The following is a 54,594-nucleotide window of genomic DNA, read 5'->3' as shown; positions in this document are numbered from 1 at the left end:
CTGCACTGAACGCCGGCAAGTCCAGGTACTGCCAATGAAAAAGGCCCGGAGGAAACTCCGGGCCTTTTCCTTGTCTGTCGCTCGCTCAGCGCGGGCGGATGATGATCTCGACGCGGCGGTTCATCGCGCGACCCGAGGCCGAGGCGTTGGAGGCCACCGGCTGATCCTCGCCGCGACCATAGGTCGAGATGCGGCGCGAGGGGACGCCGGCGCCGACCAGAACGTTCGCGACCGAATAGGCGCGGCGTTCGGACAGGTCCTGGTTCGCGGCAGCCGAGCCGACGTCGTCGGTGTGACCCACGACTTCGATATTGCTGCTCGGATAGCTGATCAGGTTGGCCGCGATCGAACGGATCTCGCGCTGCAGATCGGGGCGCAGCGATGCGCTGCCGGTGGCGAACAGCACGTCATCGGGCAGGTTGACCAGAAGGTAGCCGCCCATATTGGTGACGGTCACGTTCGGGTTGCCCAGACGGTTGCGCATGTCGGCCGCCTGCTGATCCAGCGAGCCGCCGATCATGGTGCCGGCGATGCCGCCGATGATGGCGCCATGCAGGGCGCCGTTCTTGTCATTCTTGAACGCGCTGCCGATAGCGGCACCGCCCAGAGCGCCCAGAAGGGCACCATTCTGGGCCCGGTAGTTCGGGTCTTGAATACGGGTGGCCCGATCCTCACAGGCCGACAGGCCCATTGCGGCGACGATCGCCAGTGTGATGGAAGGTTTCAACATGATGAATAGACTGCCTCTGCTGACTGAGCCGTGACGACGGCTACCCACTCGACTATACCACCCGCCGGGCGGGCGTTATATCCGGACCACGGCTTGCGCGGCAAATTGCCCATCACAAGAGTGTCACCCGTAAAACGCATCCGTGGCGTTCCGGTTCCCTGGGCGCTGCAGAATTTCGCGCCTCAGGCGGCCGCGTCCTTCCGCGCGGCCTCCCACGCGAGGATGGCGCGCTTGACCGGCAGGCCCCAGTGATAGCCGCCGAGGCCCCCCGATTTGCGCAAGGCACGGTGGCAGGGGATCAGCAGGCTGATCGGATTGCGCCCGACCGCGGTGCCCACCGCCCGCACCGCCTGCGCATGCCCGACCGCCCCGGCCAGTTCCGAATAGGTCGTGACATGGCCCGAGGGGATGCGCAGCAGCGCCTCCCAGACCTTGATCTGGAAGGGCGCGCCGATCAGGTACAGGGGCGCCGCCTCCCCACCCAGCGCCGCCAGAACCCAGGGCCGCAGCATCATCGGGTCCTCGATGAAACGGGCCTTGGGCCAACGCCCCACCAGATCTTCCAGCGCCGCCGCCTCGCCCATATCCGCCGCAAACCCCATGCCGCAGATGCCCCGCTCGGTGCCCATGACGATGGCCGGGCCGAAGGGGCTGTCGAACCAGCCCCAGTAGATCGTCAGCCCCGCGCCGCCCCTGGCATAGTCGCCGGGGCTCATCGCCTCCCAGGTCAGGAACAGGTCGTGCAGCCGCGAAGGGCCCGAAAGCCCCGCCGCCAGCGCCGTATCCAGCACCGTGAACCGGTCCGCCAACAGGGCCTTGGCATGGTCCAGCATCAGATATTGCTGATACCGCTTCGGCGAGACGCCGACCCAGGCCGAAAACACCCGCTGGAAATGCGCCGCACTCATGCCCATCCGGCCCGCCAGCGCCTCCAGCGTCAGGCCCGGCCCGGCTTGGTCGATCTCCCGCAGGGCGCGGGCGATCACCGCGTAATGATAGCTTTCTTCGGTCATTCTCGCCTCCATGGCCCCAAACTAAGCCGCAGCTGCCGCAGAAAACACCCGAATCCTGCGCAAATGCTTGCCGTAGGACGCGCGCCAAGGCATATCCCGGCCATGAGCGCGCAACTCCCCTATGCCACGATCCGCCAGATCTTTCAGACCTTTCAGGCGCTGGACCCTGCGCCGATGGGCGAGCTCAACCACACCAATGCCTATACCCTGCTGGTCGCCGTGGCTCTCTCGGCACAAGCCACCGATGTCGGGGTGAACAAGGCCACCAAGGCGCTGTTCGAGGTCGCCGATACGCCGCAAAAGATGCTGGCCCTGGGGGAAGAGGCGCTGATCGGCCATATCAAGACCATCGGCCTGTTCCGCAACAAGGCCAGGAACGTGATCCGCCTCAGCCAGATGCTGATCGACGATTTTGACGGCCAGGTCCCCTCCTCCCGCGCCGCCCTGCAGCGGCTGCCGGGTGTCGGGCGCAAGACGGCCAATGTGGTCCTCAACATCTGGTTCCACTACCCCGCCCAGGCCGTCGACACCCATCTCTTCCGCGTCGGCAACCGCACCGGCATCGCCCCCGGCCGCGACGAACTCGCCGTCGAACGCGCGATCGAGGATAACATCCCGGTGGAGTTCCAGATCCATGCCCACCACTGGCTCATCCTGCATGGCCGCTACATCTGCACCGCGCGGAGCCCGAAATGCGGGACCTGCCCGATCCGCCTCTATTGTCTGTTCGAGGATAAAACATGAAGAAATACCAGGTCGTCGGCATCGGGAATGCCATCGTCGATGTCTTCTCCGCCGCCGATGACAGCTTTCTGGAGCTGATGGGGATCCAGAAAGGCATCATGCAGCTGGTCGAGAAAGACCGTGGCGAGATGCTTTACGGCGCCATGAAAGACCGCGTGCAGGCGCCCGGCGGCTCGGTCGCCAATACCTTGGCGGGTCTGGGCAACCTCGGGCTTTCCACCGCCTTCATCGGCCGCGTGCATGACGACGCGCTGGGCCGCTTCTACGCCAGCCACATGGCCGAAAACGGCACCGATTTCGTCAATCCTCCCGTGCCGGGGGGCGAACTTCCCACCTCGCGCTCGATGATCTTCGTGGCGCCGGATGGCGAGCGCAGCATGAACACCTACCTCGGCATCTCCTCTGAACTCGGCCCGCAGGACGTGGCGGATGATGTAGCAGGTCAGGCCGGGATTCTCTTCCTCGAAGGCTATCTCTACGACAAGCCCAAGGGCAAACAGGCTTTCGAGCGTGCTGCCAAGCTTTGCCAGGCCGCCGGCGGCAAGGCCGGCATTGCGCTGTCAGACCCTTTCTGCGTCGACCGCCACCGCGACGACTTCCGCCGCCTGGTCAAGGATCTGGATTATGTGATCGGCAACGAACACGAATGGGCCTCGCTCTACCAGACCGACCTGTCCTCGGCCCTGGAACAGGCCGCACAGGATGCCGGCATGGTCGCCTGCACCCGCTCCGGCCATGAAGTCATCATCTGCCGCGGCGAGGAACAGGCCGTGGTCCCGGTCCGCCGCATCGTGCCCGTCGATGCCACCGGCGCCGGCGACCAGTTCGCTGCGGGCTTCCTCTACGGCATCGCCACCGGCCAGGACCTTGCCACCTGCGGCCGCATGGGCTGTGTGGCCGCAGCCGAAGTCATCTCCCACTACGGCGCCCGCCCCGAGACCGACCTCAAGGCCCTGTTCCGCAAGGAAGGCCTGATCTGACCGAACAGATCGCCCCCCCGGCCCCCCCTTTCATTGGTCCATAAATATCCCACGGGAGGGTCTGGGAGGGTGTGAAACCCTCCCAGCCGGGTCCGCCGAGCGCCCTACTCGCCCAGCTTGGCGTGCACCTCGTCCAGATCGACCTCCCCCTTGGGCATCTTGTTGCCCGGATTGTCGAAGTCATATTTGAACAACTGGAAATCGCGCTTGTAGATTTCCCACATCAGGTGCTTGGACAGATCGTCGAAGTAATCCTCGACCGGATGGGCGCGCTTCGGCCCATGGCCTTCGCTCTCGTTGAAGCGCGGAATGGTCTTGAGGTCGATCTTGTGCTTCGGTTTCATCTTCTTGACGACTTCGGCCATGCCCTCATCGAATTTCTCGGTGAAGATGATCTTGTTGTAGCGCCCGCCGTTGACGATGAAGGTCGAGATATGGCCCGCCATCGCCGACCAGTGGATATCGGGCTCCATCGGTTTCTTGAAGCGGATGGTGTCGCGAGCGAACAGCAGAAAGCGCCGGAAGCTGGCGATCTGGTCGAACTCCTGCTTACCGTCGTCGCCGCCGACCTCGATCCCGTATTTCTGCACCAGCGTCGGCACCAGATTGCCGCGATAGCGTTTGCCGTTGCGCTGGATGCCGCAGACCTTGTCGAAAAAGCTCGACAGGATGCGGGTATAGGGGTTCCTCACACAGGTGAAGGCGTAGGTCTTGTGACCCTTCACCGCCTTCTCGATCGCGGGCTGGCTCGCCTCCTGGGCCCATTTGTGCAGGCCCTTGGTCGAATCGTGGATGTCGCCATCGAAAAAGCTGCCGTGATCGGCGTAGAACATGATCTGCCCGATGGTCGAACAGGCGCATTTGGGCACCACGCGGTACACAACGCTGTCACTTTCGGTCATCCAGGTGCCGGGAAAACCCATATGCTCTTGCTCCTTGGCGATTTTGGCGGCGGTTTTGGCACCTTTGCCATGCAACCGGGGAAATTCTACGGCGAAAAGAGCAAAGAAACTCTGTCTTTTCAATGTCCAATACCGCTAATTAAGGCAAGACCCTCAGGCCAGCGGCACGGATTGCTCCCCATATGGCGAAAATCGCTTATATTCTTCTCTGCCACAAGGACCCGGAAGGCATCATAGCACAGGCCGAAAGGCTGACGGCGGCGGGCGATTTCATCGCGATCCACTTCGACGCCCGCGCCAGGCGCGAGGATTTCGAGAAGATCCGCGACGCCCTGGCCACCAACGCCGCCGTGACCTTCGCCGCCCGCCGGCTCAAATGCGGCTGGGGCGAGTGGAGCCTGGTGGACGCGACCCTCGCCGCCGTCGAGGCCGCGGTCGAGGCCTTCCCGCGCGCCAGCCATTTCTACATGCTGTCGGGCGATTGCATGCCGACCAAGACGGCGGAATATGCCCATGATTTCCTCGACGCCAAGGACTGCGACTATATCGAGAGCTTCGACTTCTTCGCCTCGGACTGGATCAAGACCGGGATCAAGGAAGAACGGCTGATCTACCGCCACTGGTTCAACGAGCGCACCCAGAAATGGCTGTTCTACACGTCGATGGAATGGCAGAAAAACCTCGGCCTGACCCGCAAGGTGCCGGCCGATCTGCAGATGATGATCGGCAGCCAATGGTGGTGCCTGCGCCGCCGCACGATCGAGATGGTGCTGGAGTTCTGCGCCAAGCGTCCCGACGTGATGCAGTTCTTCCGCACCAGCTGGATCCCGGACGAGACCTTCTTTCAGACCATCGTGCGCCACCTGGTTCCCGACAGCGAGATCATGGCCCGCACGCTGACTTTCCTCATGTTCACCGACTACGGCCTGCCGGTCAGTTTCTATAATGACCAGTACGACCTGCTGATCAGCCAGGACTACCTCTTTGCCCGCAAGATCAGCCCCGACGCGAAAGAGCTGAAGCTGCGGCTCGGCAGCCTTTATTCGGCGACCGGCATCAATTTCGGCATCTCGAACGAGGGGCGCACGCTTTTCAAGTTCCTCGTCGGCCGCGGCCGGATCGGCCGCCGCTTCGCCCCGCGCTTCTGGGAGACGGAAAGCTCGCTTGGCCGCCAGCGCACGCTTCTGATGGTGACCTGCAAGAAATGGCATGTGGCCAAGCGCCTGGTCGAACGGATCCGTCAGGTCACCCATATGCCCGCCGTGGACTACCTCTTCAACGAGGCCGCCACGCCCCTGCCCGATCTGGGCGGCATCCAGACCACGCTGGAGAAACGCACCCGCCACCGCCGCGCGCTGGTGCGGATGCTGTTCGACTACTGGCAATCGGATGTGCTGGTGGTCTGCATCGACCCGGCCAACACCGACCTCATGCAGGATTTCTACAACGACAAGGCCAAGGTCAGGCTGTTGGAGATCGAATGCGACTTCACCGATGACTATCTGATCGGCCATGCCAAGCGCGTGGGCCTTGCCGCCGACCGCACCCCGCAGGAGGTCATCGACCGGCTCCTGCCGACGATCCGCTATGACGTGCGCTTTGAATCCGACCGCATCCGCGACGCGGGCTTTGCCGGTTTTTATCAGCTGCGCCAAAGCGCCTCGGTCGCGGAAAACACGGTGCCTCTGGCCGAGTTTCTTGATATCCCCGAGGCGCAGGCGCGCGAGATCGCCGCCACCCATTACCTTTTCGTGGATTGACCCATGTATACCTATGACGCGACCAATATCTTCGCCCGGATCCTGCGCGGCGAGATCCCCAACAAGACCGTGCTGGAAAGCGCCCACACCCTGGCCTTTCACGACATCCACCCCCAGGCCCCGGTTCATGTGCTGGTGATCCCGAAGGGCGCCTATGTGACCTTCGACCATTTCGCGGCCGAGGCCACGGCCGAGGAGATCACCGATTTCCACCGCACCGCGGCCCAGGTCTGCGCGATGCTGAACATCACCCCCGGCGAAGGCTACCGCGCCATCACCAATGCCGGGGTCCACGGCATGCAGGAAGTGCCGCATTACCACCTCCATATCCTCGGCGGGCGCCTGTTGGGGCGGCTGGTCGAGCGGGCCTGAGGCCGGTTCGCGCCCGGCCCCGGGGGGCGCTCGGCGGACCCGGCTGGGGGGCTGTCTGCCCCCCAGACCCCCCGAGGATATTTATGGACCAATGAAAGCGGTCAGGTTGCCCTGGTTTTCCACAGGCTGACGGCGACGCCGGTGGTCAGGATCATCGCGGTGACGCCGAGGGACAGGCTGGCGGGGAATTTCTCCCAATCGAGGAAGTCGGCGATGAAGAGTTTGGAGCCGATGAAGACCAGAAGGGCGGCCAGCGCGTATTTGAGATAGGCGAAGCGGTGCAGGATGGCGGCGAGCGCGAAGTAGAGGGCACGCAACCCGAGGATCGCGAAGATGTTCGAGGTGTAGACGAGGAAGGGGTCAGCCGTGATCGCAAAAACCGCAGGCACCGAATCCACCGCGAAGATCAGGTCGGCGGTTTCCACCATGATCAGGGCGAGGAACAGGGGCGTCGCGAACCACAGGCCGCCGCGTCTGACGAAGAAGTTTTCGCCCTCCAGCCCCTCGGTCAGGCGCAGGCGGGATTTGAGCCAGCGCAGCGGAGCGTTGTCGATCGGCGCGTGATCCTCCTTGGAGAACAGCATCTTGATGCCGGTCAGGATCAGGAAGGCGGCGAAGACGTAGAGGAGCCAGTGGTATTCGGCCACCAGCGTCGCGCCGATGCCGATCATCAACCCGCGCAGCACGATGACGCCGAGGACGCCCCAGAACAGCACCCGGTGCTGCAGCGCGCGCGGAATGGCCAGGCTGGAGAAGATCAGCGCCATCACGAAGACGTTGTCCATCGACAGCGATTTCTCGACGACAAAGGCGGTCAGGTAGCTGGAGGCCGCCGCCGCCCCCTTCTGCCAGCCGACAAACAGCGAGAAGCTGAGACCGAGGGCGATATAGACCGCCGACATCCGCAGGCTTTCGCGCACGCCGATTTCATGCGCGCCCTTGTGGAACAGGCCCAGATCGGCAGCCAGAAGTGCGGCCACCACGGCCAGAAAACAGAGCCACATCCACAGCTGTGTGCCCATGAAGACTAAAGTCAGGAATTCCATATCGACCTCTCTGTTGAGGCTCGATCCGGCGGGAGGGCCAGCATCGAGCGCACTCGATGCGGTCCGACATCACGGTCACCGCCCGAAGGCAGCAAGCGTCAGAGGGGCCCGGTCCGCATCCCCAACATGGGGCGCGGCGGGAGGGCTTCAACCCTCGGCGGCCAAAATAGCGGCGAGGCCTTCGCGGTAGGTCGGATAGGCCAGGGTCACCCCAAGCACCGCTTTGATCCGGTCGTTCCGCACCCGCTTGTTCTCGGCATAGAAGGACCGCGCCATCGGCGTCATCTCGGCCTCGTCATAGGGCACCATCGGCGGCGGCGGCAGATGCAGCATCTCGGCCGCAAGGGTCAGCACGTCTTCGGGCGAGGCGGGGTCGTCGTCGCAGACGTTGTAGATGCCGGGATGCGGGCGCAGGAGCGCGGCGTGGAGGACGCGGGCGATATCCCCGACATGGATGCGCGAGAAGACCTGGCCGGGTTTCAGGATCCGCCGCGCCGAGCCGTCGCGCACCTTCTGGAAGGGGCCGCGCCCCGGCCCGTAGATGCCCGCCAGGCGGAAGATGTGCAAAGGATGGCCAAGCGCTGCCCATTCCGCCTCGGCCCGCGCCCTGGCCTCGCCCCGCGCGGTGGAGGGGGCAAGCGGCGTCGTCTCGTCCACCCAGTCACCGTTGTGGTGGCCATAGACGGCCGTGGTGGAGAGATAGCCCAGCCATTCGGGCTGGGCCTTGGCCAGCGCCGCGCCATAGGCCGCCAGCACCGGGTCCCCGTCGCCCGGGGCGACCGAGGTCAGGATATGGCTGGCCTCTGCAATCGCCGGGCCAAGGTCGGTGCCGGGCCAGACCAGCGCCTCGACCCCCGTGGCGCGCAGGGCGGCGGCCTTGTCGGCGCTGCGGGTGGTGCCGATGATGCGCCAGCCTTCCGCCATAAGCAGCGGGGTCAGCGCCTGGGCCGAATAGCCATGGCCAATGGAGAGAAGCGTTTTCATGGCCCCGTTATCCCCTTGGGCCAGAGGCTGTGCAAGCCGTTGATTGCGGGGCGCCCGATCGCTTCATCAGAACTTCACTTGCATGGCCCGGCACAAGCCTCTTAGATGCCCGACCAAAGTGATGGGACGCCCGCGATGAATGACGACATTTTCCTGACCCCTGCCGCACCCGAGCCTGGCCTCTTCACCGATGCCGCAGACGCCGTGGCGCGGCTGGAGCAGCTTTACGCCCTGGCCACCGACTTTCTGGGCCAGGCCTTCTCCGATGCGGTCAGCAAAGGCCGTCCCACCGCAAGGGTGCGCGCCTATTACCCCGAGGTCAGGCTCACCGTTTCCAGCCATGACAAGATCGACAGCCGGCTGTCCTTTGGCCATGTCTCGCAGCCCGGCACCTATGCGACGACGATCACGCGGCCCGACCTCTTCCGCAATTACCTGATCCAGCAGATCGGCCTGTTGATGGAGAACCACGGGGTTGCCGTCCAGATCGGCCTGTCGGAGACGCCGATCCCCTTGCATTTTGCCGTCGCCAACAATGCGGGCATGACCGTGCCGCATCAGGGGGTTCTCGACTTCACCCTGCGCGATGTCTTCGATGTGCCGGACCTTTCGACCACCAATGACGACATCGTCAACGGCCAGCGCACCCGCAATGCCGATGGCTCTTACCCGCTCGCGCCCTTCACCGCGCAAAGGGTGGATTACTCGCTCGCCCGCCTCAGCCACTATACCGCGACCGATGCGATCCATTTCCAGAACTACGTCCTCTTCACCAACTATCAGTTCTACGTCGATGAGTTCGAGTTCATGGCCCGCGCCGCCCTGTCGAACCCAGCGCTCGGCTATACCGAGTTCGTGGCGGGCGGCAATTCCAGCATCACGACCGGGGATGGCATCCTTGCGCCCTCGTCCAAGACGCCGCAGATGCCGACCTATCACCTGAAACGCGCCGACGGGAACGGGATCACCCTGGTCAACATCGGCGTCGGCCCCTCGAATGCCAAGACCGCAACCGACCATATCGCCGTGCTGCGCCCGCATGCCTGGCTGATGCTGGGGCACTGCGCGGGCCTCAGGAACAGCCAGAACCTCGGCGATTTCTGCCTCGCCCATGCCTATCTGCGCGAGGATCATGTGCTGGACGACGACCTGCCGATCTGGGTGCCGATCCCGGCCCTGGCCGAGATCCAGATCGCCCTGCAGGATGCCGTGGCCGAGGTCACCAAGCTGGATGGTTATGACCTGAAACGCATCATGCGGACCGGCACCGTCGCCACGATCGACAACCGCAACTGGGAGCTGCGCGACCAGTCCGGCCCCGTGCGCCGCCTGTCGCAGTCGCGCGCCATCGCGCTGGATATGGAATCAGCCACCATCGCCGCCAACGGCTTCCGCTTCCGGGTGCCCTACGGGACGCTGCTCTGCGTCTCGGACAAGCCCTTGCATGGCGAGCTGAAGCTGCCCGGCATGGCCTCGGACTTCTACAAGACGCAGGTCAGCCGCCACCTTCAGGTCGGCATCCGCGCGATGGAACGTCTGCGCGAGATGCCTCTGGGCCGCATCCACAGCCGCAAACTGCGCAGTTTTGACGAAACGGCCTTCCTCTAAGGCCAGTTTTCGCTGAAAGCGCGCAAAAATGCTTGCCTTGCCCGGCAAAAACCTGTGTAGCCAGCGCCACAGCCTTTCGCAGGCCAAGTAATACCCCCGGACACCGGGAAATGACCAAGGGACAAGTCCATGAACAAGCCGATGACCAAGACCCAACTGCTCGCCGCTCTGGCCGACGTGATGGGCACCGACAAGAAAATCGCTGGCACCGCCCTCGACGCGATCGCCGCCGTTGTGGCACGCGAAGTGGCTGCCGGTGGCGCCGTGACCCTGCCGGGTCTGGGCAAGATCGTCTGCCGCGCCCGTCCGGAGCGTCAGGTGCGCAACCCGGCCACCGGCGAGACCGTGACCAAGGCCGCTGACAAGCAGGTCAAATTCACCATCGCCAAAGCACTGAAAGACAGCGTCAACGCTTGATCTTTCTGAAACTATGGCAAAGGGTCGCTCCGTCGGGGCGACCCTTTTGCATTGAGGAGGTCTGATGGACCTGATCGCCCTACTGATGGGTCTAAGCTTCTCGCTGATGTGGTCCTCGGCCTTTGCGACCGGGCGGATCATCGTGGTGGATGCCTCGCCCCTCCTGGTACTGGCCCTGCGCTTTCTGATCTCGGGCCTGATCGCCGTCACCATCGCGCGGTTGCGCGGACAAAGCTGGCGGCTGAGCCGGCCTGTGGCGCGGTCCGTGCTGATCTTCGGCCTGTGCCAGAACGCTCTGTACCTCGGGTTGAACTTCGTGGCCCTGCAATGGGTCGAAGGCTCCCTCGCCTCGGTCATCGCCTCGGCCATGCCGCTGCTGGTCGCCCTGATCGGCTTTGGCATGGGGGAACGGTTGCCGAAACTCGGCCTCGCCGGGCTGGCGGCGGGCTTTGCCGGCGTGGCGCTGATCATGGGCAGCCGGATCACCCTTGGCGCCGACCCGACCGGGGTGGCTTTGTGTGTGCTGGGGGCGACCGCCCTCGCCTTTGCGACACGGCTGGTCAAGTCGGTCAGCGCCGGCGGCAACCTTCTGATGGTGGTCGGCCTGCAGATGCTGGTGGGATCGGCCATCCTCGCCGTTGCCGCCATGGCCTTCGAGACCCCGCGCCTGAACCTGACGCCAAATCTGATCATGGCCTTGAGCTATCAGATCGTGGTGCCCGGCCTTTGCGCCACGCTTCTGTGGTTCTCGCTGGTCGGACGGATCGGCGCGATCCGCGCCTCGACTTTCCATTTCCTCAACCCGTTTTTCGGCGTGGCCGTGGCCGCCGCCCTTCTGGGCGAAAAGATCACGCCCAGCGACGTGCTGGGCGTGATCATCGCCATGGCAGGCATCCTCGCCGTGCAGATCTCGCGTCAGGCCGCCGCCAAAGCCGCGTCGTAATCCTTCGCGACCTGAAGGGATTCGCGCGCCGCATAGCGCGCGACCCAATCGGCGATCAGCGGGTCATCGCCCAGAAGCTGCGGCGCAAAGGTGAAGGCCGAGGCGCAGAGCATATCCGCCGCCGAAAAGTCGCCGCAAAGCCACTTCCCCTTCTCCAGCGCCTTGCGCAGCCGCGCCTTGGCCTCCGCCATGCCGCGGAAATTGCGCGCCAGCCCGGGGTGGGAGATTCCCATCATCTCGGTCATCAGCACCGGCTCCAGCACGCCTTGGTACCAGAACAGCCAGGTCAGATACTCCCCCCGCCGCGCATCCCCCGGCTTCGGCGCCAGCCCGGCCTCCGGGAACAGCGCCGTCAGATACAGCATGATCGCCCCGCTTTCGGTGATCAGCGTGCCATCATGGATCAGCGCCGGCACCTTGCCTTCGGGATGCGGGTTGCTCGGGTCGATCTGGCCGTGGCCATCCCGATAGATGATGTCGACCTGCCGGATTTCGATCTTGTCCCAGATCTGCATCTCGTCGATCAGCATCAGGATCCGGGTCGAGCGGGAATTGGGGGCGTGAATCAGCGTCAGCATCTTTATCTCCTTTGCGCTTTCGTCTGCGCCTCTTATGCTCCACCCCTCCTGCCAGAACCTGTCAGCATCCCATGCCCCGCCCCGACCGCCTTTTCCGCCTTCTGACCGCCCTGCGCTCGCTGCCGCAGCCGGTGACCGCCGCCCGTCTGGCGGAGGAGACCGAGGTTTCCCCCCGCACCCTTTACCGCGATATCGAAACCCTACGCGCCGGCGGCGCCCTGATCGACGGCGCCCCCGGCCTTGGCTACACCTTGACCGAAGACCCCGCCCTGCCGCCGCAGATGTTCACCAGGCTGGAGGTCGAGGCGCTTGTCCTCGGCCTCGCCGAAGTGCGCCAGGCTGGCGACCCGGCGCTGGCCCGCGCGGCAGAGGTGGCCCAGGCCAAGATCATCGCCACCCTGCCCGAACGCGTCCAGCGTCAGGCCAGCCACGCCGTGCTGCAGATCCGCCGCTTCGACAGCCGCCCGCCCGCGCCGCCCCACCTCGCCCTGATCCGCGAGGCCTGCTGGGAGGAACGCGCGCTGGATCTCACCTATACCGACCGCGACGGCCAGCAGTCGCAGCGCCGGATCTGGCCGCTGTCGGTGGTCTTCATGGACCGCACCCTGATGCTTCTGGCCTTTTGCACCCTGCGTCAGGGCTTCCGCCGCTTCCACCTCGGCTCGATGAGCGCCGTCACCCTGACCGACGCCTCGTTCCGCCCGCGCCGCGTAGCGCTTTTGCGCGAATTCCTGGCCGAGCTGAAATCACATCGCGGAACCAAGCCCGGTTAACCCGGCTGAAACTTCGCTGCGCCACAAACGTATCACCCCATGGCGCAGCAAAGGATCATCCGTCCATGACCAGCATCATCACAGATTGGCGCGTGCGGGGCAGCCTGTCCGATGCGGTGCATCTGCTGACCCGGATGGAGGATTGGCCACGCTGGTGGGGCGGCGCGCACAAGTCGGCGGAGGTTTTGGGCGACGGGCACTTTGCCATGCGCAGCCGCGGCCTCCTGCCCCTGCGCTGGACCGCCCGCATCACCGAAGCGCGCCTGCCCTATCGCTGGGTGGTGGTGGCAGAGGGCGACCTCCACGGCCGCGGCATCTGGAGCCTGCGTCAGGCGGGCTCCGTGGTCGAGGTGGAATATGACTGGCGGCCCGCCGGTCTCTCGCTTCTGTCGGGCACCAGCCACCGCTGGGCCATGGCGCAGGGCCGCCTCGCCCTGGCCGAGGAGATGGAGCGTCTCTCCCGGCTGCAGGATACCGCGCCCTTAGCCGATCACGCCGCGCAGCCCACCCGTCTGCGCGCGATCCAGTAATAGGTGATCGGCCAGAACCAGCGCCATCATCGCCTCGCCCACCGGCACGGCGCGGATGCCGACACAAGGGTCATGCCGCCCCTTGGTGATCAGCTCCACCTCGTCGCCACGCTGGTTGATCGTCCGCCGCGGCGTCAGGATGCTGGAAGTCGGCTTGACCGCAAAGCGGCAAACCACCGGCTGACCCGAGCTGATGCCACCCAGAATCCCGCCCGCATGGTTCGACAGGAAGATCGGCCCATCGTTCCCCATCCGGATCTCGTCGGCATTGTCGACCCCGGTCAGACCCGCCACAGCCATGCCATCGCCAATCTCCACCGCCTTCACCGCATTGATCGACATCATCGCCGAGGCCAGATCGCTGTCGAGCTTGCCATACAAAGGCGCCCCCAGCCCCGCCGGAACCCCCTCCGCCACGACCTCGATCACCGCCCCAACCGAGTTATGCGCCAGCCGCAGCCCATCGAGATAGTCCGCCCAGTCCTCCACCGCCCCCGGGTCCGGGCACCAGAACGGGTTCTGCCCGATCTGCCCGGCATCAAAGCGGCTGCGGTCAATCCCCTTGACCCCCATCTGCACCATGTAACCACTGATCTTCAGCCCCGGCACCAGCGCCTTCAAGACCGCCCGCGCCACACCGCCTGCCGCCACCCGGCTCGCCGTCTCCCGCGCCGAGGATCGCCCGCCGCCGCGATAATCCCGCAAGCCATATTTCTGGTGATAGGTGATGTCGGCATGACCGGGCCGGAAGCTTTGCGCGATATCGCCGTAATCCTTCGAGCGCTGGTCGGTGTTCTCGATCATCAGCTGGATCGGCGTCCCCGTCGTGCGCCCCTCGAACACGCCCGACAGGATGCGCACCGCGTCATCCTCCTTGCGCTGGGTGGTGAATTTCGAGGTGCCGGGTTTCCGCGCATCCAGCCAGGGCTGCAGATCGGCCTCGCTCAGCGCGATACCGGGCGGGCAGCCATCCACCGTGGCCCCGATCGCCGGCCCATGGCTCTCCCCCCAGGTGGTGAAACGGAACACATGACCAAAGGTGTTAAGGCTCATCGGCGATCTCCTGTCTGCCGCACCCCCTTAAGACAATCCGGACGGCAGCAACAGAATTTTCGCAGAAAATTCGTGGCCCGCGCTCAGTCGGCCGTCATCGACAGGATCGCCGCCTTCTTCACCGTATCGGTCGGATAGGTGATCCTTGTCTGGATGCCAAAGCGCAGGTCGGGGAAATAGGTGAAATGCTGCACTGTCGGATAGGGCCCGCCGATATGCCCGACATCCAGCCCCATCGCCTGATAGCGGCAGGACCCGATCTTGACCGTCGCCACATTCCCTGCCGTCACATGCACCTTCTCGCGCCAGGCATCCGCCTTGGTGTCGCCGATCTTGGTCGTCGTGGCCCGCACGGCCGAGGTCCAGTCCATCGCCGCCGCAGGCTCCGGCACCCTGCGGATATAGGTATATTCCGATACCGTCGCACTGCCGTTCCTCGTGCTTTCGGTCTGATAGATCCCATAGGTCGCCTCGACATAGCGGGCGTAATTGCCGCCCGCATTGGTCTGCTCCAGCCTTATCACCTCATGCGCCTGGCGGTGCACGCTCCAGACCGAGCCATCGGTCAGCTTGACCGTGACGCCCTTGGCAAAGCTGAGGAAGTTCACACATTCCGCCTGCGCCGCGCCGGCAGCAGGTCCGATCATCAGGCACAAGGCCGCCACACGCAGGAACATGGTCATTCTCCCGAGGGGCCGTCCGCAGCCCCGATTCGCCAAACAAGGTTAACATCCCCTCATCGCCCCGCGCGTAGAGACGCAAGGAAGACAGAAGAAAGACGCGGGCAAGACCACGTCCTTGCCCGGAGTCTGTCAGCTTAACCCAGCGTTCTCAAGCCCTTGGCGTTTGTCCTTGCGCTTGCCCGCCGATGCCCTATTTTCACGCATACCTCGGGGTGGCCTCTGGCCTGAGATGCAGTTTGCGGACCCGTTGAACCTGACCCGGATCATACCGGCGGAGGGAAGGTAACGGCGATGCTCGCCCGCTCCATTCCCGCCCGTCGCAAATGGAGAGACCATGAAAAGCTTCCATCTTGCACTGGCGTTCCTGTCCCTTGGCCACATGGCCATGGCCGACACGCCCGTTCTGAACGTGCTGACCTATGACAGTTTCGCCGCCGAATGGGGCCCCGGCCCCGCCATCGCCAAGGGCTTCGAGGCGACCTGCGGCTGCACCGTCCATTACACCACCGCCGGCGACGGCGCCGCCGTCCTGTCGCGCCTGAAGATGGAAGGTGCCAAGTCCGAGGCCGACATCGTCCTCGGTCTCGACACCACCCTGACCGAATCCGCCCGCGCCACCGGCCTCTTCGCGCCGCTCGCCGCCCAGGCGCCCAACGATCTGCCGGTCCCCTATACCGACGCCAATTTCGAGCCCTTCGACTGGGGCTGGTTCGCCTTCGTCTATAACAAGACAAAAGTCGCCAACCCGCCGAAATCCCTCAAGGAACTCGCCGCGTCGAACCTGAAAATCGTGATCGAGGACCCGCGTTCCTCCACCCCCGGCCTCGGGTTGGTGATGTGGGTCAAGGCCGCTTACGGCGATCAGGCGGCGCAGGTCTGGAAGGATTTGGCGGACAATATCGTGACCGTCACCCCCGGCTGGGACGAGGCTTACGGCCTGTTCCTGAAGGGCGAGGCGGATATGGTCCTCTCCTACACCACCTCCCCCGCCTATCACCTGATCGCGGAAAAGGACGACAGCAAGGCCGCCGCCAGCTTTGACGAGGGCCATTACATGCAGGTCGAAGTGGCCGGAAAACTCGCCGCCTCCAAGCAGCAAGACCTCGCCGACAAGTTTCTCGCCTATCTCGCTGCGGATGAGGCACAATCCGTGATCCCCACCACCAACTGGATGTACCCGGCCAAGACCCCGGCGGCGGGCCTGCCCGCAGGTTATGAAACCCTGATCAAGCCCGCGAAATCCCTGCTCTTTTCCCCGGCCGAGGCTGAAGGCCTGCGCCAGGCGGCGGTGGAGGAATGGCAGACCGTCCTGTCCAAATAAGCGCTCTGGCGCTGGCGGCTTTGGTGGCGGTGCTGGTGCTGGGAACGGCACTGGCCCTGTTGCCACAATCCTCCGGCGCCGCATTGCGGAGCGCCGATTGGTCGGCGGTCCGCTTCACCCTGCTGCAAGCCCTTCTGTCGACAGGGTTTTCCTGCGCCCTTGCCGTACCAGTCGCCCGCGCCCTGATGCGGCGCAGCTTTCCGGGGCGCGGGGTGCTGATCCTTCTGATGGGCGCGCCCTTCCTGCTGCCGGTCATCGTGGCGGTCCTGGGGCTCTTGACCATCTATGGCCGCAGCGGCCTGCTCAACTGGGCGCTACAACTGGTGGGTCTGCCGCAGATCTCCATCTACGGGTTGAAGGGCGTCGTCCTCGCCCATGTGTTCTTCAACCTGCCGCTCGCCACCCGCATCCTGTTGAACGGCTGGCACGCCATCCCGGCGGAGCGGTTTCGCCTCGCCGAAACCCTCGGCCTGCCCTCCCCCTTCCGCCACATCGAATGGCCGATGCTGCGCGCCACCCTGCCGGGTGCGGCGCTGGCGATCTTTCTGGTCTGCCTGACCTCCTTCGTCGTGGCGCTGACGCTGGGCGGCGGCCCCCGCGCCACCACGCTGGAGCTTGCGATCTACCAGGCCCTCCGCTTCGACTTTGACCCCGGAAAAGCCGCCCTTCTGGCCGGCGTCCAGTTCGCCCTTTGCGCGGCGGCGGTCCTGCTGTCGGCCCGCTTCGCCCTGCCCTCGGGCCTTGGCGCGGGCCTGGACCGCCGGCTTGTCCTGCGGGCGCCCAGGGGCAGCAAGGGCTTGGACATGCTGATGATTTCCCTGGCTGCCCTGTTCCTGCTCCTCCCCCTCGTCGCCGTTCTGGCTGAGGGTCTGCCGACCCTGACCCGCCTGCCCGATGCGGTCTGGCTGGCAGCGCTTCGCTCGGTCTGGATGGCGGTGATTTCCGCCGCGCTTTCGGTCACAGCCGCTCTGACGCTGGCCAATGCCGTCGCCCGCAAGACGCTTTTCGCCCGCGCGATGGAGCTTTCGGCCATGCTGCCACTCGCCGCCTCGGGTCTGGTGCTGGGCACCGGCCTCTTCCTGATCCTGCGGCCCTTTTTGCGCCCCGAGGCGGTCGCCCTCCCCGTCACCATCCTCGTCAACGCCCTGATGGCGCTGCCTTTTCTGTTCCGCATTCTACTACCCGAGACGCAGAGCCTGCACGCCGACTATGACCGGCTTGCGCAAGCCATGGGCCTTCGCGGCTGGGCGCGGCTGCGCTATCTGACTCTGCCGCGCCTCGCCCGGCCCTTGGGCCTTGGCGCGGGGCTGGCCTGTGCACTGGCGATGGGGGACCTGGGCGTCATCGCCCTGTTCGCCGGCGAGGGGCAGGCCACCCTGCCCCTTGTGGTGCAGCGCCTCTCCGCAGCCTACCGGATGGAGGAGGCCGCCGCCGCCGCCCTCCTGCTGACCAGTCTCAGCTTTGCGCTTTTCGCTTTGTGCGAGTTTGGAGGCCGTCGTGCTGCACCTTGACCACCTGACCCTCGTGCAGGGCGGCTTTCATCTGAGCGCCAACTGGCAGCTGGCGCCGGGCCAAAGGCTGGCCCTTCTGGGCGGGTCGGGCGAAGGAAAATCCACGCTTCTCATGGGCTTGGCCGGCTTCATTCCGCCTGCCTCGGGCCGCATCCTGTGGCAGGGCCGCGATCTCGGGCCGCTGACCCCGGCGGAGCGGCCGATCTCGATCCTGTTTCAGGACCAGAACCTGTTTCCGCATCTGACCCTGATGCAGAACCTGGGCCTGGCGCTGAACCCGCAGCTGAAGCTGACCGCAGCCGACCGCGACCGGATCGCACAGGTGCTTGATCGGCTTGGCCTTTCGGGGATGGAGGGTCGCAAGCCGGGCGATCTGTCCGGCGGGCAACAGGGGCGCGCGGCCTTGGGGCGGGTGCTGCTGCAGGGTCGCCCGATCCTGCTGCTGGACGAACCCTTTGCCGCCCTCGGCCCCGCGCTGAAGGCCGATCTCCTGGGCCTTGTCACCGAATGGGCAAAGGAATCGGCAGCCACCGTGATCATGGTCACCCACGACCCCGCCGACGCCCGCCGCTTTGCCGATCAGGTGGTGCTGGTGCATGGCGGTCAGGCCGATGCCCCGGTTCCGACCGAGGCGCTGTTTGCCGCCCCGCCAGCCGCCTTGCGCGCCTATCTCGGCCCATGAAAAAGGCCCCGTCCTGCGACGGGGCCTTTTTCATTCAATGCTTTGCAGATCAGTGGGCGATCTTCTTGCCCTTGACCTTGGACCACAGACGCTTGTTGGTCAGGTACAGCAGGACCGAGAGCAGACCCAAGAGAAGCACGGCCTTGAAGCCGGATTCCTTGCGGACCATCATCTTCGGCTCGGCAGCCCACATCAGGAAGGCAGCGACGTCCTGCGATTCCTGGCTCAGGCTTGCTTCGGTGCCGTCGGCGTATTTGACCTGACCAGCGGCCAGGGCGGTGTCGGGCATCGCCATGTAACCGCCCGGGAAGGCCTTGTTGCCGTAGAGGGTCACGCCAGCAAGATCCTTCGATTCGCCGGTGAAGCCGGTCAGGATCGAATAGATATGCTCCGGTCCGCCCATACCCTTGAAGAGCTGGTTGGTGCCCAGACCATAGGGCCCGGAGAAGCCCTTGCGGGCCTTGGCCATGACCGACAGGTCCGGTGCGCCAGCCCCGGTGTTGGCCGGGAAATGGTCGGCCGGGGTGGCCGGGCGGTCTTCACCGGTCACCGCGTCCTTGACGGTGATCGTCTTGGCATAGGCTTTGACCTGCTCTTCCGGCAGGGTCGGGCCGCCCGGTTCAGCCAGGGCGCCGATGCGGACGAACTTCAGCCCGTGGCAGGCCGCGCAGACCTCGGTATAGACCTGAAGCCCGCGCTGCAGCTGGTGCGCGTCGAAGGTGCCGAAGGGCCCCTCGAAGCTGAAGGCGATATCCGTCGTCTCGGTGCCTTCTTCGGCCCAAGCCGCGCCGGTCAGCAGGGTCAGAGCGGAAACAGCGCTGATTGCGATTTTGCGAAACATATCAGTCAGTTCCTTTCTCTCACTCGGCCGGGCCAGAAACGGGGTCGGCGTAGTGCGACTTGAAGTCTTCCTCGATCGTCGCCGGCGGCAGCAGCGGCTTTTCCAGCACGCCCAGAAGCGGCAGGATCACGAGGAAATAGGCGAACCAGTAGGTCGAGGCGATCAGGCCGACCCAGCCGGTGAAGGCCGAAGGCACCTGAGAGCCGCACCACATCAGCACGACAAAGTCGATCACCAGAACGGCGAACCAGGCTTTGAACATCGGTCGGTAGCGGCCCGAACGCACCGAGGAGGTGTCCAGCCAGGGCGCCAGCGCCATGGCAAGGATCGCACCGGCCATCGCGATGACGCCGAACAGTTTCGAGTCGACGATGCCGAAGGTCAGGAAGTGAACCAGCTGCACCACCCAGACCGTGTTATCGAAGGTCCGCAGGATGGCGTAGAAGGGCAAGAGATACCATTCCGGCACGATATGCGCCGGGGTGGCGAGCGGGTTGGCCTGGATGTAGTTGTCCGGGTCGCCCAGGTAGTTCGGCATGAAGCCCACAACCGCGAAGAACAGCATCAGGATCACGGCCAGCGCGAACAGGTCCTTGATGACGTAGTAGGGCCAGAAGGGAACGGTGTCGCGCTCGGCCTCTTCCTTGGACCCGCGGCGCACTTCAACCCCGGTCGGGTTGTTGTTGCCGGTGGTGTGGAAGGCCCAGATGTGGACGCCTACCAGAGCGGCAATCACGAAGGGCAGCAGGTAGTGGAGCGAGAAGAAGCGGTTCAGCGTGGCGTTGCTGACGGCAAAGCCGCCAAGCAGCCATTCCTGCAGCGCGGTGCCGACACCCGGGATCGCGCCGAACAGGCCGGTGATCACGGTGGCGCCCCAGAAGCTCATCTGACCCCAGGGCAGAACGTAACCCATGAAGGCGGTGGCGATCATCAGGAAGTAGATGATCATACCGATGACCCAGGTCACTTCGCGCGGGGACTTGTAGCTGCCGTAGTAGAGGCCGCGGAAGATGTGGCAATAGACGGCGAAGAAGAACAGCGAGGCGCCGTTGGCATGCAGGTAACGCAGCATCACGCCGCCGTTCACGTCGCGCATGATATGCTCGACCGAACCGAAGGCCAGATCGACGTTCGGCGTGTAATGCATGGCCAGCACGATGCCGGTCACGATCTGCAGCGCCAGACAGAAGGTCAGGACGATGCCCCAGATCCACATCCAGTTGAGGTTCTTCGGCGTCGGGAGCATCAGCGTGTCGTAAAGGATGCTGACGATCGGCAGGCGGCTGTGGAGCCATTTTTCAAAGCCCGATTTAGGCTCGTAGTGGTCGTGCGGGATACCGGCCATCGATTATGTTCCTTACCCGAGCTTGATCGTGGTGTCGTTGATGAAAGCGGCGACCGGCACTTGCAGGTTGCGCGGGGCCGGCCCTTTGCGGATGCGGCCTGCCGTGTCGTACTGCGAGCCGTGGCAGGGGCAGAACCAGCCGCCGAACTCGCCGGCGCCATCGCCCAGCGGCACGCAGCCCAGGTGGGTGCAAACGCCCATCATCACCAGCCACTTGCCGTCCTTGTCCAGCGCGCGGTTGGCGTCGCTGGCATCGGTGCCGGCCGGCAGGTTGTCATTCTCGGCATTGGTGTCCACAAGATCGGACAGCGCGACAGCCTGCCCCGCCTTGATCTCATCGGCGGTGCGGTGGCGCACGAAGACCGGCTTGCCGCGCCACAGCACGGTCAGCTGCGTGCCCTCGGCCACGCCCCCGATGTCAACGTCGATCGAGGCCAGCGCCTTGACGTCCGCAGAGGGGTTCATCTGGTTGACCAGCGGCCAAACCGCCGCACCAGTCGCCACGACGCCAGCCCCGGCGGTCGCGTAATACAGGAAATCCCGCCGATCGGCGTTGTGGGATCCTGCGCTGTCGTCAGCATGGGACACGAATATTTCTCCCTTCCGCTGGCCGCTGTTGTCAGCAGCCCCTGAACCTCAACAGACCGTGATACGCTCACAGCCTTGCTCGGCGGGTTTTAGCCAAGGATTGCCGGGCCGTCCAGCGGTCAAAGGCGCGCAGGGCTTTGCGAAACCCGATTTCCGCAAGGAGCGACCTTGAAGTCGCAACCCGCGCCCCCATATCGCCCGCGCCCGGCAAGAGAGGCGGTCTTGCGGCGGCCTTGCGCCGGCAAGTTCACGCCTTGGGAAGGGTCGCAACCATCGCCGGCCTTTGGGCGAATCCGGCCTCCCAGGCGGCAAGCGCGGGATGGCCCGCGCGCCAGTCGCGCGCCCCGTGGCGGAAGTCGAGGTAGCCGAGCCCGCAAGCGAGTGCGATCTGCCCCATGTCCACCGGACCCGAAAGCTGCGCCATGCCGGAGGTTTCCAGCATGTCCAGCGTGCGGGCGACCTTGGCCCATTGCCCCTCGACCCAGGGCGCATAGCAGATCTCGGCCGGGCGGATGCGCGCCTCGTAGACCATCAGCAGGGCCGCCTCCAGCAGCCCGTCGGCCGTGGCCTCCAGCGTGAGCACATCCCAGATCCGCGGCTCGGGGTAGAAACCGCCGGCGAACTGGCTATCGAGATAGCGGCAGATCACCCGGCTGTCATAGATCGCCTTGCCCGCGTCGGTGATCAGGGTGGGCAGCTTGCCCAGGGGGTTCCGGTCGACCGGCATGGTGCCCGGTGCCACGGCGGTGCCAGCGGCCGGCACCAGTTCGATCCGATCCGTGATGCCCAACTCATGCGCCAGGACCATGACCTTGCGGACAAAGGGGGATGCGGGCGAGTAATAAAGCTGCATGGCAGGGCCTCTCTTCGGGATGCCCTTTGCTACCGCGGGCGGCGCGCGCTGTACAGCCGCACTCAGCCCTCGCGCATCGCCTGCGCCAGCGCGGCGGCAGCACCGCCCCGGGCGTCCAGCGCGCGGATCACCCCGGCGCGGGCTTCTTCGGTCTTGTTCTGGTTCAGCTTCCAGGTGCCGTCGATCTGGGTGATCTGCAGCCGGAAGGGCCGAATCATCCGCAGCATCCGCGCCATGACGCCTTCGGTCATCTTCGCGCTTTTCCAGACCGGCTTCGGCGCCAGCCGCGCTTCGAACATGTCCGACAGCGCGTTGACATGGGCCTCCAGCGCCTCGGGCGGCAGTTCGGTCAGGGTGCCGCGCAGGTGGACGGCGATGTAGTTCCAGGTCGGCACCTGATCCTCGACACCATACCAGTCGGGCGAGACATAGCCATCCGCCCCCGTCACCGCGAGCACGGCGGCCCCAGGCACTCCTCCAGCCACGCCCGCCGCGATCACCGCGTTGGAGCGCGCCAGATGCAGGTCGGCATGGCTGCCGTCTTCGGACAGAAGGAAGGGCACATGGGCCAGCACCGGTCCCGCCACCCCATTGACGCACAGGGTGCCGAAGCCACGCGCCCTTGCGAAATCAAGGTTGCGGGCGGTCGGGGTCTGGCGAAAGGCGGGGTTGGGATGCATGGCGGACCCGGAGGGCGAGACGGTTGAGTTCAAATGAAAAAGCCGCCGAGGTTCCCCTGGCGGCCCATCATCCGTGCTGAAAAACGCAGCTCAACCCTGACGGGCCTTGTAGCGCTTTTGCGTCTTGTTGATCACATAGACGCGGCCTTTACGGCGCACGACTTGGCAATCGCGATGACGCGTCTTCAGCGAGCGGAGCGAGTTTGCAACCTTCATGGCTGTCTCCTTCTGTTCGCGGCGCGTCCTCGCGCCAATTGAAAACCGTGCTGGTCCTGCGACCAGCGGTGAATGGTGGGCGGTACTGGGATCGAACCAGTGGCCACTACGATGTCAACGTAGTGCTCTACCGCTGAGCTAACCGCCCTCCGTGCCGTCACATCCTGCCCCTGTCACCAAAGTGACGCTTGGGCAAAACCGCGTCGGTGCCGGGTCTATAAAGAGAGTCGCTGGGCTGTTCAAGGGCTTTCTCCACACCGAATTTACCCGCTATACCTAGACGATGGAGGAGCGCATGACCGAGTATTCCGAGGGCCTTTCCTTTCGCCTTGCCCGACCCGAGCGGCAGGTGACCAGCGTCATCTTCTCCTCACCGCATTCGGGGCGCGAATATCCGCCCGCGTTTCTCGCCTCCAGCCCGCTGTCGCCGATGCTGCTGCGATCATCGGAGGATGCCTATGTAGACAGGCTTTTCGCCCGCGCGCCGCTGAATGGGGCGCCGCTTTTGTGCGCCCGCGCGCCACGCGCCTTCATCGACCTCAACCGCGGCTGCGACGAGCTTGACCCCGCGGTGATCGAGGGGGTGATGCGCCCGGCGCACAACCCGCGAATCTCCTCCGGCCTCGGCGTCATCCCCCGGGTCGTGGCGGGCGGTCGCGCGATTTATTCCGGCAAGATCGGCCGCGACGAGGCCGAGGCGCGAATCGACAGCCACTGGCGGCCCTGGCACGCCACCCTGCGCGATCTGGTGGACCAGACCCATGCGACCTTTGGCGAGGCGATCCTGATCGACTGCCACTCGATGCCGCACGAGGCGATCGAGGCCCATGCCCGCCCCGGCCACGCCCTGCCCGAGGTGGTGCTGGGCGACCGCTTCGGCGCCGCCGCCTCGCGCGAGGTGGTCGAGCAGATCGAGGCGATCTTTGCCGGCGCGGGCTTTCGCGTCGCGCGCAACTCGCCCTTTGCCGGAGCCTATATCGCCCAGGCCTATGGCCACCCGGTCAGCCGCAAACATGTGGTCCAGGTCGAGATCGACCGCTCGCTCTACCTCGACGAGCGCCGGGTCGAGCCTTTGCCGAGCTTTTCTGCCTTTTGCCTGCGCATGTCGCGCGTGGTGGCCGATATCGCCAGCATCGGACGCCGCGCCCTGCCGATCGCCGCCGAATGAGAGCCGTATAGAGAGGAGAGGCCGATGCGCCTGTTTGCCGCCACAAGACTTGCCGCAACCGGATTGATTCTGGCCCTCGCGCTGCCCGCCCGGGCCGAGGAGCGCTGGACGACGATTCCCATGCCGCCGCCGATGCCGACCCCGGTGGCCAGCGGCATGGCCAGCGTGAACGGCATCGAGATGTATTACGCGACCTTCGGCGCGGGCGAGCCGGTGCTTCTGATCCACGGCGGGCTGGGCAACTCGGACCTCTGGGCCAACCAAGTGATCGACCTGATGCAGGATCATCTGGTCATCGTGGCCGACAGCCGGGGCCACGGCCGCTCGACCCGGACGGAGGAGCCTTTCGGCTATGACCTGATGGCCTCGGATTATCTGGCGCTGATGGATTATCTGAAGGTCGATACCGTGGATCTGGTCGGCTGGTCGGATGGCGGGATCATCGGGCTGGACATCGCGATGCACCACCCGGAGCGGTTGAAGCACCTTTTCGCCCAGGCCGCCAATATCACCCCCGACGGCGTCGACCCCAAGGTGGGTGAAGACAAGCAGTTTGGCGAATATATCGAATGGATGGGCAAGGATTACGCCCGCCTTTCGCCGACCCCCGATCAGTACGAAGCCTTCGTGACACAGATCTCGGCCATGTGGGCGAGCCAGCCGAACTGGACCGATGCCGAAGTGGCCGCGATCAAGGTGCCGACCGTGGTGGCGGCGGGCGATCACGACCAGGCCATCCTGCGCGCCCATACCGAAAAGATCGCGAGCCTCATCCCCGGGGCCAAGCTGGTGATCCTGCCCGATGCCAGCCATTTCGCGCTGCTGCAGGCACCCGCGGATTATACCAAGGCGGTGCGCGCGCTGATCGACAACTGAGCCCGGTCCCGGCAGGAGAAGCGGGGGTTTTCCACCCCCGCACCCCCGAGGATATTTGTGCCAAAATAAAAGGATCAGCCCCGAGTCGGGCCCCTTCAGCGCAGCGCGCGGCCCTTGATGATCGCCTCATGGCCAAAGCGGGCGCGGATCGCGTCGGCGGCGCGTTCGGCCTTGGCGCGTTTGGGGGCATCGGGGTCCAGGAGGTCGGGCGAGAGATCGGCCTGATCCTCGGGCGCGAGGTCAGAGATGCCGACGCCGATCAGCCGGAACGGGCCCTTGGTGCCGGAATTGGCGAAAAGCGCCTTGGCGGCGCGGTAGATCCGATCGGTCAGCTGGGTCGGGTCGGACAGGGCCTGGCGCCTTGTGACGATCTGGAAATCGCCGCGCCGCAGTTTCAGGGTGACGGTGCGGCCGGACAGCTGCTTGGCCTTGGCGCGGTCGGCCACCTGTTCGGACAGCCGCCAGATATGGCCGTCGAGCAGGTCGGCATCGGAAGTATCCTGGAAAAACGTGGTCTCCTTCGAGATGGATTTCAGCTTCTCGTCGCGCATGACGCGGCGGGCATCCTCGCCCCGCGCCAGTTGATAGAGCCGCTCGCCGGTCTGGCCGAAGCGGGCTTGCAGATCGCCCCGGTCCCAGCGCAGCAGGTCGGCGATGGTACGGATGCCGGCGGCCTCCAGCTGGGCCTGGGTCGCGACACCGACGCCCCAGATGATCCGCACCGGCTTGTTGCGCAGGAAATCCGCCGTCTCGCCCCGCCCCACCACCGAAAACCCGCGCGGCTTGTCGAGATCGGAGGCGATCTTGGCCAGAAACTTGTTATGCGACAGGCCGATCGAGCCGGTGACACCGATCTGCGCCTCCATCTCCCGGGTCAGGCGGGCCAGCATCACGGCGGGCGGCGCGCCATGCAGGCGGGCGGTGCCGGTCAGGTCGAGAAAAGCCTCGTCCAGCGACAGGGGCTGGATCGCGGGAGTCAGCACCTCCATCAGCGCGCGGATCTGGCGCGAGACCTCGACATAGACCGACATCCGCGGCTTGACCACCGTGGCCTGCGGGCAAAGCTTCAGCGCCTGGAACATCGGCATGGCCGAGCGGACACCATGGATGCGTGCGAGATAACAGCAGGTCGAAACCACCCCCCGCGTTCCGCCGCCCACGATCAGCGGCACATCGCGCAGCGCCGGATTGTCGCGCTTTTCGACCGAGGCATAGAAGGCGTCGCAGTCCATATGGGCGATCGAAAGACTCTCCAGCTCGGCATGGGCCACCACGCGCGGGCTGCGGCAGGCCGGGCAACGCGACCCGGCGGCAAAAAGGGTGAGGCAGTCGCGGCAGAGCGTGGACATGATCCCCCTTGTTATCACGCCGGGGCCGCTCTGGGAAAGGCGCCGCGCACCGGCGGCGACCGCCCCATTCCGCAGCCGAAATCCGCCGCTTCGGCCAGCATCTGCGGAAAAATGATGCAGCCGCGCGAGAAAACTGCGCAATCTGCGCCCGGACCAATAGATTGGAGCCTGAGCACATTGCATTGCCTGACGTTCAACCAGTCGTTAAAGGCACTGGCGTAGTATTGCTTGCGCGACCGGGCCAAACGACAGCACGGACAGGACCTCATGCCAAGATTGACTTGCATCACGACCACTTTCAACGAAGGACGCGCCCTGCTGACCAGCGTCAACTCGATCCTGGCGCAGAGTTTCATGGATTTTCAGTACATTGTGGTCGATGACGGGTCGCAGCCCGAGACCACCGCGATTCTGGCCGGGCTGGACGACCCGCGGATTCTGGTGATCCGCCAGGCCAACGACGGCTTGTCCAGCGCGCGCAACCGGGCGATCGAACGGGCGACCGGCGATTACATCTGCTTTCTCGACGCCGATGATTCCCGGCCGAACTGGTCCTTTGCGGCGATCGTCCGCGCGCTGGACCTGCACGACCCCGACCTGCTGATCTGCCCCGGCATCCTGCAGGATCTGCGCCAGGACATCGGGGCCTTCTACGACGACCGGATCTTCAAGACGATCGCGGCGCTCAACCCTGCCAATTTCACCCAGCGCAGCGCGCAGGATTTCACCCGGATCGCCTGCCTCGCCCAGGGGATCGAGCCGCAGTCGGCCAATAAGGTGGTCCGGCGCGCCTTTCTGCAGAAGACCGGGATCGGCTTTCCCAACACCCATTTCTTCGAGGATATCTACTTTCACACCGGTCTGATCGCCGCAGCCGACAGGATCGCCTTCCTGGACACCCCGGCCTTCACCTATTTCCGCCGCTACAGCCGGCCCCAGATCACCGCCACCTCGGGCGACATGCGCTTTGGCATCATCGCCGTGACCAAACTGACGCTGGAGGCTTTCGCCCAGCGGGCGGAGTTCCACAATGCCGCCCATCGCGCGGCGGTTCTGGCCTCCTGCATGCGGATCGTCGAATGGTGCGAGGTCTCGGTTTCGCTGCATCACCGGGCCAGCTATCGGCAATGTGTGCAGATCATGCTGGCCCTGATCGACCCGCTTTACCTGCATCTGCCGCCCGGCATTCCGCGCGAGGCGGGTGATCTTGACCAACTCCGCCGCTACATCGGATCCCTGTCCCATGCCGCATGATCAGAAAAAGGCGCACAAGGCGCTGATGGAGGTTGCTTCCGTGACTGCCCTGGTGTCCGAGTTTTCGGAAGACGATCTGGTTGAAGCCCTGCGCGATGCTCATGCCCCGATCCCTGAACGCGTGAAGGTGAAGGCTTTCGGACAAAACTGCGATCTCTTGACGCCCGAATTTGGTTTTCTGCAGACCGATTCCCTCTGGCGGCTTGAGATGATCTATCAATCCGCCCTGGCCACGCAGACCCTGGCGCCGACCGGCGTGGCGCTGGATGTCGGCGCGGGCTTCGGCGCCTTCGCCATCCCCTTTGCCGCGGCCTTCCCGGGCTGGCAGGTCTATTGCTTTGAACCCGACCCGCAAAGCTATGCCGCCTTGCACCAGAATATCCTGACGCAGGGCCTGTCCAACGTGGTGGCGCTGCCCTTCGCGGTGGGTGCTGAGGCCGAGGATGCGCCCGAAAACCCCGGGCTGGTGCAAGAAATCCTGGCCGAGATCGCCTTGGGCAACCGCGACCGGGTCGAAACCCTCGCCGCGCTGCTGCCCACCCGCCCCTTCGGCCGGCACGAGGAAAACCTCGGCTATATGGAACGCGGCGCCGGGCCGGCACCGGATTTCATCGACATCTTGGTGCCGACGATCACCGCCAAGGCGCTGGCATTGCTGGAACCGCGGCTGCTGAAACTGCTCGCCCCCAAGTCCGAGGCGCAGATCCTGGAGGATCTGAAAGCCTGCCCGCTGGATCACATCATCGGAGAGGTCTGGTCGCATGTCCCCTCGGCGCTGGTCTTTGGCGAAACGGCGGGGCTGCGGCAAACCTGGCTGCCGCTGGCCGGCACCCCGCTTCTGGGCCTGCGCCGCACCAAAGAGACGCTGGAGCCGCGCCTGGATGTGGCCGTGGCCATGTACAATTCGCGCGATTTCATCATCGCCTGCGTCGAAGGCATCCTGAACGGCGACAGCCGCGAAGTGCGCGCGCTGGTGGTCGATGACGGATCGACCGACGACTCCGCGGACGTGGTGCGGGCGCATTTCGGCGATGATCCGCGGGTGGTCCTGCTGCAAAAGCCCAACGGCGGCTGCGCCTCGGCGCGCAACTTTGGCCGCATGAAGTCGACCGCCAGCCATATCGCCTTTGTCGATGCCGATGACATCCCGGGGCCCGGTCTTTTCGCGGGCCTGCTGGAACTGGCGCGCCACACCGGGGCGGAAATCGTCCAGGGCGGCTTTGAACTGCTGTTCGACGACGACGCGCAGGGCCTGCGCAGCACGCCGTCCTACGAAGCCGCCGACGACGCGGTGAAATTCGCCCGCCGCCATCCCTTCGGCGCGCGGACCTGCCACCTGCTGGACTCGAGCTTTCTGATGCAGGGCCAGCCCTCGATCTGGCGCAGGATCTATCGCCGCGATTTTCTCGACAATCGCAAGATCTGGTTCCCTGAGCACATCCGCGCCTTCGACGACCAGATCTTCCAGATGCTGACCCTGCAAGCCGTGCACAACGTGCCGGTGCTGGACGGCGTGTCCTATGGCTACCGTCAGCACCCGGGGCAGGACATCCGCCGCGATGACGAGCGGAATTTCTACTCGCTGGAGATGTTCCGCCTGCTGCTGAAACGCGGCACGGCGGAGGGGTGGAGCGATTTCACCCCGATGCTGCGCAGCTTCATCAACACCGTGAACTGGATCTACCCCAACCTGCGCAGCGATCTGCGGCCCTCCTTCATCCGGGGCGCGGCAGAGCTTTGGGTCTATGCCCGCAAGACGCTGGGCGAGGCGGTCTTTGCCGGACTGCCGGTCTCGGCCTTCCTGCCGCTGGACTTCGGCTACCACGTCTCGGTGCTGGAAGAGCATCTGAAAGGCTTTGGCCCGTCCTATGGCTGGGCCTATCTCGACTCCTTCGAGATGCATGTGCCGATGATGAAGTCGCTGCGCAAATAGCTCAGCCCTTTTCAAGCGCCGCCGCACGCAGCGCGCTGAGCCTTTGCCGCGGCGCGATCGCCTCGGCGGCGATGGCAAGGTTCAGGACGGCGGCGGTGCCATTGTCGGCTGCGGCGCTGGCGCGGGCGAAGGCTGCGGCGAAATCCTCGGTCCGCTCGACCCGTTCGGCGAAAAGACCATAGGCGCGGGCGACCTCGGCAAAGTCGGGGTTGACCATCGTGGTGCCAAAGACCCTTGCCGGGAACTGGCGTTCCTGATGGGCGCGGATCGTGCCGTAGATCCCGTTGTCGAGGATCAGGACAATCGGCGTTGCGCCATGCTGGGCCAGGGTCGCAAGCTCCTGACAATTCATCTGAAAATCGCCGTCGCCGGCAAAGCAGACCACGCGGCGCCCGGGCCGGGCGATGCTGGCCGCGATGGCGGCGGGCAGGCCGTAGCCCATCGCCCCCGATTGCGGCGCCAGAAGCCGGGCCTTGGGGCCAAAGCGGAAATGCCGGCTCGGCCAGGTCGCGAAATTCCCCGCGCCATTGGTCAGGATCACGTCTTCCGGCAGGACCTGCCCCAGAACCGCCATCACCGCCGCCATATCGACCGGCGAGGGTTGGGCGGGCGCCGCAAAGGCCGTCTCGTACTGGCTGCGCGCCTTGGCCCGCCACGCGGCCCAGCCGCCCGAGACCGGAGCAAGCGCCTTGCAAAACGCGTTCGGCCCGGACTGGATCGGTTCTTGGGCCACATAGATCTTGCCCAACTCCTCCGACGCGGGATGAACATGGATCAGCCTTTGCTGCGGCAGCGGCACCGACAGAAGCGTATAGGCCCCCGTCGTCATCTCATCCATTCGCAGGTTGAGGGCGAGGATCACATCCGCCTCGCGGATCATCTGGGCCAGATGCGGCCACATGCCGACCCCGGCCTCACCGACAAAGACGGGGGAATTATGGTCGATCACATCCTGACAGCGAAACGCCGCCGCGACCGGGATGTCGGAGGCTTCGGCAAAGGCCTGAAGGGCGGCACGCCCCTCCGCCGTCCAGCCGGTACCACCGGCGAGGATGAGCGGGCGCTCGGCCCCGGCCAGAAGGCTGCGGGCGCGGGTCAGGGCGGCGGCGTCGGGGGCGGGCTCGGCGATCTTGGGCAGGGGCGCTGGCAAGGGGGCGACATCGCTCATCTCGGCCAGCATATCCTCGGGCAGGGCGACCACCACCGGGCCGGGGCGGCCCGAGATGGCGGTGGTCCAGGCCCGGGCGAGAAGCTCCGGGATACGGGCGGTCTCGTCAATCTCGACCACATATTTCGCCATGGTGCCAAAGACGGCGCGGTAGTTGACCTCCTGAAAGCTTTCGCGCTCCCGGTCGGAGCGGGCGATCTGCCCGACGAACAACAGCATAGGCGTCGAATCCTGCCGGGCGGTATGGACGCCGATCATCGCATTGGCAGCCCCCGGGCCACGGGTCACCATGCAGATGCCGGGCAAGCCTGTCAGCTTGCCCCAGGCGGCGGCCATGAAGCTGGCGCCGCCCTCGTTGCGGCACAGGACATAGTCAAAGCGCCCCGCGGTGTCGTGCATCGCGTCCAGCACCGCCAGATAGCTTTCACCCGGCACGCCAAAAGCCTTGACCGCGCCCAAAGCCACCAGACTTTCCACCAGAATTTGCCCGCCGTTCCGCATCTCTTGCCTCCGCTTTTGCCGCGATCATGGGCGAGGCGTGCGGCGGTGTCGAGCGTCAGATCACCCGCCTCAGATCACCGGCGTCAGCAAGGGCTGGCCCGCGAAATGCGCCGTCAGGTTGTCGCGCATCAGCTGCCCCATCGCCTTGCGCGTCTCCACCGTGGCCGAGGCGTGGTGCGGCTGCAAAAGCACATTGGTCAGCGGCAGAAAGCGCGGGTTGATCCGCGGCTCGCCCTCGAACACATCCAACGCGGCGCCGCCCAGAAGCCCGGATTCCAGCGCGTCCAGCAGCGCCGCCTCGTCGATGTTGGAGGCGCGCGAAATGTTGACGAGCAGGCCCTGCGGCCCCAGCGCCTCGATCACACGGGCATTGACGATGTGGCGGGTTTCGGCATTGGCCAGCGCCGTGACGATCAGCACATCGGACTGCGCGGCAAGCGCCACCGGGTCGGGGATGAAGGCGTAAGGCACGTCCTTGGCGCTGCGGGCGCAATAGGCGATCTTCATGCCAAAACCGGTCAACCGATCCGCCACCGCCTGCCCGATCCGGCCGAGGCCGAGAATGCCGGCCCGCATCCCGGTGACCCGGCGCTGCAGGGGAAAGCTCGCCTTCTCCCAGGCGCCGGAACGCGCCCAGTCCTCGGCCTTGACCATGCCGCGCGCCAAGGCCAGCACCATGCCCACCGCCAGATCGGCGCAATCGTCGTTCAGGACATCGGGCGTATTGGTCACCCGGATGCCGCGCGCGCGGCAGGCCTGAAGGTCCACCGCGTCATAGCCCACGCCGTAAAGGCTGATCAGCTCCAGCGCCGGACAGGCCGCGATCACCTCGGCCGAGGCGCCGACACCGCCATTGCTGGCAATCGCCCTGATCTGCGGGCCGACCTCGGCCAGATAGGCCGCCTTGTCCTTGGCCGCGTAATAAGGGTGGAGTGTGAAGGCCGCCTCCAAGGGTGTCTGATCCCACGCCGGGTAATCGCTCAGTTGCAGGACATGGGGTTTCATCATCGCGCCTTTGATCCATGGGTTCAGGGCAGATTAGAAAACCCCGCCCGCAAGGTCGAGCGCCAAACGCTGCCCGTCTGGCGATGCCCGGGGCTTCGGTCTATGGTCGGGCAAAGGCAGGGAGGGGCTCGCATGAACCGGATGGATGGCAAGATCTGCGTGGTGACCGGGGCGACGCAGGGCCTTGGCGCGGCCATCGCGCGGCGGCTGGCGGCGGCGGGGGCTGCGGGTCTGGTGATCACCGGGCGCAACCTGCGCCGGGGCGAGGCGGTGGCCAAGGACATCGAAGCCGCCTTTGGGCTGGAGACCCACTTCCTGCGCGCCGATTTCGCCCGCGTTGACGACTGCCGCCATGCCATCGCCGAAACCGACCGTCTGTTTGGCCGGATCGACGTTCTGGTCAATGCCGGGGCCTCGACCGACCGCGGCACCATCCTCGACACCTCGCCCGAGCTTTTTGACCGGCTCTTCGCCACCAATGTCCGCGGCCCCTATTTCCTGATGCAGGAGGCGATCAAGCTGATGATCCGCGACGGGATCGAAGGGGCGATCTGCAACATCGGCTCGATCTCGGCCCTGGCGGGGCAGCCCTTCATCAGCGCCTATTGCGCCTCGAAAGGGGCGCTGACCACGCTGACCGCGAACACCGCCTTTTCGGTCATGGCCAACCGGATCCGGGTCAACCAGCTCAACGTCGGCTGGATGGCCTCGGACCACGAACGCGAGTTGCAGGTGAAGCAAGACCCGGAATGGGAGGAGAAGGCCGCCGCCGCCCTGCCCTTCGGCCGCCTGGTGGACCCGGAGGAGGCGGCGCGGGCGGTCAACTTCCTCGTCTCGCCGGATGCGGGCCTGATGACCGGGGCCATCGTGAACTTCGACCAATCGGTCTGGGGCGCCGTGGCAGGGGGCATGCCGGTGCCCGAAGGGCCGATGACACTTGGTTGAGACATATTTACTTTCGCGAATGTGACACTATCTTCCCTGCGAACAACCCGGAAGACCGCCCATGCCCACCCCTGCCCCCTCCAGCTTTGACCCGCGCGGCCACCGCGAGGCCTTGCCGCGCGCCGTGGCCTTTCTGAAAGTCCTCGGCCACGAGGGTCGCCTGGAGATTCTCTGCCAGTTGATCGACGGTCCGCGCAGCGTCAGCCAGCTGACCGAGGCGATCGGGGCCTCGCAGCCGGCGGTGTCGCAACAGCTGATGCGCCTGCGGGCCGAGGGTCTGGTCAAGACCGACCGGCAGGGCAAGAGCATCTTCTACAGCATCGCCCAACCGGAGATCGCCAAGATCGTCTCGGCCCTGCGCGACGCCTTCTGCGCCCCCGAGTGACGGCGACTAAAGCTTGGACACATAACCCTGATAGGTGGTTTTGGAATACATCAGCCGGATCCGGTCCAGCTGGCGGTCGACATTGGCCAAGGGCCCCTCGCATTGCTGCACGCTCATCTCGGCGGCATGGGTGCGGTCCTTCACCATGGCGCCAAACTTCTTCTCGTCATAGGCCGGCAGGCCCACCACCGCTTTCAACGCCTTGGACAGCGCGCCCGAATCCTTCTGGAAACTGTCGTTCAGCGTCTTGATCGTCTTGCGGATGGTTTCGAGGTTTTCCTTGATGACCAGCGCCGTATCGGCCAGCTTCTTGGCCACCGTCTGGTTTTCGGGCTTGACCACCTCGACCTTGGCCTTTTCGGCGGTGGTCTTGGCCGCATTCGACAGGTTGGTGCAGGAGCCGATATGCCCCTTCATCTTGGTCTCCAGATCCTGGAAATCCTTGAACAGGGCCTTCAGCTGCTTTTCGACCTCTTTCTTGTCATCCAGCGCATCGGCGTCCTTCTGGGTCTTCCGCTTCGCCGCCTCGGCAAAAAGGGTACACCAGCCGACCAGCTTGTCGACCATCGCCTTGCTGTCCTTGAGGTTGGGTGGCAGGGCCACATCCTCGACCTTGACGATCTTCTTGATCTCGCGCGCGACGGTGGGGATGTAGGTCTTGGAGAATTTGACCGCGCAATCCTGGGCCAGCTTGACCCATTTCACCACCTGTTCCTTGGCCGGCACAAAATCGCGCGTCTCGACCTCCTTGGCGGCCTGGGCGGCGGCCATGAATTCCTTCTTCAGCTCGGTGACCGCGGCGTCAAACACCTCTTTGTACTTGGCCGAGACGAGACCGACGTCGATCTGATATTTGCGCGTCTTGAGCGCGTCGAGCGCCTTGTCCAGTTCCTTCTCCCACAGCTTGATCTTGTCTTGCGTGGCGGTGGCTTCCTTGGATTTCAGCGGCTTCATCTTCGCCACAGCCTTGGTGAAGGCGGTGGACAGCGTGTCGATGCGCTGCGAGGCGGTATCGCATTCCGCAGCCGTCATGGTGGCTTCCGATTTGCCGAAAGCGGTCAGCACATCTTTCATGGCTTCGCCAACCCCCAGACCCTTCGCTTCCGAAGGCCGCGTGGCCTGCCAAACCTTGACCGTGAATGTAAATGCCACCACTGCTCCCCCCCCAGGATGAAAGTCCAAAAGCTATCCGAACAGTACTGACAGAGGCCCGCCACCAAGCAAGCGTTTTGAGGGGGAGGGCCGCGCTATTCTGCGGAGGCCGTCCCGGGGCTCTAAGGGGCCGAAAAGAAAAAAGCCCTGCAATCCAGAGGATTGCAGGGCTTTTTGCGATATTGGTGCCCGGAAGAGGACTCGAACCTCCACGTCTTGCAACACTGGTACCTGAAACCAGCGCGTCTACCAATTCCGCCATCCGGGCGTATCGTGGAGCGGGGTTTAGCCGCGCCTGTCGGGGGTGTCAACGGGGGGAAACGGAAAAAAACGCATCCTCGAATGGTCTTGCTGGCAGAACCTCACGCCTGTATTCAGAAGCCGTCCCGCGCCCCGAATTCCGGATGGGCGCTACCTTGCGAGGGCCTCATGAGCAAACTGGTCACGATCTTTGGCGGTTCCGGTTTTGTCGGACGGTATATCGTCCGCCGGATGGCACGTGAGGGCTGGCGGGTTCGCGTGGCCGTGCGGCGTCCGAACGAAGCGATCTTCGTGCGCGGCTTTGGCGCGGTGGGTCAGGTCGAGCCGATCTTCTGCAACATCCGTGACGATGCCTCGGTGGCCAATGCGCTTCTGGGCGCCGATGCGGCGGTTAACTGCGTGGGCACCTTTGACGCCAGCGGCGCCAACAACTTTGACGCGGTGCAGGCCGAAGGCGCCGGCCGTATCGCTCGTCTTGCGGCCGAGGCCGGGCTTGCCACGCTGGTTCATATTTCGGCCATCGGCGCGGATGCCGCTGCGACCTCCAACTATGCCCGTTCGAAGGGCGAGGGCGAGGCTGCCGTGCTGAAAGCCTTCCCCAAGGCCTTGATTCTGCGGCCTTCGGTGATCTTCGGCAACGAGGACGGCTTCTTCAACCGCTTCGCCGCGATGGCCACCAAGGGCCCGATCCTGCCCTTGGTCGGCGGCAACACGAAATTCCAGCCGGTCTATGTCGAAGACGTGGCGCAGGCCGCCGTCAAGGGCGTGCTGGGCCAGGCTTCGGGCATCTATGAACTGGGCGGGCCGGATGCCGAAAGCCTGAAGGCGCTGATCCACCGGATGCTCGGCGTCGTGCAGCGTCGCCGGATGGTGATCAACCTGCCGTTCTGGGTCGGTTCGGTGATGGGTGGCGTTTTGGGCCTGATCTCGGCGGTGACGGTGGGGCTGTTCAAGAACAAGATCCTGACCCTGGATCAGGTGCGCCAGCTGCACCATGACAATGTCGTCGCCCCCGGGGCGAAAACCCTGGCCGATCTGGGCATCGAGGCCACCAACCTCTCGGCGGTGATCCCGGAATATCTGTGGCGCTACCGCAATGCGGGCCAGTTCGCGGCGATCCGCGATTCGGCGAAATACCTGCCCAAGGTTTGATCTGGCCGCCCATTTCGACAGCACACCAAGGGGATTGACGTGAATTATCTGAACGATGTCCTCCTGGGTGTTATCGAAGGGATCACGGAATTCCTGCCCATCTCCAGCACCGGCCACCTTCTTCTGGCCGAACACTGGCTGGGCGCGCGGTCCGAGATGTACAATATCGTCATTCAGGCCGGGGCGATCCTGGCCGTGACGCTGATCTACTGGCGCCGCATCGTCAGCCTGCTGACCGACTGGCGCGATCCGAAGAACCAGAGCTATCTGATAAAACTGATCCTCGCCTTCCTGATCACCGCCATCCTCGGGCTGGTCGTCAAGAAGCTGGGGGTGGAACTGCCCACCACGATCCAGCCGGTCGCCTGGGCGCTGGTGCTGGGCGGCATCTGGATGATCGCGGCGGAGCATTTTGCAGGCAAGCAGCCCGACCGCACCACGATCACCCTGCGCGTCGCCATCGCCGTCGGTCTGGCGCAGGTGGTGGCGGGGGTCTTCCCCGGCACTTCGCGCTCCGCCGCGACGATCTTTGTCGCCATGCTGGTCGGCACCTCGAACCGGGCGGCGGCGACCGAGTTCGCCTTTCTGGTCGGCATCCCGACCATGTATGCGGCCAGCGGGTATGAGGTGCTCAAACAGATGCGCGGCGGCGTGGCCGAGGATTGGACCGGACTGAGCATCGCCTTCGTCGTCTCGACCATCACCGCCTTTGTCGCGGTCAAATGGCTGCTCACCTATATCCGCAGCCACCGCTTCACCGCTTTCGCGATTTATCGTATCCTGTTCGGCGGGCTTCTTCTGGTGCTTGCGGCGGCTGGCGTGATCGGCTGACGCCGCGAATCGCCCCTGTTTATGGGTCATTTTGACGGCTCCGCGACAGATAGGTAACGCGTACTGACATATTTTTCGCCTAAAATTCAGGCTGAGGGTCAAATTCTTCGGGAAAATGCTTTTATAGGTCAGCACTGCTGACTTTTATTCTGTTTCAACCCAAGGTATCAACCCGGACCCGGGCGAGAATATGGGAGCTTTGCCGATGGCCGTTCAACGCATGCTGAAATTCGTGTCCCTGGGCAAGGAGACACCCGAGAAGCGCCCCGCCAATTTGCGCGCCGAGGATTTCCACGAGATTTACCGCCAGTTCGCCGCCTCCAAGGCCGCCGAACAGGCGAGCCGCTGCAGCCAGTGCGGCGTGCCCTATTGCCAGTCGCATTGCCCTTTGCACAACAACATCCCCGACTGGCTGCGCCTCACCGCCGAGGGCCGGCTGCAAGAGGCTTATGAACTGAGCCAGGCCACCAACACCTTCCCCGAGATCTGCGGCCGCATCTGCCCGCAGGACCGGCTGTGCGAGGGCAACTGCGTCATCGAACAATCGGGCCATGGCACCGTGACCATCGGTTCGGTCGAGAAATACCTGACCGACCTCGCCTGGGAAAACGGCTGGGTCGCGCCGATCAAGCCGGGCGTGGATCGCCCCGAAACCGTGGGCATCATCGGTGCCGGTCCGGGCGGGCTTGCGGCGGCGGATGTGCTGCGCCGCGCCGGCGTGCAGGTCACGGTCTATGACCGCTATGACCGCGCGGGCGGTCTACTGACCTATGGCATCCCCGGCTTCAAGCTGGAAAAGCCGGTGGTCATGCAGCGCATCGAGCAGCTGGAGGCGGCGGGCGTCACCTTCGTGCTGAACTGCAAAGTGGGCGAGGATCTGTCCTTTGACGCGATCCGTGGCCGCCATGACGCGATGCTGATCGCGACCGGCGTCTACAAGTCGCGCGACATCTCGGCCCCCGGCGTTGGCGCCAAGGGCATCGTCAAGGCACTGGATTACCTGACCGTGTCGAACCGCAAGAGCTTTGGCGATGACGTGGCCGAGTTCGACTCGGGCGAGTTGAACGCCGAGGGCAAGCGCGTCGTCGTCATCGGCGGCGGCGACACGGCGATGGACTGCGTGCGCACGGCGATCCGTCAGGGCGCGACCTCGGTCAAGTGCCTGTACCGCCGCGACAAGGCCAACATGCCGGGCAGCCAGCGCGAAGTGCAGAATGCCGAGGAAGAGGGTGTCGAGTTCGTCTGGCTTTCGGCGCCCAAGGGCTTCACCGGCGGCGTGGCGGTCGAAGGTGTGATGGTGCAGAAAATGCGTCTGGGTGCCCCGGATTCCAGCGGTCGCCAGATGCCCGAGCTGATCGAAGGCGCCGATTACATCGAACCCGCCGATCTGGTGGTGCAAGCCCTCGGTTTCGAGCCGGAGGAGCTGCCCAAGCTTTGGGGCGTGCCGGAACTGGCCGTGACCCGCTGGGGCACGATCAAGGCCGATTTCCGCAGCCACGCGACCAGCCTGCCCGGCGTCTATGCCGCAGGCGACATCGTGCGCGGGGCAAGCCTTGTGGTCTGGGCGATCCGCGATGGGCGTGAAGCAGCCGATGCGATCCTGACCTATCTGTCGCAATCCGCCTCGGTTGCGGCAGAGTAAGGTAGCAGAAAAGGCGAGTCTTGCCCCTGTCTTCTTTCCGTCTTCCTTTGGTGAAGACAGATCGCAAGACGCGGGGCAGGCTTCACAGGTGGCTTGGTCAGGGGATGTGACCTTATCCGGGAATGACGGCGATGTTCAAAACAGTTCTGCCTGGCCTTCTGATGGCCTTGGCCGTCACCGGCCTTCCCCACGCGGCGGCGGCGGGCACGCCCGATTACAGCCAGCGCGACGCCTCCTGCAAGAAGGTCGCCACGGTGCAGTACCTCGATTGCCAGGTGCTGGCGATCTATGCCTGCGACGCGATGGGCGGCCTTGCCGCCCCGGTCTACCGCGAGGAAACCTATGATGCGGACGGGCTCTACCGCTACGGGATCGGCACGCGCGATGGTACGCCGATCTATACCGCCGACCCGGAGGGCCGGCTGGTGATCACCAACCGCGTCGCCACCCTGTCCGAGACGCCACGGGCGCAGGTCGAAAAGACCGGCAAGGGCAAGTTCTCCGCCAAGGGCACGATGCGGATGATGGGGGTGGAAAAGCCGGTGCGCCTGTCGGTGGTGCTGAAACCCTCGGGCAAGAGCGTGACGCTCAGCGGTCAGACGGCCACGGTGATCGACACCACGGTCAACCTGACCCTGCCCGCGCCGATGGGCGTCGTCACCAGCCTTGAGAAGACCTATCTCTTCCCGGATCTGGGCATCTATGTCTCGGGCGAAGCCACCGGCGGCACGATGTTCAAGCCCGACGATACGCCGCACCGGCCGATGCTGATCCAACTGCCCGGCCAGAGCGGATTCGACACGATCAAACCGGCCTATTGTGGCGGCAGCCTGAGCCTGGCTACCCCCCTCACGTCCCTGGATGGAGTTCCTGCATGAAGCGCCTTGCCCTTCTGTTCATCGTCCTGGCCGCGCCTGCGGCGGCGGGCACCTTCACCCCGCCCAAGGGCTGCACCGCCAAGCTGACCGTGCAGTCGCGCGGCTGCATCGTCTCGCAGTTCTACACCTGCGAGGCCGACAAGCCCGGCGACCAGTGGCGCGCCGATTACGATGCGAACGGCCCCTATTTCCTGTCCAAGATCGACCGCGATGCGCAGTGGCTGGAAAGCTACGAGATCGACCCGCCGACCAAGGAGACGATGGACGCCAACCCGAAGGACCCGGCCTCCTTCACCGATCTGATCGAGAAGGGGCTGGATACCTTCGACTTCAACCTGTCCAAAAGCGACGGCAGCCACACCACCATCAAGGGCTTTGACAAGCTGACCGGCAAGACGGCCACGATCGACGGCGTGGTGCTGAAGCAGACCGAATACGAATATACCCAGACCGACGACAAGGGCACCGTGCTGCGCCATTCCAAGGGCAACGAGTTCATCTCGCCCGAATGGCGGACCTTCTTCTCCGGCCATTCGGAGTGGGAGGCCGAGGATGGCACCTGGACCCCGTCCGACAATGCGCCGGTCAAATTCATCGCCCCGGGCAAGCCCGGTTTCGCATCCACCCTGCCGCTGTTCGAATGCGACGATCAGATGTCGTCGCTTTCCCTGCCCCACTCATCTCTCGGAGGTTCCTGATCATGACGCAATATGACGAAGCATGGGTTGCCGCCGAGGAAGCCAAGCGCAAGTGGATGGACGAGAACAGCCTCTACAAGACCGAGGATGAACATTCGTCCTGCGGCGTGGGTCTGGTCGTCTCGATTTCGGGCAAGCCCTCGCGCAAGGTGGTGGAAAACGGCATCAACGCGCTGAAGGCGATCTGGCACCGCGGGGCTGTCGATGCCGATGGCAAGACCGGCGACGGCGCGGGCATCCATGTGCAGATCCCGGTACCCTTCTTTTACGACCAGGTGCGCCGCACGGGCCACGAGCCCGACATGTCCAAGCTGATCGCCGTGGGCCAGGTCTTCCTGCCGCGCACCGATTTTGGCGCGCAGGAACGCTGCCGGACCATCGTGGAGACGGAAGTCCTGCGCATGGGCCATTACATCTACGGCTGGCGCCATGTGCCCTCCGACATCTCGGTCCTGGGCGAGAAGGCCCTGGCGACCCGGCCGGAAATCGAACAGATCCTGATCCGCTGCGAAAACGGCGCCGATGCCGAGCAGTTCGAGCGCGAACTTTACATCATCCGCCGCCGGATCGAGAAGGCCGCGACCAATGCCGGCATCCAGGGCATGTATGTCTGCTCGCTGTCCTGCCGCAGCATCATCTACAAGGGGATGATGCTGGCCGAACAGGTCTCGACCTTCTATCCCGACCTGCTGGACGAGCGGTTTGAATCCGCCTTCGCGATCTATCACCAGCGTTATTCCACCAACACCTTCCCGCAGTGGTGGCTGGCGCAGCCCTTCCGGATGCTGGCCCACAACGGCGAGATCAACACGCTCAAAGGCAACGTCAACTGGATGAAGAGCCACGAGATCCGCATGGCCTCCGCCGCCTTTGGCGACATGGCCGAGGATATCAAGCCGATCATCCCGGGCGGCACCTCCGACTCCGGGGCGCTGGACGCGGTGTTTGAAGTGCTGGTCCGTTCGGGCCGCAACGCGCCGATGGCCAAGACCATGCTGGTGCCGGAAGCCTGGAGCAAGCAGACCGCCAACATGCCCAAGGCCTGGGCGGACATGTATTCCTATTGCAACTCGGTCATCGAGCCTTGGGATGGCCCTGCCGCCCTGGCCATGACCGATGGCCGCTGGGTCTGCGGCGGGCTGGACCGCAACGGGCTGCGTCCGATGCGCTATGTCGTCACCGGCGACGGGATGCTGATCGCGGGTTCGGAAGCCGGCATGGTGCCGGTCGATGAAGCCACGGTGCGCGAAAAGGGCGCGCTCGGGCCGGGGCAGATGATCGCGGTCGACATGAAGGAAGGCCGCCTCTACCACGACGTCGAGATGAAGGACAAACTCGCCGCCGCCCAGCCCTATGGCGACTGGATCGAGAAGATCATCGACCTGAACGAAATGCTGCGCGACGTGCCGGAAGCCCCGCTTTTCACCGGGTCGGAGCTGCGCAAGCGCCAGATCGCCGCCGGCTACACGCTGGAGGAACTGGAGCAGGTTCTGGTGCCGATGGCCGAAGACGGCAAGGAAATGATCGCCTCGATGGGCGATGACACGCCGGCTGCGGTGCTTTCCCAAGTCTACCGCCCGCTGAGCCATTTCTTCCGGCAGAACTTCTCTCAGGTCACCAACCCGCCGATCGACTCGCTTCGTGAAGGCCGGGTGATGAGCCTGAAAACCCGCTTCGGCAACCTGCGCAATGTGCTGGACGAAAACTCCAGCCAGACCGAGATCCTCGTTCTGGAAAGCCCCTTCATCGCCAATGGCGAGTTCAAGGCGCTGGTGAACCGCTTTGGCGAGCAGGTCGCCTTCATCGACTGCACCTTCCCCGCCGGAGCCAGCCACGATTCCCTGCGTCTGGGTCTGGAGCGCATCCGGGCCGAGGCCGAGGATGCCGTGCGTTCGGGTGCCGGTCAGCTGGTGCTGACCGACGAGCATCAGGACGAAGGCAAGGTCTCGATGCCGATGATCCTTGCGACCTCGGCGGTGCATTCCTGGCTGACGCGCAAGGGGCTGCGCACCTTCTGCTCGATCATCGTGCGGTCGGCCGAATGTATCGACCCGCATTACTTCGCGGTGCTGATCGGTTCCGGCGCGACCACGGTGAACCCCTATGTCGCCGAGGATTCGGTGGCCGACCGGGTGGCGCGTGGCTTGCTGGAAGGCAGCCTGATCGACGCGATGCGCCGCTACCGCGATGCCATCGACGCAGGGCTTCTGAAGATCATGTCGAAGATGGGGATTTCGGTGATCTCCTCCTATCGTGGCGGCCTGAACTTCGAAGCCGTGGGCCTGTCTCGCGCCATGGTGGCCGAGTATTTCCCCGGCATGCAAAGCCGCATCTCGGGGATTGGCCTCAACGGCATCCAGCTGAAATGCGAAGAGGTCCATGCCAAGGGCTGGCTGAGCCAGCAGAACGTGCTGCCGGTCGGCGGCTTCTACAAGGCGCGCCGCTCGGGCGAGAAGCACGCCTGGGAAGCCCAGACCATGCACATGCTGCAATCGGCCTGCGACCGGGCGTCTTATGACATCTGGAAGCAATACTCCGCCGCGATGCGGGCCAACCCGCCGATCCATGTGCGCGATCTTCTGGACATCAAGTCCCTGGGCAAGCCGGTGCCGATCGAGGAGGTGGAATCCATCACCTCGATCCGCAAGCGGTTTGTCACACCGGGCATGTCCTTGGGCGCGCTCAGCCCCGAGGCGCACAAGACGCTCAACGTCGCGATGAACCGGATTGGTGCCAAGTCTGACAGCGGCGAAGGTGGTGAAGACCCCGCCCACTTCCTGCCGGAAGCCAATGGCGACAACCCCTCCGCCAAGATCAAGCAGGTGGCCTCGGGCCGCTTCGGTGTGACCGCCGAATACCTGAACGCCTGCGAAGAGCTTGAAATCAAGGTGGCCCAAGGTGCCAAGCCCGGCGAGGGTGGCCAGCTGCCCGGCATGAAGGTGACGGCGCTGATCGCGCGCCTGCGCCATTCGACGCCGGGGGTGACGCTGATCTCCCCGCCGCCGCACCATGACATCTACTCGATCGAAGACCTAGCCCAGCTGATCTATGACCTGAAGCAGATCAACCCGCGCGCCAAGGTGACGGTCAAACTGGTGTCGTCTTCCGGCGTCGGCACGATTGCCGCCGGCGTGGCCAAGGCCAAGGCGGATATCATCCTGATCTCGGGCCACAACGGCGGCACCGGGGCCTCGCCCGGCACCTCGATCAAATACGCCGGTCTGCCGTGGGAGATGGGCCTGACCGAGGCGCATCAGGTTCTGGCGATGAACAACCTGCGCGAGCGGGTGACCCTGCGCACCGATGGCGGCCTGCGCACCGGGCGCGACGTGGTGATGGCCGCGATGATGGGGGCCGAGGAATATGGCATCGGCACCGCTGCGCTGATTGCCATGGGCTGCATCATGGTGCGCCAGTGCCAGTCCAACACCTGCCCGGTCGGCGTCTGCACCCAGAACGACGCGCTGCGCGCCAAGTTCACCGGGTCGGCTGACAAGGTGGTCAACCTGATCACCTTCTACGCGCAGGAAGTGCGGGAAATCCTCGCCTCGATCGGGGCGCGGTCGATGGATGAGATCATCGGGCGGGCGGATCTGCTTTCGCAGGTCTCGCGCGGGTCGGCACACCTTGATGACCTCGACCTCAACCCCCTGCTCATCTCGGTCGATTCTGCGCAGAAGATCACCTACGACCGGTCCAAGCCGCGCAACCATGTGCCCGACACGCTGGATGCCGAAATCATCCGCGACGGCGCCCGCTTCTTTGAAGAGGGCGAGAAGATGCAGCTGTCTTATGCGGTCAGGAACACGCTCCGCACCATCGGCACGCGGGCGTCGAGCCATATCGTCAAGAAGTTCGGCATGCGCAACACGCTGCAATCCGACCATCTGACGGTGAAGCTGAACGGCTCCTGCGGGCAATCGCTCGGCGCTTTCGCCGTGCGCGGGCTGAAGATCGAGGTGCAGGGTGACGCCAACGACTATGTCGGCAAGGGCCTGTCGGGCGGCACCATCGTGGTGCGGCCGTCGATGACCTCGCCCTTGAAGGCCGAGGACAACACGATCATCGGCAACACCGTGCTTTACGGCGCGACCGACGGCTACCTCTACGCCTCGGGCCGGGCGGGCGAGCGGTTTGCCGTCAGGAACTCGGGCGCCAAGGTGGTGGTCGAGGGCTGCGGCTCGAACGGGTGTGAATACATGACCGGCGGGGTCGCGGTGATCCTCGGGCGGATCGGGGCCAACTTCGGCGCCGGGATGACCGGGGGCATGGCCTATATTTACGACCCCGACAGCGTGGCCGAAGACCAGATGAACCTGGAAACCATCCTGACCTGCGGTCTGGGCCACCCCTATTGGGAGGCGCAGCTGAAGGATCTGATCGAGGCCCATGTGCTTGAGACCGGCTCCCGCCACGCCGCGCGCATTCTGGCCAACTGGGCCGAGGAGAAGCAGAACTTCCTCCAGGTCTGCCCGGTCGAGATGGTGGCCCGCCTGCCGCACCCGCTCAGCGACGAGGCGGTCAAGGTTCCCGCCGAATAGGCCAGAACCAGCCGATGACAGCGAAAAACCCCCGCAGCGCCCGCCGCTGCGGGGGTTTTTGTCATCTGCCGACCCTATCTATCAAGGATCAGCCCCGCCCCGGCGTTATGATGCCGGCTCCGGGTCAACCAAGGAGATTGAAATGTCCGATCTGATCGTCGTGTCCTTTGACAATGATGCCACCGCTTTTGATATGCGGGCCGAACTGGTGAAGCTGCAGAAGGAATACCTCCTGGAGATGGAGGATGTCGTCGTCGTCACCCGCGCGCTTGATGACAAGGTTCAGCTGCATCAGGCCGCGAACCTGACCGCGCTCGGCGCGGCCTCGGGCGGGTTCTGGGGGCTTCTGGTCGGCATGTTGTTCCTCAACCCCTTGGTCGGCGTCGTCTTGGGCGCGGGTGCCGGCGCGCTGTCGGGCCGCTTCTCCGACATCGGCATCAACGACGACTTCATGCGCGGTCTGGGCGAGCGGCTGAAACCCGGCACGGCGGCGGTCTTCATCCTGGCCCGCAAGTTCAACGCCGCCAAGGTGGTCGAGCGTCTGGGCGAGTTTCGCGCCAAGGGCACCGTGCTGCAAACCTCGCTCACCCATGACGACGAGGCCACCCTGCGCGCCGCCTTGGAGAAAGCGCCCGCCTGACGCTTCGCCTCTGAAGCTTCTGGTATTGACCGGGCCCGCGGGCTGAGGCCTATGCTGGCTCATGGCCGAGAAGAAGACCCGCACGAAAAAAACCGCTGTTGCGACCAAAGCCCTGCGCCCCCTGTGGCGGCGGGGCTTGAAATGGCTGGGGCGTGGCGTCGCGGGGGTTCTGGCGTTTTACCTGTTCCTGATCTTCCTGTTCTCCTTCCTGCCGCCGCCCGGCAACATCTACCAATGGCAGGAAAGCTGGCGTCTGGGCGGGATCGAGCGGGAATGGGTCAGCTGGGACCGGATCGCGCCGGAAATGGGCCGCTCTGCCGTGGCGGGCGAGGATGCCAATTTCTGCCTGCACTGGGGCTTTGACATGGCGCAGATCCGCGATGCCATCGCCCATGGCAACCAGCGCGGCGCCTCGACGATCAGCCAGCAGGTCGTCAAGAACGTCTTCCTCTGGCAGGGCCGCTCCTATGTCAGGAAGGCGCTGGAGGCGCTGCTGACCCCGGCGGTGGAGCTGATGTGGTCCAAGCAGCGCATCCTGGAGGTCTACCTCAACGAGGCCGAATTTGCCGAAGGCGTCTTTGGCGTGCAGGCGGCATCGCGGGTGCTGTTCAAGACCGACGCCGCCCATCTGACCCCGACCCAGGCCGCCCGTCTGGCCGCCGTGCTGCCCAACCCCAAGGAACGCCGCGCCGCCAAACCCTCGGCCTTCGTGCGCGGCCATGCCGCCGAGATCATGTCCGGCGCCGAAACCATCGAGGCCGACGGCCGCGCCGCCTGTTTCGAGACGGTGGATTAGGCGACCTGCCGCTTTTGCGGACCTGATGCCGCAGCAGGGCCGCCCCACGCACCATTGATCCCGGAACCCCGGGCCTGTATCAGGGGGCAACTCCGTTACAGGCCCTTGCATGATCCGCCTCTACCACTTCCCGCTGTCGCCCTATTGCCGCAAGGTCCGCTTGACCCTTGCCGAGAAAAAGCTTGAGGTCGAACTGGTCGAGGAGCGGTACTGGGAACAGAGCGCCGAGTTCCTGCGCCGCAATCCGGCGGGCAAGGTGCCGGTCCTGAAGATCGACAACAAGCTGTTGTCCGAAAGCCAGGCGATCTGCGAATATCTTGAGGAAAGTGTCCCGACCCCGGCCCTGATGCCGCGCGACGCGGACACCCGCTACGAAGTGCGCCGGCTATGTGCCTGGTTTGACGACAAATTCCATACCGAGGTCACCTCGAAGCTTCTGTACGAGCGGGTGCACAAGAAGCTGATGGGTCAGGGCTACCCGGATTCCAAGAACGTCAAATACGGCGCGGGCCGGATCAAGTACCACATCGACTACATGGGTTGGCTTCTGGAGCAGCGCCGCTGGCTGGCCGGCGACATGATGACGCTGGCCGATTTCTCGGCGGCGGCGCATCTGTCGTCGCTCGACTATATCTCGGATGTCGACTGGAACCGGAACCCGGCGGTCAAGGACTGGTACGCCAAGATCAAGTCGCGGCCCTCGTTCCGGCCGCTCCTGTCCGATCAGGTGCCGGGCTTCCCGCCGCCCGCCCATTACGCCGATCTGGATTTCTGAGGGGGCCCGGGCGGGTTACCCCGCCCTTCTTGAACGGCCTGCGCGGGAAACCCCCGCCCATATGGCTCAGCCGGCGACGACTTCGCCGCCGCCCTCTTTCCAGTCCTTCAGCCCGCCGATGTTGAAGACCTTGGCATAGCCCATGTCCACCAGCAGTTTCCCCGCCAGGGCCGAGCGTCCGCCGCTGGCGCAATGCAGGATCACCGGGCGATCGAGGCGCAGTTCGGGGTCGTGCGAGGGCGAGGTCGGGTCGGCGCGAAACTCCAGCATGCCGCGCGGGATATGGTGCGAGCCTGCGGCCTTGCCCGTGGCGGCAAGCTCCGGCGCGTCGCGCACATCCAGAAGCAGCGCGCCCTCGGCCATCATCTTCTCGGCCTCGGCAGTGGAGACGCGGGGCACGACGGCATTGGCGGCGGCCACAAGGTCTTTGGCGGTAACGGGCATGATAATCCTCCGGTTCAGTCGGGTTGATAGCGGATATAGGCGAAGGCGCTGCTGTCGGGCGCCCAGCACGGCACGTTGATGCTGCCCTGCCCGCCCACGATCTCCAAGACCCTGCGGCGGTTCTCGCCCTCGGGGTCGGACAGGCAAAGGGCGACGTTCAGGTTGGCGGGGTGGTTCTGCGTGCCGGGCGGATAGGCGAGGTAGAGAAGATGTTGGCCGTCCGGCGAGGGATGCGGGAACCAGTTCACATTCTCATCGGCGAAAAGCTTGCGCTGGTCGGAGCCGTCGGCCTGCATGACCCAGATCTGCGCATGCCCGTCGCGGTCGCAATTGTAGTAGATGCGGGCACCATCGGCAGAGAAATCCGGCCCGTCGCTGTGCCCCTCGCCCAGGGTCAGGCGGGTTTCTTCGCGGGTCGCAAGCTCCATCCGGCAGATATCCACGACCCGGTCGGCCCCCCGCACCGCGGCATAGGCGAAGGCCTTGCCGTCGCGCGACCAGCTGTGCCACCAGCTTGGCGCTTGGGGGGAAACGACCTCTGGCGCGCCGCCGGCGGCAGGCATCAGGAAAATCTCCGACCCATTCTCGCGGTGACAGGAGAGGACGATCTGCGAACCATCGGGGCTGATCCCGTGGTCGTTGTTGCAGCGGGCGGCAAAGCCGGTCTCCACCAGCTCCAGCGCCGGGGTCACCATGTCCACCCGGTACAGACGCCCGCCGCTGTTGACCAAAAGGTACGCGCCCTTCGGGTCCCAGTTCGGCGCCTCGATCACGCCGTCATGCGCCAGCACAAGGCGCGAGCGGGCGGCAGTCAGATCGTAGATCTCCAGAAAGCTTTTCATTCCCGGGCTTTGGGGGTCAGAAGCTTGGCCGGGCGCAGGGCCTCGGCCGCCTTGAACAGGCCGAAGGTCTGGTTGACGTAATTCACCACGCCCGAGATCTGCTCCATATATTTCGCCAGTTCCGGCGTGCGTTCGGCTTCGACCACCTGAATCGGGCGGTCGGGACCCTCGGCCTCGAACTGGCAGTAGAACAGCGGCTCACCCCGGCGCAGGATGATGTCCTTCTCCGGCTCGTGCCACTCGAACGCCCACATCAGGGGGCGCGGCCAGGCGTTCAGGGGGAAGCGGCCTCCGAAGATCGTGCCGGGCAGGGGGTTGGCCCGGTAATGCGCGAAAGTGCCGATCTGGGAGATATAGACCAGCTCATCGGCGATGAAGCAGTAGGGCAGCGACAGCTGCACCGTGGGCCGGTCGGGATAGCGCCACTCGGTTTCGTTGACCAGCGTCAGAAGCTCGTTCAGCTTGTTGGCCCGCACCGGCGAGGCCGCGCCCTGCCGGTTGATCAGATGCGGCTTGCCCTTGTCGTCGCGGCCAAAGCCGATGTGCAGATCATAGGGGCATTTGATGATGAAATAGCGGCTCTCCATCTGGATCACCGCCGGGCAGCGGCTGGCCGATTTGGCATGCGCCTTGTTGGTCTGGCGGAAGATCAGCCGTTCGGGCGGATCAAACAGCACGGCGCCCTTGTCTGCGGTCAAGAACCAGCCAACGCTGACCGGGCCGGATTTCGGCCCTTCCTCGGGTCGGTCGAAGGTAACGGTAATATCCATGAATGCCCCCTTGGGATGGGCTGACATTTGCCCCCCGGGCGGCCTCTGTCAACCAGCCACGGCGCGCGGGGTCTTGTGCTGCACCAGGGTTTCGCCCGCGCTGGCGGTCAGCCGCGCGAAGATCAGGGCCGAGCCGATCGACAGCAGGGTGATGATGCCGAAAACATAGGGGAAATTGCCAAGGTCGGTCGCCGCCGTGCCGCGCAGGGCGCCGGCCGCCTCCAGCGTCATGGCGGCCAGCGTAATGCCGATCGACCCCGACAGCTGTTGCAGCACCGCGGTGAAGGAGGTGGCCGAGGACAGACGCTCGCCCGTCACCTCGGCATAGGCGATGGCATTGACGGCGGTGAACTGCAAGGACCGCGACACGCCGCCGACCAGCAGCACCGCCAGCATGATCACCACCGGAGTCGCCGGGGTGAACAGCGCCGGCCCCGCCAGCAGCACCGAGGAGACCAGCGCATTGCCCATCAAGACGCCGCGAAAGCCGAAGCGGCGCAGCAAGGGCTGGGCCGCGAATTTCATCAGCATCGCCCCCATGCCGGAGACAAAGGTCAGCGTGCCGGACTGAAACGCGCTGAGGCCGAAGCCGAGCTGGAACATCAAAGGCAGAAGGAACGGCAAGGCGCCCACCCCGACGCGGAACATCGTGCCTGCGGTGACCGAGATGCGGAAGGTCGGCAGGGTCAAGAGCCGCAGGTCGACCAGCGGCTTCTCGACCCGCAGGGCATGCAGCACGAAAGCTGTGGTCAGCCCGGCCCCGCCACCCACCAGCAGCAGGACCAGCCAGAGCGGCGCCATGTTGACCCCAGCCAGCGTCGCCCCGGTCAGAAAGGCCGCCAGCCCCGGCCCGGCCATGAGGAAGCCCTTGACGTCAAAGCGCGCCACCGCCTCTTCCCGGATGTTGGGGATCAGCAGGGTGGCGAGGATGACCCCCAGCACCGCCAAGGGAATGTTGATCCAGAAGATCCAGCGCCAGTGCCAGTAGGTGGTGATGTAACCGCCAAGCGGCGGCCCCATCACCGGCCCCAGAAGGGCGGGCACCGTCAGCCAGGCCAGCGCCCCCACCAGCCCATCCCTTGGCACGGTGCGCAGCACGATCAGCCTTCCCACCGGCACCATCATCGACCCGCCGATGCCCTGCAGGGTGCGGGCGATCACCAGCTCCCACAGGTTCTGCGACAGGCCGCAGGCGATGGAGCCGAGCGTGAAGACCACGATCGCCGCCCGGAACACCGTCCGCGCCCCGAAGCGGTCCGCCGCCCAGCCCGACGCCGGGATGAAGACCGCCAGCGCCAGAAGGTACGAGGTCAGCACCAGCTTCAGATGAATCGGGTCGGTCGCAAGATCCAGCGCCATGGCGGGCAAGGAGGTGGACAGGACCGAAGAGTCGATATTCTCCATCAACAGCGCCACCGCGACGATCAGGGGAACAACGCGGGTCAGGCGCGGGGTGGGGAGAGAAATATATGCCATGCGCATATATGTGTCTCAGGCCAAGATCGAGCGCAAGCCTTTTGCCTTCAGCTTTCCGTGAAAAATCTTGCGGCCCTTTGCGGGCTGACCTACCAGTATGGAACGTTCCAAATCGGGGAAAGCCGGAAGGGCGGGGGTTTGGACAGCAGGAGGCAGGACATGGCAGAGCCGGATATCATCATCATCGGGTCGGGGATGGGCGGGGCATCGCTCGCCGCGGCGCTGGCGCCCTCGGGCAAGCAGGTCCTGATTCTGGAAAAGGGCGACTGGCTGGCCGACAGCCCGCAGGCCCGCGACGGGGCGGCGATCTTCGGCGGCTATTTCCGCTCGGACGAGGCCTGGCTGGATCAGGCAGGCAAAAGCTTTCACCCCGGCAACTACTATTACCCCGGCGGCAACACCAAATTCTACGGCGCGGTCCTTCTGCGCTACCGGGCCGAGGATTTCGCGCCGCTCAAACATGTCGAAGGCATCACCCCCGGCTGGCCGATCACCTATGACGTTATGGAGCCGTGGTATTCCCTTGCCGAACAGCTTTACAACGTGCGTGGTGCCCTGGGCCATGACCCGACCGAGCCGCACCATTCGCAGCCCTATCCCTTCCCCGCCGTGCCGGATGAGCCTGTGGTGGCCGACCTCGCCGCGCGTCTGCGGCGGCAGGGGCTGGCCGTTGGTCCCTCTCCGTTGGGCGTGGACATCGACAAATGGCTGGAAGGCGGGGCGCAGACCTTTGACGGCTTCCCCAACACGCGCGGCGGCAAGATGGATGCCGAAACCTGCGGTCTGGCCGAGGCGCTGAAATACCCCAACGTCACCCTGCTGCGCAACGCCGAGGTGGTAAAGCTGCACTCCCAAGGCCGCCGGGTGACCGGCGTCGAATATATCTCGGGCGGCAAGACCGAGACCATTTCCGCCCCGGTGATCTGCCTGTGCATGGGCGCGGTGAAATCGGCGGCGATGCTGCTGACCTCCGCCAATGCGGACCATCCGGCGGGTCTGGCCAATTCCTCCGATCAGGTCGGGCGGAATTTCATGAACCACAATATCTCGGCGGTGCTCGCCTATAGCCCGTTCAGGAAAAACACCTCGGTCTACGAGAAGACCATCCAGTTCAACGACTGGTATCTGGAAGGCGGGCCGGACAACCTGCCGCTCGGCAATGTGCAGATGCTGGGCCGCGTCACCGGGCCGATCATGGCGGCAGAGACCGGCTGGCCGCTGTTTTTCGCAACCCATGTCGCCGATTACTCGATGCACCTGATGACCATGTCCGAGGATCTGCCCAACCCCGACAGCCGCGTCATGGTCAAGGACGGCAACATCGTGCTGCACTGGCAGCGGTCGAACTTCAAGGCGCACAAGATCCTGACAGAAAAGCTGAAAACCGCCTTGCGGAAGGCGGGCTGGCCGGTGGTTGTCTCGAAGACCTTCGAGAAGAAATCGCCCAGCCACCAGTGCGGGACGGCGCGGATGGGGACGGACCCGAAAGCCTCGGTTGTCGATCCGAACCTCAAGGCGCATGATCTGGACAATCTTTACATCGTCGATGCCTCGGTCCTGCCGACTTCGGCGGCGGTCAACCCCTCGCTGACCATCGCGGCGCTGGCGCTCCGGGCCGGGGACCATATCCTGAAGGCGCGGGGCTGACAGGCGGCAAGGCTGCGGCCGCTCGGGCGGGAACCTGCCCGCGCGGCGCCACAGGCGCGGGCGGCATTGGCCTCGCCCGGCCTGCGGCGCGTAGAATGCCGCGACAGGCCCCGCCTGTCKCTGCGAAAGGACAAGCCATGATCACCCTTCCGACCGCCGCCCATACGCTGGAACCCTATCACCTGGCCGGCACGCCGCTGGAACCCCGCGCCCCGAAGGTGCCGCTGACCCGCGCCGCCCTGGCCGAGGCGCCGCTGGTCTGCGACGCGCTGCGCAGCCGCAACCCCTGGGACAACCGCCCCGCGCTGGACTGGGACGCAACGCTGGCCCTGCGCCAGGGCCTGTGGGATCAGGGCCTGGACCTGGCCGAGGCGCTGCACATCGCCCAGCGCTTCGGCGCGCTGGACTGGACCACCGCGGCCGAGCTGATCACGCAAACCCTCGCCGCCGCCAAGGCGCATCCCCTGCAACCCCGCGTGGTTTGCGGCATCTGCACCGACAACCGGGCGCTGTCCGAACTCACTACGCTGGACGCCATCGCCTCGGCTTACGAGGATCAGGCCGAAGCGGTGGAATTTGCCGGCGGCCATCTCATGATCATGCCCTCGCCCGCCTTTGCCGCGACGGGGGCGGACGAGGCTGGCTATCGCAAGGTCTACCGCTGGCTGATCGACGGGGCGAAGGACCCGGTGATCCTGCATTGGCAGGGGGCCGATCAGGACCCGGCGCTGGCGGGCTACTGGGGCACGACCAACCTCGCCCAGGCCGCCGATATCGTGCTGGGCCTGATCGCGGAAAACCCCAACAAGGTCGAGGGGCTGAAGATCTCGGTCATGGACCCCTTGCAGGAGGCCGCCTTCCGCGCCTTCCTGCCCAAGGGGGTGCGGCTTTACACCGGCGACGAGGCCAATTTCATCCCCCTGATCGAGGGCGACGGCAAGACCCACTCCCATGCTCTGCTCGGCCTTCTGGCCGCCATCGCCCCCGCCGCCGTGCAGGCGCTGGAGGCCTTGGCTTTGGGCGATCCTGCCACCTACCACCGCCTGCTGGCGCCCACCCTGCCGCTGAGCCACGAACTGTTTCGCCCGCCCTTTGCGCATGGCGCGGCGGGGATCGGCTTTCTGTCCTGGCTGAACGGCGCGCAGGGCCATTTCGCCCTGCCCGGCGGGCTGCAATCGGCGCGCGACATCACCCATTACGCGCAGATCTTCCGGCTGGCCGATCATGCCGGGCTTCTGGCGCAGCCGGGACTTGCCACGCGGCGGATGACCACGCTGCTGGCGCTGCACGGGGTCGAACAGCGATGACAGGCCGAGGCGACAGGCAGCGATGACGAGACCGCGATGACGAGGCAGAGATGACGAGGCGCCCCACCATCCACGATGTCGCCCGCGTGGCAGGCGTCTCGAAGTCCACGGTCAGCCTGGTCTTCCAGAAGAACCCGGTGGTCAAGGCCGAGACCCGCGCCCTGGTGCTGCGCGCCATCGAGGATCTGGGCTATGTCTACAACCGCAACGCCGCCATCCTGCGCACCACGCGGCCCGCTCCGGCCGGGGCGGGCCTTGTGGGGCTGGTGCTACCCGACCTGCGCGACGCGTTCAGCGCAGGCTTCGCCACCACCTTGCAAGTGGCCCTGATGCAGCGCGGCTATGCCACCCTGATCGGCAACACGCTGGGCGATGCGGCGCTTCAGGCGCGGACCGTGGCCGCCATGATCGACCACGGCGTGGTGGCCCTGGTGCTGGCCGCCCTGCCCGCGCCGTCCGAGGATACGTTCACCCTCCTCCGCCGCGCCGCCCTGCCGGTGCTGCAGGTGCTGCACAGGGCGGCCCCCGACCTTCCCTTCCTCGCGCCCGAGGCCCCGGATTGCGACAGCGCCGCCTTTGGCCGGAAGCTGGCCAAGGTGCTGCTGGCCTGGGTCGAGGATGGAACCGTTCCAGAGGTCCTTCCCCCCGGCGCCTTACCCTGACGAAGGCCCGGGATGCCCCCTCAGTCCCGATTTTTCTGCGAAGGGTCTTGACTAGGAGAGCGGGTTTTCGCGGCAGATTTTGAGCAGGATCCTGGTCAGGTTCTTGCCGCGATTGTTGTATCTGAACTCGCATTCCTTGAGGTGCAAGGGGAAGGTTTTGGGGCTTAGGCCGCGGAAGCGGGCGAGGCGGGTTTTGGCGTAGCCCCAGAAGGCCTCGATGCCGTTGATATGGACCTCGCCACGGGCGAATTCGTCGCGACCGTGGGCGACGCGGACATGGGAATAGCCGACCGCGTCGAGGTGATTGTAGGCCCTCCACCGGTCCGTGTTGATGGTCGAGGAC

54 protein-coding genes, 2 tRNA genes and 1 riboswitch (1 of these 57 only partly in view) are annotated in these 54,594 nt (G+C 65.0%); of the genes, 31 read left to right on the top strand and 25 right to left on the bottom strand.

All coding sequences use genetic code 11. The features are described from left to right. Nucleotides 1-9 carry the 3' portion of a F0F1 ATP synthase subunit B family protein gene (locus tag AC1DVR_RS18365; RefSeq protein WP_478002056.1) on the top strand. It extends 555 nt beyond the left edge of the window, so the window shows 9 of its 564 coding nt (coding positions 556-564); its start codon lies off the left edge, out of view; the stop codon is at nt 7-9. A 76-nt stretch (nt 10-85) separates the two neighbouring features. Here AC1DVR_RS18365 and AC1DVR_RS18360 read toward each other — a convergent pair whose 3' ends face one another. Together AC1DVR_RS18360 and AC1DVR_RS18355 are read right to left on the bottom strand one after the other, a co-directional pair. Further along, nucleotides 86-730 (bottom strand): YiaD family glycine zipper/OmpA-like lipoprotein, encoded by a 645-nt coding sequence (locus AC1DVR_RS18360; protein WP_478002055.1) that lies wholly within the window; start codon nt 728-730, stop codon nt 86-88. Between the two features lie 182 nt (nt 731-912). Then, a complete protein-coding gene (locus AC1DVR_RS18355; RefSeq protein ID WP_478002054.1) occupies nt 913-1,743 on the bottom strand; it encodes a methylated-DNA--[protein]-cysteine S-methyltransferase in 831 nt (276 codons plus the stop codon). A gap of 102 nt (nt 1,744-1,845) precedes the next feature. On the opposite strand from AC1DVR_RS18355, the gene nth reads away from it, so the two are divergent. Together nth and AC1DVR_RS18345 are read left to right on the top strand one after the other, a co-directional pair. After that, a complete protein-coding gene (gene nth / locus AC1DVR_RS18350) occupies nt 1,846-2,487 on the top strand; it encodes an endonuclease III (protein WP_478002053.1) in 642 nt (213 codons plus the stop codon). Then, a complete protein-coding gene (locus tag AC1DVR_RS18345; protein WP_478002052.1) occupies nt 2,484-3,467 on the top strand; it encodes an adenosine kinase in 984 nt (327 codons plus the stop codon). The genes nth and AC1DVR_RS18345 overlap by 4 nt, the downstream gene beginning before the upstream one ends. A gap of 104 nt (nt 3,468-3,571) precedes the next feature. Here the strand turns inward: AC1DVR_RS18345 and AC1DVR_RS18340 are convergent, their stop codons facing one another. After that, entirely contained in the window at nt 3,572-4,390 is an 819-nt protein-coding gene (locus AC1DVR_RS18340) for a sulfotransferase family protein (protein WP_478002051.1), read from the bottom strand. A 161-nt stretch (nt 4,391-4,551) separates the two neighbouring features. Between AC1DVR_RS18340 and AC1DVR_RS18335 the strand changes: the two genes are divergently transcribed. Both AC1DVR_RS18335 and AC1DVR_RS18330 read left to right on the top strand, forming a co-directional pair. Then, nucleotides 4,552-6,129, top strand: a complete 1,578-nt coding sequence (locus AC1DVR_RS18335; RefSeq protein ID WP_478002050.1) for a DUF5928 domain-containing protein — start codon at nt 4,552-4,554, stop codon at nt 6,127-6,129. A gap of 3 nt (nt 6,130-6,132) precedes the next feature. Continuing rightward, nucleotides 6,133-6,501, top strand: a complete 369-nt coding sequence (locus tag AC1DVR_RS18330; protein WP_478002049.1) for an HIT domain-containing protein — start codon at nt 6,133-6,135, stop codon at nt 6,499-6,501. A gap of 101 nt (nt 6,502-6,602) precedes the next feature. Here the strand turns inward: AC1DVR_RS18330 and AC1DVR_RS18325 are convergent, their stop codons facing one another. Continuing rightward, the gene (locus tag AC1DVR_RS18325; protein WP_478002048.1) at nt 6,603-7,547 is read right to left on the bottom strand and encodes a TerC family protein; all 945 of its coding nucleotides are present in this window, start codon (nt 7,545-7,547) and stop codon (nt 6,603-6,605) included. 147 nt (nt 7,548-7,694) lie between these two features. Further along, nucleotides 7,695-8,531 (bottom strand): SDR family oxidoreductase, encoded by an 837-nt coding sequence (locus AC1DVR_RS18320; protein ID WP_478002047.1) that lies wholly within the window; start codon nt 8,529-8,531, stop codon nt 7,695-7,697. A 135-nt stretch (nt 8,532-8,666) separates the two neighbouring features. On the opposite strand from AC1DVR_RS18320, the gene AC1DVR_RS18315 reads away from it, so the two are divergent. The 3 genes from AC1DVR_RS18315 (at nt 8,667) to AC1DVR_RS18305 (ending at nt 11,499) form a co-directional block, all read left to right on the top strand. Further along, a complete protein-coding gene (locus AC1DVR_RS18315) occupies nt 8,667-10,139 on the top strand; it encodes an AMP nucleosidase (RefSeq protein ID WP_478002046.1) in 1,473 nt (490 codons plus the stop codon). 129 nt (nt 10,140-10,268) lie between these two features. Next, entirely contained in the window at nt 10,269-10,556 is a 288-nt protein-coding gene (locus AC1DVR_RS18310) for an HU family DNA-binding protein (protein WP_478002045.1), read from the top strand. Nucleotides 10,557-10,620: 64 nt separating this feature from the next. Continuing rightward, nucleotides 10,621-11,499 carry a DMT family transporter gene (locus AC1DVR_RS18305; RefSeq protein ID WP_478002044.1) on the top strand — a complete coding sequence of 293 codons (879 nt, stop codon included), beginning with the start codon at nt 10,621-10,623 and terminating at the stop codon, nt 11,497-11,499. Here AC1DVR_RS18305 and AC1DVR_RS18300 read toward each other — a convergent pair. After that, nucleotides 11,472-12,077 (bottom strand): glutathione S-transferase family protein, encoded by a 606-nt coding sequence (locus AC1DVR_RS18300; RefSeq protein WP_478002043.1) that lies wholly within the window; start codon nt 12,075-12,077, stop codon nt 11,472-11,474. The two genes, AC1DVR_RS18305 and AC1DVR_RS18300, sit on opposite strands and share 28 nt — an antisense overlap. Nucleotides 12,078-12,148: 71 nt before the next feature. On the opposite strand from AC1DVR_RS18300, the gene AC1DVR_RS18295 reads away from it, so the two are divergent. After that, complete coding sequence (locus tag AC1DVR_RS18295) at nt 12,149-12,850, top strand: helix-turn-helix transcriptional regulator (protein WP_478002042.1); 702 nt, start codon at nt 12,149-12,151, stop codon at nt 12,848-12,850. Between the two features lie 65 nt (nt 12,851-12,915). Beyond that, on the top strand, nt 12,916-13,380 hold the full coding sequence (locus AC1DVR_RS18290; RefSeq protein ID WP_478002041.1) for an SRPBCC family protein: 465 nt from the start codon (nt 12,916-12,918) through the stop codon (nt 13,378-13,380). Here the strand turns inward: AC1DVR_RS18290 and aroC are convergent. Then, a complete protein-coding gene (gene aroC, locus AC1DVR_RS18285) occupies nt 13,333-14,433 on the bottom strand; it encodes a chorismate synthase (protein WP_478002040.1) in 1,101 nt (366 codons plus the stop codon). The genes AC1DVR_RS18290 and aroC overlap by 48 nt on opposite strands. Nucleotides 14,434-14,516: 83 nt before the next feature. Beyond that, a complete protein-coding gene (locus tag AC1DVR_RS18280) occupies nt 14,517-15,110 on the bottom strand; it encodes a hypothetical protein (protein ID WP_478002039.1) in 594 nt (197 codons plus the stop codon). Between the two features lie 204 nt (nt 15,111-15,314). Continuing rightward, nucleotides 15,315-15,413: riboswitch (TPP riboswitch) on the top strand. Between the two features lie 37 nt (nt 15,414-15,450). Here AC1DVR_RS18280 and thiB point away from each other — a divergent pair. Genes thiB through AC1DVR_RS18265 form a run of 3 tightly spaced genes read left to right on the top strand, consistent with a single transcriptional unit; the run spans nt 15,451 to nt 18,630 of the window. Next, complete coding sequence (gene thiB / locus AC1DVR_RS18275) at nt 15,451-16,437, top strand: thiamine ABC transporter substrate binding subunit (RefSeq protein ID WP_478002038.1); 987 nt, start codon at nt 15,451-15,453, stop codon at nt 16,435-16,437. Then, entirely contained in the window at nt 16,413-17,948 is a 1,536-nt protein-coding gene (locus AC1DVR_RS18270; RefSeq protein ID WP_478002037.1) for a thiamine/thiamine pyrophosphate ABC transporter permease ThiP, read from the top strand. Before thiB ends, AC1DVR_RS18270 begins: the two co-directional genes overlap by 25 nt. Next, the gene (locus AC1DVR_RS18265) at nt 17,935-18,630 is read left to right on the top strand and encodes a thiamine ABC transporter ATP-binding protein (RefSeq protein WP_478002036.1); all 696 of its coding nucleotides are present in this window, start codon (nt 17,935-17,937) and stop codon (nt 18,628-18,630) included. Before AC1DVR_RS18270 ends, AC1DVR_RS18265 begins: the two co-directional genes overlap by 14 nt. Before the next feature lie 49 nt (nt 18,631-18,679). Here AC1DVR_RS18265 and AC1DVR_RS18260 read toward each other — a convergent pair whose 3' ends face one another. From AC1DVR_RS18260 to AC1DVR_RS18230, 7 genes are all read right to left on the bottom strand, one after another. Continuing rightward, nucleotides 18,680-19,471, bottom strand: coding sequence for a cytochrome c1 (locus AC1DVR_RS18260; protein WP_478002035.1), 792 nt, complete (start codon nt 19,469-19,471; stop codon nt 18,680-18,682). A 19-nt stretch (nt 19,472-19,490) separates the two neighbouring features. Further along, entirely contained in the window at nt 19,491-20,816 is a 1,326-nt protein-coding gene (locus AC1DVR_RS18255; RefSeq protein WP_478002034.1) for a cytochrome b, read from the bottom strand. A 12-nt stretch (nt 20,817-20,828) separates the two neighbouring features. Beyond that, the gene (gene petA / locus AC1DVR_RS18250; RefSeq protein WP_478002033.1) at nt 20,829-21,404 is read right to left on the bottom strand and encodes a ubiquinol-cytochrome c reductase iron-sulfur subunit; all 576 of its coding nucleotides are present in this window, start codon (nt 21,402-21,404) and stop codon (nt 20,829-20,831) included. A 247-nt stretch (nt 21,405-21,651) separates the two neighbouring features. Beyond that, entirely contained in the window at nt 21,652-22,257 is a 606-nt protein-coding gene (locus AC1DVR_RS18245) for a glutathione S-transferase (RefSeq protein WP_478002032.1), read from the bottom strand. Between the two features lie 62 nt (nt 22,258-22,319). Then, the gene (locus AC1DVR_RS18240) at nt 22,320-22,937 is read right to left on the bottom strand and encodes an FMN-binding negative transcriptional regulator (RefSeq protein ID WP_478002031.1); all 618 of its coding nucleotides are present in this window, start codon (nt 22,935-22,937) and stop codon (nt 22,320-22,322) included. Between the two features lie 90 nt (nt 22,938-23,027). Further along, on the bottom strand, nt 23,028-23,153 hold the full coding sequence (gene ykgO, locus AC1DVR_RS18235) for a type B 50S ribosomal protein L36 (protein WP_023666132.1): 126 nt from the start codon (nt 23,151-23,153) through the stop codon (nt 23,028-23,030). A 73-nt stretch (nt 23,154-23,226) separates the two neighbouring features. Further along, a tRNA-Val gene (locus tag AC1DVR_RS18230) sits at nt 23,227-23,301 on the bottom strand. Nucleotides 23,302-23,448: 147 nt separating this feature from the next. On the opposite strand from AC1DVR_RS18230, the gene AC1DVR_RS18225 reads away from it, so the two are divergent. Together AC1DVR_RS18225 and AC1DVR_RS18220 are read left to right on the top strand one after the other, a co-directional pair. Further along, on the top strand, nt 23,449-24,321 hold the full coding sequence (locus AC1DVR_RS18225) for an N-formylglutamate amidohydrolase (protein WP_478002030.1): 873 nt from the start codon (nt 23,449-23,451) through the stop codon (nt 24,319-24,321). A 24-nt stretch (nt 24,322-24,345) separates the two neighbouring features. Next, nucleotides 24,346-25,197 carry an alpha/beta fold hydrolase gene (locus AC1DVR_RS18220; RefSeq protein WP_478002029.1) on the top strand — a complete coding sequence of 284 codons (852 nt, stop codon included), beginning with the start codon at nt 24,346-24,348 and terminating at the stop codon, nt 25,195-25,197. 95 nt (nt 25,198-25,292) lie between these two features. On the opposite strand, the gene AC1DVR_RS18215 is transcribed toward AC1DVR_RS18220, so the two are convergent. Continuing rightward, nucleotides 25,293-26,546, bottom strand: a complete 1,254-nt coding sequence (locus AC1DVR_RS18215; protein ID WP_478002028.1) for a DNA polymerase IV — start codon at nt 26,544-26,546, stop codon at nt 25,293-25,295. A 267-nt stretch (nt 26,547-26,813) separates the two neighbouring features. Between AC1DVR_RS18215 and AC1DVR_RS18210 the strand changes: the two genes are divergently transcribed. Then, nucleotides 26,814-27,800, top strand: a complete 987-nt coding sequence (locus AC1DVR_RS18210; protein WP_478002027.1) for a glycosyltransferase family 2 protein — start codon at nt 26,814-26,816, stop codon at nt 27,798-27,800. A 25-nt stretch (nt 27,801-27,825) separates the two neighbouring features. Further along, on the top strand, nt 27,826-29,733 hold the full coding sequence (locus AC1DVR_RS18205) for an FkbM family methyltransferase (protein WP_478002026.1): 1,908 nt from the start codon (nt 27,826-27,828) through the stop codon (nt 29,731-29,733). 1 nt (nt 29,734) lies between these two features. On the opposite strand, the gene AC1DVR_RS18200 is transcribed toward AC1DVR_RS18205, so the two are convergent. Both AC1DVR_RS18200 and AC1DVR_RS18195 read right to left on the bottom strand, forming a co-directional pair. Then, nucleotides 29,735-31,402, bottom strand: coding sequence for a thiamine pyrophosphate-dependent enzyme (locus tag AC1DVR_RS18200; RefSeq protein WP_478002025.1), 1,668 nt, complete (start codon nt 31,400-31,402; stop codon nt 29,735-29,737). Nucleotides 31,403-31,471: 69 nt separating this feature from the next. Continuing rightward, complete coding sequence (locus AC1DVR_RS18195) at nt 31,472-32,407, bottom strand: 2-hydroxyacid dehydrogenase (RefSeq protein WP_478002024.1); 936 nt, start codon at nt 32,405-32,407, stop codon at nt 31,472-31,474. A 132-nt stretch (nt 32,408-32,539) separates the two neighbouring features. Between AC1DVR_RS18195 and AC1DVR_RS18190 the strand changes: the two genes are divergently transcribed. Both AC1DVR_RS18190 and AC1DVR_RS18185 read left to right on the top strand, forming a co-directional pair. After that, nucleotides 32,540-33,352 carry an SDR family oxidoreductase gene (locus tag AC1DVR_RS18190; protein ID WP_478002023.1) on the top strand — a complete coding sequence of 271 codons (813 nt, stop codon included), beginning with the start codon at nt 32,540-32,542 and terminating at the stop codon, nt 33,350-33,352. Between the two features lie 61 nt (nt 33,353-33,413). After that, nucleotides 33,414-33,737, top strand: coding sequence for an ArsR/SmtB family transcription factor (locus AC1DVR_RS18185; protein WP_478002022.1), 324 nt, complete (start codon nt 33,414-33,416; stop codon nt 33,735-33,737). A gap of 6 nt (nt 33,738-33,743) precedes the next feature. On the opposite strand, the gene AC1DVR_RS18180 is transcribed toward AC1DVR_RS18185, so the two are convergent. Further along, nucleotides 33,744-34,889: a hypothetical protein gene (locus tag AC1DVR_RS18180; RefSeq protein WP_478002021.1), complete on the bottom strand. Its 1,146-nt coding sequence runs from the start codon at nt 34,887-34,889 to the stop codon at nt 33,744-33,746. 183 nt (nt 34,890-35,072) lie between these two features. Next, a tRNA-Leu gene (locus AC1DVR_RS18175) sits at nt 35,073-35,157 on the bottom strand. Nucleotides 35,158-35,318: 161 nt separating this feature from the next. On the opposite strand from AC1DVR_RS18175, the gene AC1DVR_RS18170 reads away from it, so the two are divergent. The 9 genes from AC1DVR_RS18170 (at nt 35,319) to fzlA (ending at nt 47,103) form a co-directional block, all read left to right on the top strand. Further along, nucleotides 35,319-36,302 carry a complex I NDUFA9 subunit family protein gene (locus AC1DVR_RS18170; RefSeq protein ID WP_478002020.1) on the top strand — a complete coding sequence of 328 codons (984 nt, stop codon included), beginning with the start codon at nt 35,319-35,321 and terminating at the stop codon, nt 36,300-36,302. 39 nt (nt 36,303-36,341) lie between these two features. Next, entirely contained in the window at nt 36,342-37,133 is a 792-nt protein-coding gene (locus AC1DVR_RS18165) for an undecaprenyl-diphosphate phosphatase (RefSeq protein WP_478002019.1), read from the top strand. A 205-nt stretch (nt 37,134-37,338) separates the two neighbouring features. Then, nucleotides 37,339-38,775, top strand: coding sequence for an NAD(P)-dependent oxidoreductase (locus AC1DVR_RS18160; RefSeq protein ID WP_478002018.1), 1,437 nt, complete (start codon nt 37,339-37,341; stop codon nt 38,773-38,775). Between the two features lie 131 nt (nt 38,776-38,906). Further along, entirely contained in the window at nt 38,907-39,653 is a 747-nt protein-coding gene (locus AC1DVR_RS18155) for a hypothetical protein (RefSeq protein WP_478002017.1), read from the top strand. Further along, nucleotides 39,650-40,351, top strand: a complete 702-nt coding sequence (locus AC1DVR_RS18150; protein WP_478002016.1) for a hypothetical protein — start codon at nt 39,650-39,652, stop codon at nt 40,349-40,351. The genes AC1DVR_RS18155 and AC1DVR_RS18150 overlap by 4 nt, the downstream gene beginning before the upstream one ends. A gap of 2 nt (nt 40,352-40,353) precedes the next feature. Next, nucleotides 40,354-44,892, top strand: coding sequence for a glutamate synthase large subunit (gene gltB, locus AC1DVR_RS18145; protein ID WP_478002015.1), 4,539 nt, complete (start codon nt 40,354-40,356; stop codon nt 44,890-44,892). Nucleotides 44,893-45,034: 142 nt separating this feature from the next. After that, nucleotides 45,035-45,532 carry a DUF1269 domain-containing protein gene (locus AC1DVR_RS18140; RefSeq protein WP_478002014.1) on the top strand — a complete coding sequence of 166 codons (498 nt, stop codon included), beginning with the start codon at nt 45,035-45,037 and terminating at the stop codon, nt 45,530-45,532. Nucleotides 45,533-45,593: 61 nt separating this feature from the next. After that, the gene (mtgA, locus tag AC1DVR_RS18135) at nt 45,594-46,328 is read left to right on the top strand and encodes a monofunctional biosynthetic peptidoglycan transglycosylase (RefSeq protein WP_478002013.1); all 735 of its coding nucleotides are present in this window, start codon (nt 45,594-45,596) and stop codon (nt 46,326-46,328) included. 109 nt (nt 46,329-46,437) lie between these two features. Continuing rightward, a complete protein-coding gene (fzlA, locus tag AC1DVR_RS18130) occupies nt 46,438-47,103 on the top strand; it encodes an FtsZ-binding protein FzlA (RefSeq protein WP_478002012.1) in 666 nt (221 codons plus the stop codon). Nucleotides 47,104-47,169: 66 nt separating this feature from the next. On the opposite strand, the gene AC1DVR_RS18125 is transcribed toward fzlA, so the two are convergent. From AC1DVR_RS18125 to AC1DVR_RS18110, 4 genes are read right to left on the bottom strand one after another with little or no spacing between them, the layout of a single operon-like run. Beyond that, complete coding sequence (locus tag AC1DVR_RS18125) at nt 47,170-47,547, bottom strand: rhodanese-like domain-containing protein (RefSeq protein WP_478002011.1); 378 nt, start codon at nt 47,545-47,547, stop codon at nt 47,170-47,172. A 14-nt stretch (nt 47,548-47,561) separates the two neighbouring features. After that, a complete protein-coding gene (locus tag AC1DVR_RS18120; RefSeq protein WP_478002010.1) occupies nt 47,562-48,389 on the bottom strand; it encodes a TolB family protein in 828 nt (275 codons plus the stop codon). After that, nucleotides 48,386-49,159 (bottom strand): hypothetical protein, encoded by a 774-nt coding sequence (locus AC1DVR_RS18115; protein ID WP_478002009.1) that lies wholly within the window; start codon nt 49,157-49,159, stop codon nt 48,386-48,388. The genes AC1DVR_RS18120 and AC1DVR_RS18115 overlap by 4 nt, the downstream gene beginning before the upstream one ends. Before the next feature lie 48 nt (nt 49,160-49,207). Then, nucleotides 49,208-50,635, bottom strand: a complete 1,428-nt coding sequence (locus AC1DVR_RS18110) for a DHA2 family efflux MFS transporter permease subunit (protein WP_478002008.1) — start codon at nt 50,633-50,635, stop codon at nt 49,208-49,210. A gap of 159 nt (nt 50,636-50,794) precedes the next feature. Here AC1DVR_RS18110 and AC1DVR_RS18105 point away from each other — a divergent pair, with 159 nt between their 5' ends. From AC1DVR_RS18105 to AC1DVR_RS18095, 3 genes are all read left to right on the top strand, one after another. Beyond that, nucleotides 50,795-52,282 (top strand): FAD-dependent oxidoreductase, encoded by a 1,488-nt coding sequence (locus AC1DVR_RS18105; RefSeq protein ID WP_478002007.1) that lies wholly within the window; start codon nt 50,795-50,797, stop codon nt 52,280-52,282. A gap of 137 nt (nt 52,283-52,419) precedes the next feature. After that, nucleotides 52,420-53,589, top strand: a complete 1,170-nt coding sequence (locus AC1DVR_RS18100) for a DUF993 family protein (protein WP_478002006.1) — start codon at nt 52,420-52,422, stop codon at nt 53,587-53,589. A 50-nt stretch (nt 53,590-53,639) separates the two neighbouring features. After that, on the top strand, nt 53,640-54,251 hold the full coding sequence (locus tag AC1DVR_RS18095; RefSeq protein ID WP_478002005.1) for a LacI family DNA-binding transcriptional regulator: 612 nt from the start codon (nt 53,640-53,642) through the stop codon (nt 54,249-54,251). 51 nt (nt 54,252-54,302) lie between these two features. On the opposite strand, the gene AC1DVR_RS18090 is transcribed toward AC1DVR_RS18095, so the two are convergent. Then, on the bottom strand, nt 54,303-54,594 hold a 292-nt coding region (locus tag AC1DVR_RS18090), incomplete at its 5' end, for an IS1595 family transposase (protein ID WP_478002004.1).

Source organism: Rhodobacter sp. P2_H5, assembly GCF_056403335.1.
Note: the sequence above shows the minus strand (reverse complement) of the source record. Positions and strands in the feature narration are given on the sequence as shown.

What these genes read in the sequence shown, in the direction of transcription:
- AC1DVR_RS18360 (WP_478002055.1), bottom strand. Translation starts at nt 730, where the DNA reads ATGTTGAAACCTTCCATCACACTGGCGATCGTCGCCGCAATGGGCCTG.
- AC1DVR_RS18355 (WP_478002054.1), bottom strand. Translation starts at nt 1,743, where the DNA reads ATGACCGAAGAAAGCTATCATTACGCGGTGATCGCCCGCGCCCTGCGG.
- nth (WP_478002053.1), top strand. Translation starts at nt 1,846, where the DNA reads ATGAGCGCGCAACTCCCCTATGCCACGATCCGCCAGATCTTTCAGACC.
- AC1DVR_RS18345 (WP_478002052.1), top strand. Translation starts at nt 2,484, where the DNA reads ATGAAGAAATACCAGGTCGTCGGCATCGGGAATGCCATCGTCGATGTC.
- AC1DVR_RS18340 (WP_478002051.1), bottom strand. Translation starts at nt 4,390, where the DNA reads ATGGGTTTTCCCGGCACCTGGATGACCGAAAGTGACAGCGTTGTGTAC.
- AC1DVR_RS18335 (WP_478002050.1), top strand. Translation starts at nt 4,552, where the DNA reads ATGGCGAAAATCGCTTATATTCTTCTCTGCCACAAGGACCCGGAAGGC.
- AC1DVR_RS18330 (WP_478002049.1), top strand. Translation starts at nt 6,133, where the DNA reads ATGTATACCTATGACGCGACCAATATCTTCGCCCGGATCCTGCGCGGC.
- AC1DVR_RS18325 (WP_478002048.1), bottom strand. Translation starts at nt 7,547, where the DNA reads ATGGAATTCCTGACTTTAGTCTTCATGGGCACACAGCTGTGGATGTGG.
- AC1DVR_RS18320 (WP_478002047.1), bottom strand. Translation starts at nt 8,531, where the DNA reads ATGAAAACGCTTCTCTCCATTGGCCATGGCTATTCGGCCCAGGCGCTG.
- AC1DVR_RS18315 (WP_478002046.1), top strand. Translation starts at nt 8,667, where the DNA reads ATGAATGACGACATTTTCCTGACCCCTGCCGCACCCGAGCCTGGCCTC.
- AC1DVR_RS18310 (WP_478002045.1), top strand. Translation starts at nt 10,269, where the DNA reads ATGAACAAGCCGATGACCAAGACCCAACTGCTCGCCGCTCTGGCCGAC.
- AC1DVR_RS18305 (WP_478002044.1), top strand. Translation starts at nt 10,621, where the DNA reads ATGGACCTGATCGCCCTACTGATGGGTCTAAGCTTCTCGCTGATGTGG.
- AC1DVR_RS18300 (WP_478002043.1), bottom strand. Translation starts at nt 12,077, where the DNA reads ATGCTGACGCTGATTCACGCCCCCAATTCCCGCTCGACCCGGATCCTG.
- AC1DVR_RS18295 (WP_478002042.1), top strand. Translation starts at nt 12,149, where the DNA reads ATGCCCCGCCCCGACCGCCTTTTCCGCCTTCTGACCGCCCTGCGCTCG.
- AC1DVR_RS18290 (WP_478002041.1), top strand. Translation starts at nt 12,916, where the DNA reads ATGACCAGCATCATCACAGATTGGCGCGTGCGGGGCAGCCTGTCCGAT.
- aroC (WP_478002040.1), bottom strand. Translation starts at nt 14,433, where the DNA reads ATGAGCCTTAACACCTTTGGTCATGTGTTCCGTTTCACCACCTGGGGG.
- AC1DVR_RS18280 (WP_478002039.1), bottom strand. Translation starts at nt 15,110, where the DNA reads ATGTTCCTGCGTGTGGCGGCCTTGTGCCTGATGATCGGACCTGCTGCC.
- thiB (WP_478002038.1), top strand. Translation starts at nt 15,451, where the DNA reads ATGAAAAGCTTCCATCTTGCACTGGCGTTCCTGTCCCTTGGCCACATG.
- AC1DVR_RS18270 (WP_478002037.1), top strand. Translation starts at nt 16,413, where the DNA reads ATGGCAGACCGTCCTGTCCAAATAAGCGCTCTGGCGCTGGCGGCTTTG.
- AC1DVR_RS18260 (WP_478002035.1), bottom strand. Translation starts at nt 19,471, where the DNA reads ATGTTTCGCAAAATCGCAATCAGCGCTGTTTCCGCTCTGACCCTGCTG.
- AC1DVR_RS18255 (WP_478002034.1), bottom strand. Translation starts at nt 20,816, where the DNA reads ATGGCCGGTATCCCGCACGACCACTACGAGCCTAAATCGGGCTTTGAA.
- AC1DVR_RS18245 (WP_478002032.1), bottom strand. Translation starts at nt 22,257, where the DNA reads ATGCAGCTTTATTACTCGCCCGCATCCCCCTTTGTCCGCAAGGTCATG.
- AC1DVR_RS18240 (WP_478002031.1), bottom strand. Translation starts at nt 22,937, where the DNA reads ATGCATCCCAACCCCGCCTTTCGCCAGACCCCGACCGCCCGCAACCTT.
- ykgO (WP_023666132.1), bottom strand. Translation starts at nt 23,153, where the DNA reads ATGAAGGTTGCAAACTCGCTCCGCTCGCTGAAGACGCGTCATCGCGAT.
- AC1DVR_RS18225 (WP_478002030.1), top strand. Translation starts at nt 23,449, where the DNA reads ATGACCGAGTATTCCGAGGGCCTTTCCTTTCGCCTTGCCCGACCCGAG.
- AC1DVR_RS18220 (WP_478002029.1), top strand. Translation starts at nt 24,346, where the DNA reads ATGCGCCTGTTTGCCGCCACAAGACTTGCCGCAACCGGATTGATTCTG.
- AC1DVR_RS18215 (WP_478002028.1), bottom strand. Translation starts at nt 26,546, where the DNA reads ATGTCCACGCTCTGCCGCGACTGCCTCACCCTTTTTGCCGCCGGGTCG.
- AC1DVR_RS18210 (WP_478002027.1), top strand. Translation starts at nt 26,814, where the DNA reads ATGCCAAGATTGACTTGCATCACGACCACTTTCAACGAAGGACGCGCC.
- AC1DVR_RS18205 (WP_478002026.1), top strand. Translation starts at nt 27,826, where the DNA reads ATGGAGGTTGCTTCCGTGACTGCCCTGGTGTCCGAGTTTTCGGAAGAC.
- AC1DVR_RS18200 (WP_478002025.1), bottom strand. Translation starts at nt 31,402, where the DNA reads ATGCGGAACGGCGGGCAAATTCTGGTGGAAAGTCTGGTGGCTTTGGGC.
- AC1DVR_RS18195 (WP_478002024.1), bottom strand. Translation starts at nt 32,407, where the DNA reads ATGAAACCCCATGTCCTGCAACTGAGCGATTACCCGGCGTGGGATCAG.
- AC1DVR_RS18190 (WP_478002023.1), top strand. Translation starts at nt 32,540, where the DNA reads ATGAACCGGATGGATGGCAAGATCTGCGTGGTGACCGGGGCGACGCAG.
- AC1DVR_RS18185 (WP_478002022.1), top strand. Translation starts at nt 33,414, where the DNA reads ATGCCCACCCCTGCCCCCTCCAGCTTTGACCCGCGCGGCCACCGCGAG.
- AC1DVR_RS18170 (WP_478002020.1), top strand. Translation starts at nt 35,319, where the DNA reads ATGAGCAAACTGGTCACGATCTTTGGCGGTTCCGGTTTTGTCGGACGG.
- AC1DVR_RS18160 (WP_478002018.1), top strand. Translation starts at nt 37,339, where the DNA reads ATGGCCGTTCAACGCATGCTGAAATTCGTGTCCCTGGGCAAGGAGACA.
- AC1DVR_RS18155 (WP_478002017.1), top strand. Translation starts at nt 38,907, where the DNA reads ATGTTCAAAACAGTTCTGCCTGGCCTTCTGATGGCCTTGGCCGTCACC.
- AC1DVR_RS18150 (WP_478002016.1), top strand. Translation starts at nt 39,650, where the DNA reads ATGAAGCGCCTTGCCCTTCTGTTCATCGTCCTGGCCGCGCCTGCGGCG.
- gltB (WP_478002015.1), top strand. Translation starts at nt 40,354, where the DNA reads ATGACGCAATATGACGAAGCATGGGTTGCCGCCGAGGAAGCCAAGCGC.
- AC1DVR_RS18140 (WP_478002014.1), top strand. Translation starts at nt 45,035, where the DNA reads ATGTCCGATCTGATCGTCGTGTCCTTTGACAATGATGCCACCGCTTTT.
- mtgA (WP_478002013.1), top strand. Translation starts at nt 45,594, where the DNA reads ATGGCCGAGAAGAAGACCCGCACGAAAAAAACCGCTGTTGCGACCAAA.
- fzlA (WP_478002012.1), top strand. Translation starts at nt 46,438, where the DNA reads ATGATCCGCCTCTACCACTTCCCGCTGTCGCCCTATTGCCGCAAGGTC.
- AC1DVR_RS18125 (WP_478002011.1), bottom strand. Translation starts at nt 47,547, where the DNA reads ATGCCCGTTACCGCCAAAGACCTTGTGGCCGCCGCCAATGCCGTCGTG.
- AC1DVR_RS18120 (WP_478002010.1), bottom strand. Translation starts at nt 48,389, where the DNA reads ATGAAAAGCTTTCTGGAGATCTACGATCTGACTGCCGCCCGCTCGCGC.
- AC1DVR_RS18115 (WP_478002009.1), bottom strand. Translation starts at nt 49,159, where the DNA reads ATGGATATTACCGTTACCTTCGACCGACCCGAGGAAGGGCCGAAATCC.
- AC1DVR_RS18110 (WP_478002008.1), bottom strand. Translation starts at nt 50,635, where the DNA reads ATGGCATATATTTCTCTCCCCACCCCGCGCCTGACCCGCGTTGTTCCC.
- AC1DVR_RS18105 (WP_478002007.1), top strand. Translation starts at nt 50,795, where the DNA reads ATGGCAGAGCCGGATATCATCATCATCGGGTCGGGGATGGGCGGGGCA.
- AC1DVR_RS18100 (WP_478002006.1), top strand. Translation starts at nt 52,420, where the DNA reads ATGATCACCCTTCCGACCGCCGCCCATACGCTGGAACCCTATCACCTG.
- AC1DVR_RS18095 (WP_478002005.1), top strand. Translation starts at nt 53,640, where the DNA reads ATGACGAGGCGCCCCACCATCCACGATGTCGCCCGCGTGGCAGGCGTC.